General features: G+C 64.2%; 40 protein-coding genes (2 of these 40 cut by a window edge). 6 read left to right on the top strand and 34 right to left on the bottom strand.

All coding sequences use genetic code 11. The features are described 5' to 3' along the window. A protein-coding gene (ettA, locus tag ABB27_RS06175; RefSeq protein ID WP_057627405.1) for an energy-dependent translational throttle protein EttA crosses the window boundary here: on the top strand, positions 1-1,565 show its 3' portion. The gene continues 100 nt to the left of window position 1, outside the view; the window shows 1,565 of its 1,665 coding nt (coding positions 101-1,665); its start codon lies beyond the left edge, outside the window; its stop codon occupies positions 1,563-1,565. A 266-nt stretch (positions 1,566-1,831) separates the two neighbouring features. Then, positions 1,832-3,148 (top strand): NCS2 family permease, encoded by a 1,317-nt coding sequence (locus ABB27_RS06170; RefSeq protein WP_057627403.1) that lies wholly within the window; start codon positions 1,832-1,834, stop codon positions 3,146-3,148. 33 nt (positions 3,149-3,181) lie between these two features. Here the strand turns inward: ABB27_RS06170 and ABB27_RS06165 are convergent, their stop codons facing one another. Both ABB27_RS06165 and ABB27_RS06160 read right to left on the bottom strand, forming a co-directional pair. Next, on the bottom strand, positions 3,182-3,967 hold the full coding sequence (locus ABB27_RS06165; protein ID WP_083491171.1) for a DUF3667 domain-containing protein: 786 nt from the start codon (positions 3,965-3,967) through the stop codon (positions 3,182-3,184). 134 nt (positions 3,968-4,101) lie between these two features. Next, entirely contained in the window at positions 4,102-5,133 is a 1,032-nt protein-coding gene (locus tag ABB27_RS06160; RefSeq protein ID WP_057627399.1) for a fimbrial protein, read from the bottom strand. On the opposite strand from ABB27_RS06160, the gene ABB27_RS20035 reads away from it, so the two are divergent. After that, positions 5,043-5,270, top strand: a complete 228-nt coding sequence (locus tag ABB27_RS20035; RefSeq protein ID WP_162531829.1) for a hypothetical protein — start codon at positions 5,043-5,045, stop codon at positions 5,268-5,270. The two genes, ABB27_RS06160 and ABB27_RS20035, sit on opposite strands and share 91 nt — an antisense overlap. 508 nt (positions 5,271-5,778) lie before the next feature. Here ABB27_RS20035 and ABB27_RS19265 read toward each other — a convergent pair. From ABB27_RS19265 to ABB27_RS06140, 4 genes are all read right to left on the bottom strand, one after another. Beyond that, positions 5,779-6,885, bottom strand: a complete 1,107-nt coding sequence (locus ABB27_RS19265; protein ID WP_161809617.1) for a fimbrial protein — start codon at positions 6,883-6,885, stop codon at positions 5,779-5,781. A gap of 23 nt (positions 6,886-6,908) precedes the next feature. After that, on the bottom strand, positions 6,909-9,377 hold the full coding sequence (locus ABB27_RS06150; protein ID WP_244479155.1) for a fimbria/pilus outer membrane usher protein: 2,469 nt from the start codon (positions 9,375-9,377) through the stop codon (positions 6,909-6,911). Between the two features lie 247 nt (positions 9,378-9,624). After that, complete coding sequence (locus tag ABB27_RS06145; protein WP_057627392.1) at positions 9,625-10,347, bottom strand: fimbrial biogenesis chaperone; 723 nt, start codon at positions 10,345-10,347, stop codon at positions 9,625-9,627. A gap of 71 nt (positions 10,348-10,418) precedes the next feature. After that, complete coding sequence (locus ABB27_RS06140) at positions 10,419-10,958, bottom strand: fimbrial protein (RefSeq protein ID WP_057627390.1); 540 nt, start codon at positions 10,956-10,958, stop codon at positions 10,419-10,421. Positions 10,959-11,388: 430 nt separating this feature from the next. Between ABB27_RS06140 and ABB27_RS06135 the strand changes: the two genes are divergently transcribed. Then, positions 11,389-11,754: a hypothetical protein gene (locus ABB27_RS06135; protein ID WP_057627388.1), complete on the top strand. Its 366-nt coding sequence runs from the start codon at positions 11,389-11,391 to the stop codon at positions 11,752-11,754. A gap of 164 nt (positions 11,755-11,918) precedes the next feature. Here ABB27_RS06135 and ABB27_RS06130 read toward each other — a convergent pair whose 3' ends face one another. The 26 genes from ABB27_RS06130 to ABB27_RS06005 form a co-directional block, all read right to left on the bottom strand. Beyond that, the gene (locus ABB27_RS06130) at positions 11,919-13,361 is read right to left on the bottom strand and encodes a lipid II flippase MurJ (RefSeq protein WP_057627387.1); all 1,443 of its coding nucleotides are present in this window, start codon (positions 13,359-13,361) and stop codon (positions 11,919-11,921) included. 2 nt (positions 13,362-13,363) lie between these two features. After that, entirely contained in the window at positions 13,364-14,161 is a 798-nt protein-coding gene (locus tag ABB27_RS06125) for an acyltransferase (protein WP_244479154.1), read from the bottom strand. Between the two features lie 20 nt (positions 14,162-14,181). Then, positions 14,182-15,579: an O-antigen ligase family protein gene (locus ABB27_RS06120; RefSeq protein WP_057627382.1), complete on the bottom strand. Its 1,398-nt coding sequence runs from the start codon at positions 15,577-15,579 to the stop codon at positions 14,182-14,184. Further along, positions 15,576-16,679, bottom strand: coding sequence for a glycosyltransferase family 4 protein (locus tag ABB27_RS06115; protein WP_057627380.1), 1,104 nt, complete (start codon positions 16,677-16,679; stop codon positions 15,576-15,578). Before ABB27_RS06115 ends, ABB27_RS06120 begins: the two co-directional genes overlap by 4 nt. Further along, positions 16,670-17,872: a glycosyltransferase family 4 protein gene (locus ABB27_RS06110; RefSeq protein ID WP_211263677.1), complete on the bottom strand. Its 1,203-nt coding sequence runs from the start codon at positions 17,870-17,872 to the stop codon at positions 16,670-16,672. Before ABB27_RS06110 ends, ABB27_RS06115 begins: the two co-directional genes overlap by 10 nt. Continuing rightward, positions 17,872-19,221: a beta-galactosidase gene (locus tag ABB27_RS06105; protein WP_057627378.1), complete on the bottom strand. Its 1,350-nt coding sequence runs from the start codon at positions 19,219-19,221 to the stop codon at positions 17,872-17,874. Before ABB27_RS06105 ends, ABB27_RS06110 begins: the two co-directional genes overlap by 1 nt. Further along, positions 19,218-20,384 (bottom strand): glycosyltransferase, encoded by a 1,167-nt coding sequence (locus ABB27_RS06100; RefSeq protein ID WP_057627375.1) that lies wholly within the window; start codon positions 20,382-20,384, stop codon positions 19,218-19,220. Before ABB27_RS06100 ends, ABB27_RS06105 begins: the two co-directional genes overlap by 4 nt. After that, a complete protein-coding gene (locus tag ABB27_RS06095; RefSeq protein ID WP_057627373.1) occupies positions 20,385-22,367 on the bottom strand; it encodes a GumC family protein in 1,983 nt (660 codons plus the stop codon). It lies immediately after the preceding gene. Next, entirely contained in the window at positions 22,364-23,149 is a 786-nt protein-coding gene (locus ABB27_RS06090; protein ID WP_083491168.1) for a polysaccharide biosynthesis/export family protein, read from the bottom strand. Before ABB27_RS06090 ends, ABB27_RS06095 begins: the two co-directional genes overlap by 4 nt. Further along, positions 23,146-24,072, bottom strand: coding sequence for a glycosyltransferase family 2 protein (locus tag ABB27_RS06085; RefSeq protein WP_057627369.1), 927 nt, complete (start codon positions 24,070-24,072; stop codon positions 23,146-23,148). Before ABB27_RS06085 ends, ABB27_RS06090 begins: the two co-directional genes overlap by 4 nt. Beyond that, positions 24,072-25,460: an undecaprenyl-phosphate glucose phosphotransferase gene (locus tag ABB27_RS06080; protein ID WP_211263676.1), complete on the bottom strand. Its 1,389-nt coding sequence runs from the start codon at positions 25,458-25,460 to the stop codon at positions 24,072-24,074. The genes ABB27_RS06085 and ABB27_RS06080 overlap by 1 nt, the downstream gene beginning before the upstream one ends. 337 nt (positions 25,461-25,797) lie before the next feature. After that, a complete protein-coding gene (gene pncB, locus ABB27_RS06075; protein ID WP_057627364.1) occupies positions 25,798-26,967 on the bottom strand; it encodes a nicotinate phosphoribosyltransferase in 1,170 nt (389 codons plus the stop codon). A gap of 136 nt (positions 26,968-27,103) precedes the next feature. Continuing rightward, positions 27,104-27,937: a glycosyltransferase family 2 protein gene (locus ABB27_RS06070; RefSeq protein WP_057627362.1), complete on the bottom strand. Its 834-nt coding sequence runs from the start codon at positions 27,935-27,937 to the stop codon at positions 27,104-27,106. Beyond that, positions 27,934-28,797: a glycosyltransferase family 2 protein gene (locus tag ABB27_RS06065; protein ID WP_057627359.1), complete on the bottom strand. Its 864-nt coding sequence runs from the start codon at positions 28,795-28,797 to the stop codon at positions 27,934-27,936. Before ABB27_RS06065 ends, ABB27_RS06070 begins: the two co-directional genes overlap by 4 nt. A gap of 2 nt (positions 28,798-28,799) precedes the next feature. After that, the gene (gspD, locus tag ABB27_RS06060; RefSeq protein WP_057627357.1) at positions 28,800-31,040 is read right to left on the bottom strand and encodes a type II secretion system secretin GspD; all 2,241 of its coding nucleotides are present in this window, start codon (positions 31,038-31,040) and stop codon (positions 28,800-28,802) included. 9 nt (positions 31,041-31,049) lie between these two features. After that, positions 31,050-31,721, bottom strand: a complete 672-nt coding sequence (locus tag ABB27_RS06055) for a hypothetical protein (protein ID WP_057627354.1) — start codon at positions 31,719-31,721, stop codon at positions 31,050-31,052. Further along, on the bottom strand, positions 31,711-32,319 hold the full coding sequence (gspM, locus tag ABB27_RS06050) for a type II secretion system protein GspM (RefSeq protein ID WP_057627352.1): 609 nt from the start codon (positions 32,317-32,319) through the stop codon (positions 31,711-31,713). Before gspM ends, ABB27_RS06055 begins: the two co-directional genes overlap by 11 nt. Continuing rightward, entirely contained in the window at positions 32,294-33,421 is a 1,128-nt protein-coding gene (locus ABB27_RS06045) for a PilN domain-containing protein (RefSeq protein WP_057627350.1), read from the bottom strand. The genes gspM and ABB27_RS06045 overlap by 26 nt, the downstream gene beginning before the upstream one ends. Then, on the bottom strand, positions 33,418-34,272 hold the full coding sequence (locus tag ABB27_RS06040) for a type II secretion system minor pseudopilin (protein WP_057627347.1): 855 nt from the start codon (positions 34,270-34,272) through the stop codon (positions 33,418-33,420). Before ABB27_RS06040 ends, ABB27_RS06045 begins: the two co-directional genes overlap by 4 nt. After that, positions 34,269-34,910 carry a prepilin-type N-terminal cleavage/methylation domain-containing protein gene (locus ABB27_RS06035; protein WP_057627345.1) on the bottom strand — a complete coding sequence of 214 codons (642 nt, stop codon included), beginning with the start codon at positions 34,908-34,910 and terminating at the stop codon, positions 34,269-34,271. Before ABB27_RS06035 ends, ABB27_RS06040 begins: the two co-directional genes overlap by 4 nt. After that, positions 34,907-35,299, bottom strand: a complete 393-nt coding sequence (gene xpsI, locus ABB27_RS06030) for a type II secretion system protein XpsI (protein WP_057627342.1) — start codon at positions 35,297-35,299, stop codon at positions 34,907-34,909. The genes ABB27_RS06035 and xpsI overlap by 4 nt, the downstream gene beginning before the upstream one ends. Next, complete coding sequence (gene xpsH / locus ABB27_RS06025) at positions 35,296-35,808, bottom strand: type II secretion system protein XpsH (protein WP_057627340.1); 513 nt, start codon at positions 35,806-35,808, stop codon at positions 35,296-35,298. Before xpsH ends, xpsI begins: the two co-directional genes overlap by 4 nt. Positions 35,809-35,813: 5 nt before the next feature. Next, positions 35,814-36,242, bottom strand: a complete 429-nt coding sequence (gene gspG / locus ABB27_RS06020; RefSeq protein WP_062169399.1) for a type II secretion system major pseudopilin GspG — start codon at positions 36,240-36,242, stop codon at positions 35,814-35,816. A gap of 33 nt (positions 36,243-36,275) precedes the next feature. Further along, a complete protein-coding gene (gene xpsF, locus ABB27_RS06015; RefSeq protein WP_057627335.1) occupies positions 36,276-37,493 on the bottom strand; it encodes a type II secretion system protein XpsF in 1,218 nt (405 codons plus the stop codon). A gap of 31 nt (positions 37,494-37,524) precedes the next feature. Continuing rightward, the gene (gene gspE / locus ABB27_RS06010) at positions 37,525-39,252 is read right to left on the bottom strand and encodes a type II secretion system ATPase GspE (protein WP_057627333.1); all 1,728 of its coding nucleotides are present in this window, start codon (positions 39,250-39,252) and stop codon (positions 37,525-37,527) included. A 123-nt stretch (positions 39,253-39,375) separates the two neighbouring features. After that, positions 39,376-41,148 (bottom strand): S8 family serine peptidase, encoded by a 1,773-nt coding sequence (locus ABB27_RS06005; RefSeq protein WP_244479153.1) that lies wholly within the window; start codon positions 41,146-41,148, stop codon positions 39,376-39,378. Here ABB27_RS06005 and ABB27_RS20425 point away from each other — a divergent pair. Continuing rightward, a complete protein-coding gene (locus tag ABB27_RS20425) occupies positions 41,147-41,278 on the top strand; it encodes a hypothetical protein (RefSeq protein WP_275452862.1) in 132 nt (43 codons plus the stop codon). The genes ABB27_RS06005 and ABB27_RS20425 overlap by 2 nt on opposite strands. Before the next feature lie 137 nt (positions 41,279-41,415). Here ABB27_RS20425 and ABB27_RS06000 read toward each other — a convergent pair whose 3' ends face one another. Continuing rightward, complete coding sequence (locus ABB27_RS06000) at positions 41,416-50,820, bottom strand: ESPR-type extended signal peptide-containing protein (protein WP_057627330.1); 9,405 nt, start codon at positions 50,818-50,820, stop codon at positions 41,416-41,418. Between the two features lie 910 nt (positions 50,821-51,730). Continuing rightward, positions 51,731-55,612, bottom strand: a complete 3,882-nt coding sequence (purL, locus tag ABB27_RS05995) for a phosphoribosylformylglycinamidine synthase (protein WP_057627329.1) — start codon at positions 55,610-55,612, stop codon at positions 51,731-51,733. Between the two features lie 406 nt (positions 55,613-56,018). Here purL and ABB27_RS20450 point away from each other — a divergent pair, with 406 nt between their 5' ends. Continuing rightward, on the top strand, positions 56,019-57,671 hold the 5' portion of the coding sequence (locus tag ABB27_RS20450) for a glycosyl hydrolase family 18 protein (protein WP_057627537.1). The gene runs 444 nt beyond the window's last position; 1,653 of the gene's 2,097 nt are visible here — the first part of the coding sequence; its start codon is at positions 56,019-56,021; its stop codon lies beyond the right edge, outside the window.

Below are 57,671 nucleotides of genomic sequence, written 5' to 3'. Positions count from 1 at the left end.
CCAAGATCGGCCTGCTGGGCCTGAACGGCGCCGGCAAGTCCACCGTGCTGAAGATCATGGCCGGCGTGGACACCGATTTCGAGGGCGAGGCCCGCCCGCAGGCCGGCATCAAGGTCGGCTATCTGGAGCAGGAACCGCGCCTGGACCCGGCCCAGACCGTGCGCCAAGCAGTCGAGGAAGGCGTGGGCGAAGTGCTGCAGGCCCAGGCTGCGCTGGACAAGATCTACGACGCCTACGCCGAGGAAGGCGCCGACTTCGATGCACTGGCAAAGGAACAGGAACGGCTGGAAGCCATCCTGGCCGCTGGCGATGCCCACACGCTGGAGAACCAGCTGGATGTGGCCGCCGACGCCCTGCGCCTGCCGCCGTGGGACGCGGTGATCGGCAACCTGTCCGGCGGTGAAAAGCGCCGCGTGGCCCTGTGCCGCCTGCTGCTGCAGAAGCCGGACATGCTGCTGCTCGACGAACCGACCAACCACCTGGACGCCGAGTCCGTGGAGTGGCTGGAGCAGTTCCTGGCGCGCTACACCGGCACCGTGGTGGCCGTTACCCATGATCGCTACTTCCTGGACAACGCCGCCGAGTGGATCCTGGAACTGGACCGCGGTCGCGGCATTCCGTGGAAGGGCAACTACACCCAGTGGTTGGAGCAGAAGGACGAGCGCCTGAAGCAGGAGGACAACCAGGAAAAGGCCCGCCAGAAGGCGATCCAGAAGGAACTGGAGTGGTCACGCCAGAACGCCAAGGGTGGCCGCACCAAGGGCAAGGCCCGTCTGGCCCGCCTGGACGAGCTGCAGAGCGTCGACTACCAGAAGCGCAACGAAACCAATGAAATCTTCATCCCGCCGGGCGAGCGCCTGGGCAACTCGGTGATGGAGTTCAAGAACGTCTCCAAGAAGTTCGGCGAGCGCCTGCTGATCGACAACCTGTCGATGATCATCCCGCCGGGTGCCATCGTCGGCATCATCGGCCCGAACGGTGCCGGTAAATCGACCCTGTTCAAGATGATCACCGGCCAGGAAAAACCCGATTCGGGCGAGATCCTGGTCGGCCCGACCGTCAAGCTGTCCTACGTCGACCAGAGCCGCGACGCGCTGACGGGCAACCACAACGTGTTCCAGGAAATCGCGGGCGGCCTGGACATCCTCAACATCAACGGTGTCGAGATCCAGTCGCGTGCCTACATCGGCCGCTTCAACTTCAAGGGCCAGGACCAGCAGAAGATGGTCGGCTCGCTGTCCGGTGGTGAGCGTGGCCGCCTGCACATGGCCAAGACCCTGCTGCAGGGTGGCAACGTGCTGCTGCTCGACGAACCGTCCAACGATCTGGACATCGAAACCCTGCGTGCGCTGGAAGATGCGTTGCTGGAGTTCCCGGGCAACACCTTCGTCATTTCGCATGACCGCTGGTTCCTGGACCGCATCGCCACGCACATCATCGCCTTCGAAGGCGACTCGCACGTGGAGTTCTTCCAGGGCAACTACCGCGAGTACGAAGAGGACAAGAAGCGTCGCCTCGGCGACGATGCCGGTCCCAAGCGCCTGCGTTTCAAGGCACTGAAGTAATACCCGACAGACGGCCGCCCAGTGCGGCCGTCTGCTTTTGGCGACGGTGCAGGACAGCGCGCCCTTCGCTTTGAAGCCCCTCTCCCGCCTGCGGGAGAGGGGTTGGGGTGAGGGCAAGCTCTGCGCTAAAGACCTGCACCGCCCACTTTGTCAAAAAAAGAAAACTGAAGAGCGGATGGAGCGGCCCTCATCCGCCCCTTCGGGGCACCTTCTCCCGCGCGCGGGAGAAGGAACAGCCAGCCCCTCCAGCCCGTCGGAATTCCCCCATGTCCCTGCTCGACCGCATCTTCAAGCTGCAACAACACGGCACCAGCGTCCGCACCGAAGTGCTGGCCGGCATCACCACCTTCCTGACGATGTCCTACATCGTCTTCGTCAACCCGGAAATCCTCGGCACCACCGGCATGGACCCGGGCGCGGTGTTCGTGGCGACCTGCCTGGCAGCGGCGATTGGTTCGGCGGTGATGGCGCTCGCTGCCAACTACCCGGTCGGCATGGCACCTGGCATGGGCTTGAATGCGTTCTTCGCCTTTACCGTGGTTGGCGCTGCCGGCCTGCCCTGGCAGCAGGCATTGGCTGCGGTATTCATTTCCGGCGTGGTGTTCTGGGTGCTGTCGCTCACCGGCATCCGCGCCTGGCTGGTGGCCGGCATTCCCGCCTCGCTGCGTTCGGCCATCGTGGCCGGCATTGGCCTGTTCCTGGCCATCATCGCGCTGCAGAAGTCGAACGTGATCGTCGCCAACGAAGACACCATGTTGACCCTGGGGCCGCTCAATACCGCCCCGCCGCTGCTGGCCCTGGCCGGCTTCCTGCTGATCGCCATCCTGGAAGCGCGCAAGGTACGCGGCGCCATCCTGATCGGCATCCTCGCCGTCACCGCCATTGGCTGGGCGATTGGCTCAGTGCAGTACCAGGGCATCGTCTCGTTGCCGCCCAGCCTGGCCCCGACCTTCCTGCAACTGGACCTGCCCGGCCTGCTGCACCACGACGGTGGCGCACCGCTGGCGGTGCTGCTGCAGGTGGTGCTGGTATTCGTGCTGGTGGAAGTGTTCGATGCCACCGGCACCTTGTACGGCGTACTTGGCCGCGCCGGCCTGTTGAAACTGGAAGACGGCAAGAAGCGCTTCAGCCGCGCCCTGCTGGCAGACAGCAGCGCGATCGTTGCCGGCTCGCTGCTGGGCACCAGCTCCACCACCGCCTTTGCTGAAAGCGCCTCCGGCGTGCAGGTTGGCGGCCGCACCGGACTGACCGCACTGGTGGTCGCCGCGTTGTTCCTGGCCGCCCTGCTGTTCTCGCCACTGGCGGCAATGGTGCCGTCCTATGCCACCGCACCGGCGTTGTTGTTCGTCGCCGGGCTGATGCTGCGCGAGCTGGTGGAAGTGAAGTGGGATGACCTGACCGAGTCGGTACCCGCCGCGCTGTGCGCGCTGGCAATGCCGTTCACCTATTCCATCGCCAATGGTCTGGCCTTCGGCTTCATTGCCTATGCGGCATTGAAGGCCGGCACCGGCCGCTGGCGTGAAGTTCATCCGGCCGTGTGGCTGGTGGCAGGCTTGTTCGTGCTGCGTTACACACTGGAATGATCATGGGCCCCGCTCAATGCGGACATGTGCGGGTCACGCTACCCGCATCACGACCAGCGCAGCTGCCATGACCGCCGCCGAACTGATCAACGAGAACACTGCTAGCGCTACAGCGGTCCGCCATAGCGTCGACCACACCGGTCGGTCCTGGAAGAAATGCACCAGCGAAAATGCGTTGTAGATCATGCCCAGCAAAGCTGCCACTAACTGTGCTTGCGACAACCAGCGGTACAGCAACACCAAAACCGACCAGATCACGAATACCTGCACAGTCAACAGTGTGGTCATCACCAGCCATTCGGGATAGTTCAACTGGCTGTAGCGACGAAACACCTGCCAGAACACCAGTGCTTCAATCGGCAACAGCATCAGCGTGAACGCCGCAAAGTGGGAATCGATCCAGGCCGAAACGGAGCGCGAAGCCGCCAAGAACCGCAACAGCTCTGCCGGCATGGTCTGCCCGGCAACCAACGCCTCAGAAACGCCACTATCCATCATGCTGCCGCCGGTGATCAGCCGATTCAACAGCACCACGGCCGCCGCCATCATCGTGATCAGCAACAGCGGCTTGACCTGGTTGCCGCGCCGGCCCTCGATGTAGTCACGCAACAACTGCCCGGGCCGCAGCATCACGTTTTTGAGCGAGTACAGGATGCCGCGGTCCATGTGCAGCACGCTGTGCTCCAGCTCATGACCCAGGAAGTGCCAATCGATGCGATGCGCCGGCGTCGGCTGACCGCAACCCGGACAGTACTTCTGATCTGCAACGCTGACCGCTCGATCACAGTTGATGCAGCTGGTGTTGACGTGCATCCCCATGCACTGCCCCCTTGATGGCAAGGTGGCATTCTAGAACGAGGCGAACTGTCTTCGCCATGCCCCCTATCCGCTTGGCCAGCCCTCCACAGCAGGCGCCCAGCCCCCAAACACTCCGGGCGCCTGCACTACTCCAACTAGTTGTATTGGATGGTGAACGTAGCCGCGCCGTTGGCCTTGCCTGGCGTCACCCTACCCGCGCGGGTCTGTATGTAACGAGCACGCAACAACAACTGCAATGTGCTGGCACCGGCCACGCTCGTGCCAAGTTCGATATTCTGGGAGAACTGCACCGGCTTTTCACTGCTACCAACCCGCTGCACCAGTTCGATCCCAACGCCCGCAGCAGCATCCGTCGCTGCGGCTACCGGAAGAACACCCGGTAGATTGGAGCTGTCCTGGGCGGCATCCAGGCGAATACCTATTCGATTCTGGTACTGGGCCAGATTACTGCCTTGGCAATCCAGGGTGATATCGAAGTCGCGGCTGGGCGCACGCGAGCCAACACCATTGAAGCTGCTGGCAGGCACGGCGCCAAACTCGACCACGATATTGCGGCTACCAGCCTGCACCGAACAACTGGGATTGACCACCGTGGTGCCAGAGCCCTTGAACGTGGATACCAGCACCGGCTTGAGTGGCCCATCTCCATTGAAGTAGTACGTGGTGAATCTGCCATTGGGTGCGATCAGGCCAGAGCCGGTGACTGCTGCAGTCTTGACCAGTTCCACCCGGAAGCTGCCGCCAATCAAGGTTACCGCACCGCTTGTGTTCAGCGGCAGATCATGGGGATAGAACGTCTGGATGCTTCCCGAGTCGCGATAAACCCGGATACCCACACCCGCCACATCGGTCGCATACACATTGGAAAACCCCGCAACGGGTATCTGCTGTGCCGCGTTGACATACCGCCCAATCGCACTACCGGTGCCAGTGCACTGCGCCACACGATCACGCTGGTTGATCGCCACCACCAGCTCTTTGATGACGCCCCCCACCGGCACATTGGGCATGATCGTCACTTGTGCCATATCCATCTGCACGTCCTGCGGCACGAACGTCCCTGCATTTAGCAGGCATGCCGCATGCGCACCTGACGCCAATCCTGCGACCACACAACCACTCAGCAGCACCCGCAACCTACGCGCATGACATTGCTTCGACGACATATGCCTTCTTCCTGAAAAGCGCCAGCCTCACGGCAGTCACCGTCGCTGGCAATCGAAAAAAGATGCCGCGTTCGGCAAAACCCGACACCACCGTTCAAAAGGCGATCGGTTTTGCATTACATGCAGACCGGCGCTAAATCGCTGCCCGAGCAGTGCGGAAAAATATTCTCAAGTGGTGCTTCGGGCATACGCAGGCGATGTATGACGCAGCGCTGACCGACGCGGAGCGTTAGCTGGGCCTGGTGATACTGGGAAACGCGCCAGCCCGAAAAAAGGAGCTACACGCTCTCTGCAACGCCACCCGGCAACACCACAGGTGACGACGCAGACACATGATACTGCTCAGACAGCTAACGTCTTGGCCGGCAAATCAAAGGGCATAAGCAAGCACCTCCTTTGCGGATCACGTCGCATGCAACAGCGCATTGCCACTAGCGCGGGGATGCCGGATCAAGAACACGGCACCATCTTTGGACATCCTCATCGGGTACATCACAACGACCAGCAGGAATATTTAAAAAAGGCAACAAAGATCATCTCAATCCGCCAACACCATGACAGCAGCACTTGCGCATCAGCAACCAAAGCCATGCTTTGGTTGCTGATAGCTTCGGTGTCTCCAAGCGCTACGCATTGCATGGCGCATCACTTGTATTCAATGGTGAACGTCGCGACACCATTGGCCCTGCCTGGCTCAACCTGTCCAGCCGCCGTCTGGATATAACGTGCGCGCAACGGAATACTCAGGCTGGTGGAAGTTGTTCCGACCTTCCCCATCTCGACGAATTGCGCCAGTGGCATCGGCTCCTCGACGCCTGCGTTGGTTCGCACCAACTCAATTGCAACACCACGTGCAGCGTCATTGCCCGGTCTCACTGCCAGAACACCTGGCAGATTCGAAGGATCAGGAAAAGCATCCACCCGCAAGCCAACCGTATTGTAGACACTGCTAATACTGCTGCACTCGATATCAATGGAGAAGTCGCGGGACTGCGCCCTGCTCCCCACACCGGAGAATTCGCTACGTGAAACCGCACCGAAATCAACCACGATGTTCTTGCTGGCTGTTGCCACCGCACAGGTAGTCGGCATGATCGTGGTTCCCAGAGCACCCATTACAATGTTTGCTACCGGATTGTTCGGCCCGTCCTCGTCAAACCAATAGCTGGCCACTAATCCAGCGGGAAGAATTCGACCCGGCGCCACCTCGGATTCAGTCCTATACAAAAGAACCATGACGGCATCAGCAGGTGAATTCTCCGAATTCATGACGTGTGGGCGATCGGTATACACGCGCACCCAGCTGTTACCATTCATTTCCATAAGCTGAATACCAACACCCTTTACATCGGTGTAAAAAGCCGTGTGCGGTCCATCGGAAGCTGTCAACGGCATCCTATAGCGTGTAAATACACCGCCATAGCAGCCGCCCGGTATGCTCGCTGGAATAAGCCGGATATCAATCGCCGTATTTGCCAAACCTGGACGAACATAGATCGGACCGGCGCTTATATCCACGGTTATGGGCGGCCTGTTCGGATCGGGCTTGAAGCATTTCGCACGCAGCGGCGGCGCATATGCGATGGCCACAAGTACGCCCATCGCACACAACCACGCACAGGATGAATTTCTCCACAGCGACATACAACCAATACTCCTACGAAAAAAAGAAATCAGCCCTTCAACAAAAAGCGCGTTGAACCCGACATCGCAGGCAACTGACCGCTGCCCGGTTGCTGTCAGTTGAAGCACGACTGTTGCGCAACACTTGGGGCTCAGCGGCATATCGAGTCCAACTTTATGAATCCCTGCTGCTCCCCGGTGGCAGCTGGCACCTGGTAATCCAGCACGCACCGTTGCGACTCCTGTTCACCCCATTCGATCTGCAGACGGCCGCTATCATTCTCACTGCGCACATACAGCCGTCCGCCCTGCCCCACCAATCCGACCAGCTGTCCCTGGGCATCCTTTACCGATGCGCCAAGAGGTAGCGCCTGACCGGACGCCGCGCGCACGCTGATCAACAATGCCCTGCCGCTGCGCGTCTTGAAGCGCATCAGACTGATAGCGCCAGCGTAAGGCGCCACCGATTGGCTGCTTGACTCCAGATCGACATCGCGCGCCATGCCCGCCGGATCAAGCGTAATTGCATTGAGCCGGTAGGGAGACACATAAGGAACCACCGCATAGCCGCGCTTGTCCACGCGCAGGCCAGGCGCATTGAGCACATGCGCGCCCCGAGCGCCGGGAGCATGCACCAGCACCATGGTGTCACCGCGATACGGGGCCAAGGTGACCCCTCCCGCATGTACCACCACGTTGCCGGACGCCCCCAACGACAACTGACGGAATTCATTGGAATAGCCATAAGAGCCGTCCAACGTTGCGTACTGTCCACGATAGTTGACCGATGCCACCGCGCTGCCGGGGCCGGTACGGCTATCTGTCAGGGTCAATCCATAATTGATGTTGTAGTCGCTGCCTGCCGAACCGGCGATCCCGATTCGGCTACTGTCATACCCCCTCGTATGCGCCGTTCCTGCACTGTTGTCGCGCATACTGAGGTCGGCACTGAGTGATACCGGCCGCCGGCTACGCTGCCCCAACGGCATGCTCATGCTCAACAGGTACTGGGTATCACGTGCACCCGAGAATCCCTCTTCGGTGCGAACAGCCGATACACCAAAGTTGAGAGCGCGCCAGGCATTGTTGTAACCCATCTGATATTGCGTACTGGTGCCCGTGCGGCTGTAGAAGTCGCTGACCGAGCCAGTGACATACAGCGACCCAGCCCGCTTTCCAAGCGGCTGATTCAAGGTCAGCTGGAACTGGCTGCGCTGGCGCTCGAATGGGCGCGCATCAAAGCCTCGACTGATGGCATCCCGTGTACTCAACGCGTCCCGCAAACTGTAGTAACCGCGCGTTGAATAGCGGTAGGCCGCCAACGTCACATTGGTGCCGAACGGGGCAAACAGGCTGCTATAGCTCAAACGCGAGCTGCTGCCGCGCTGGCTTTCTCCTCGCTGGAACTGCGAACGCGCATAGGTGACGTCGAGCGAGAACGCACCCAGCGGCGTTGCAAGCCCTGCACCCGACAGCACTGCCCCATAGTTCTCACTCAGTACACCACCGGAATACAGCGTCAGACGGTTGCCGATGCCGCGCTGATACGTCGCCTGCGCCAACCACGGCTCATCCAGCAGGCTGTCATTGCGCACCTGGCCAAGGGTGACTGCATATCGCGACATTCCCGGACGCAACATCTGCGCGACCGTTCCAAACGGCACCTTGAAGCTGCGTGTGCGCCCGTCCGCCTCGATCACCCGAACGTCCAGATCGCCGCCATAGCCGGTGGGATACAGATCATCGATGACGAACGCACCCGGCGATACCGTAGTGGAATGGATCAGCTGCTGATTCTGGTGAATTTCCACCCGCGCATTGGTTTCTGCGATGCCCCGAACCACCGGCGCATAGCCGCGCAGCGAGTCAGGCAACATGCGGTCATCGCTGGTCAGGTTGATACCGCGATAGCTGACGGAGTCGAACAACTCACCGCTGGTATAGGACTCGCCGACGGTCAACATTCCGCGCAAGCCACCAATGCCCCGCTGCGCATAGGTGGATATCCGCTGCCAACGGCTGCCACGGCCCTCGCTCCAGGTCAGGTTGGAGTCCTGGCGCAGCTGCCAGCCGCCCAGATTGAGGCCCATGTTCATACCGAGATAAGCGCTACGGTTGCGGCTATCAAAGGCGCCGCGGGTTTCACCATCAACCACGTTGAAGGTGTAACCGATATAGCCCGCAGTGACGCCTCGGTCCCAAAGCGACGGGTTCACATAGCCGCGCGCCTCCCGCCGCAGATAGGCCTGGGGGATACTCACGTCGTAGCGCAGGTTCCCACTGTCATAGATGCCAAAGGCGTTCGGTATGCGCTCACCCAGCTGCGGGCAAGCTGCATCAGCCGCCATTGCACTGCCACCTTCAGCCGGCATTTGCAGCTGCTCGGTATCTACGCCCAACGCTTCCAGCGTCTGCAGGTCGAGGCAGGCGTCCACGTCACCTTTGCCATTGCCGCGGAAAGGCAAGTCACGCCGCCCCTTCCAGGTGCCATTGACATAGACATCCAGCCGATAGGTGCCCGCGACAATGGGATTGCCGTTACTGAAGGCGGACAGGTCCACCTTCTGCCCGGAGCCGGACAGGAAATTGGAATCGAACTGTGCCTGTTCGGGCGGGCTCAACTTCGGCCCTCCCATGCTCAGCAGGGCCTGTTCACCCAGGTTTGCGGAAGGCTCCGGCGCTGGCGCGGCTATTGCCTGCGTGGCCAGCAAGACACCGCCCGCTGCCATGAGCGCTGAAAGCAGCCCACCGCGCCCGTTTCTCGCATCGCTCAAACACTTTCCAATGGGCAATGACAAACTGCTCTCAATCACACCGAGTTCCTTCAGAACGATTGCAGCGCCCAGCGGCCGCAGCATCCAATGCGGCTCAGTTACCGGTTCCCAGATCGACGGTCGCTTCGACCCGTCCGCCATAATCATTGATGGTTATGAAACGCACCTGCTCAACGCTTTGACCAACATCCAAGGACAACTGCTGTTCGGGACCGACCATCTTTCCCTTGTCATCAACCAGCTTGCTTGCGCCATTTGAAAGCGCATGGATCTCGGCAAAGGTGACGTAGTACGGCGTGGGATTGTCCACATGCAACTGAGTGCCCGAACGACTCCAACGCAATTTCGTTGGCGCTTCGTTGGCGGTCCCCGGCAGGCCTTCGGGTCTGTAGAACAACTTCACGCGTGAGCGGAAAGCGACCTGCAGGTAGTTCTGCGTCTCGTCACCATTTTTTGGCGAAGGCGCCATGTCGAGCACGTTCAACCAATACAAGGACTCACGGTCCGTCGGCAATCCTGAACCCGCAAACATCACCCGCAGCGCCTGGTTCCTGCCCGGTTCAACCCGTGCAATGGGCGGCGTCAGCATGAAAGGGGCGTCGGCGTTCTCGGCAGTCTGCTCAGGGTCGCCACTATCGATCCACGCCTGAACCAGCGAAGGTGCTTCACCGATATTGCTGAGCTGCACCGTGATCTCGCGCGATTGCGCCGGATAGATGACGCGCGTACCTCCAATCACCACACTGGCAATTGCGTGCGATCCGCACGAGAGCATCAACGCTGTCGCCAACAGCGTCTTGATAAGAATGGGTTTCATCACAGTCACTACATGCGTGCGTGCAACATCCCCCGGTCAGCAGCACCGACCGAGGGCAAGGACAGCGTTGATCAGTTATAGATGATCGTGTACTTCACGCTGCTGGAGACTTCGCCCGGGGTTGCTGCGCCGGTGGCGTAGTACTCGACGAAGTAGTTGAGGTTGGCCGAGCCAGCACCATCCACCGTAACCGTCTGCGAATTTGCCTGGGAGGCACCGGCACCCGCAGCCACTACCGGAATGAACAGACTGTTGTCGCCCAGCAACTGAAGCTTCACCGCGCTGGCGGCATTGGCGGTGGCAACATTGTTGAGCCGGCCGCTGCTGATATCGATGGTCGCGCCAGGCTCGAAATACGTAGCTACATCACCGGCACTGCACTGGCTCAGGCTCATCGAGAACGGGGTGCGGCCGGCAACCTGGCCTGCAGCTGAAAGCGCACTCGTCGACACAGTAGGCAGGGTTACGGTGAAATCCTTGCCCTGCGGACTGGCGATGGTGCAGGTCTTGTCGGTGATCTCACCATTGAAGGTGATAGTGCCATCCGCCGCGTGTGAAGCGAACGGAACAGCCGCGATTAGGAGTGCTGCATAGAGATTGACGGTGCGCATTGCTTTTACCTTGCCCTATTGATTGGAGAGAGTGCGGAGGGAAGCAAGACAGCGCAGAGCGACACTCCACCCGTTCTACAACCAGGCGAGAACTCGGCGGCCACTTGTCAGATCCCGGGGCCGAAAGTTATCAACTAATAACGTGATGTAATCCACAAAACTTGCGAATTGACACCGCAGTTGTGCTTAGACGCAGATGTCAGCAACTTCCGCATATCGATTGATGGGAAAGACCTGGCCAATTCCACTGATTGGGCCCGGGAAACTCACGGACAGCCGATAAAAAAGTGGGCCCTCATGGCACGGGAAAATCGCGCCTTGATGAAGTTCACTTTCTTCGCGTGATCGCAGCGGGCAGAACGGCGATCTGCCTCTTCTGCATCACCAGGCGCAGGCGCCTACTGAAGGCCCCACATCGCGGAGCGCAGCCATGAAGCTTTCTGTCCTGCTTGGCGTGGCACTTGTTTCGACCAGCGCACTGGCTCATGCCGGTGAAGGTACGGTGCAGTTCAGCGGCCGGATCACCAGCCCCGGCTGCGCGACCGCACTTGAAGTTGAAGCGCAGCGGCTTCGCCTGGATGACTGCCCGCGTGCAACCCAGGGTGCCGCCATCAGTGTGAAAACCCTGGATACCGGCAGTACTGTACCGGTCGGCCCGGCCACCGATCTGCAAGCCGCAACCACGTTGATGGCACCGTTGCCGCAGGCCCAGCAGCGACTGTTCTCAACCCAGTACCGGCTGGCGGCACAGTCAATGAGCAACAGCGGCTATCTGGTGCAGATTACCTACCTGTAACCGGAAAACTTCAGAACAGCTACGGCGAGTGCGCCGTGGCTGTTTACGGTTACGGTCACCCGTTCAAGCTGCGAAGCAGGATCCGCCACAGCCGGATGGGTATACAGAACTCGCGGTTCTAACCCGTTGCATGAACGTCAACGCTCGCTGTTCAAACAGCCAACTCAATTCATCTCCGCAGCGACAGCCGTCGGCGCGCGCGCGACGCGTAGACACCAGCTGCCCAGCAACAGCAGCCACGCGAGCGCATACAGCGAAGCGGCGGAAATCTGCAGCCACTGCCCCGGTAGAATCAGGAACAGCGGCACCGCCCCTGCCAGCGCCAGCATCGCCATTGCCGGCAATCGCCGCATCAATGGATCGCCCAGCAGCGCGTAGCGTCGCAGGAACAGTACGGCAGTCACCAAACATCCGGCCAACGCAGCCCAGGCAATGCCGGCGATACCGGTCACCGCCGGCACCACCGCCAGTGCCAAGGCATTGACCGCGCTGCCTGCCAACTCATAGCGCATCGGCAAGACAGTGTTGCCGATGGCATAGGCATAGCGCGCGAGCAGGGCATTCCATGCACCGAAGACAATCACGCATGCAAACCATGCCAGCAGCATCGGCAACGGCCCGTGCTGCATACCCGAAGGCAGCAGCACCTCGACCAGTGACGGCGCACTGCCGATCATGCCGGCGGCAGCAGGAATGGTCATTGCCGCCGTCAGCAGCAGACCCAGCCGCAATGCAGCACGCCGCGCGGCGAGGTCTTCACCCAACTGCGCCATGCGCGCCAGCACAACCTGGTTGAGACTCATCAGTGCAACCAAGGGCAGGTTGACCAGCTTGCGCGCCAGGTTGACCAGGGTGATGGCACCTTCGCCAAGGAAAGAGGCGCAGATGCGCTCGACAAGCACGAGCCCCTGGCTGGCACCGGCGCTGGCAAGCAGTGGCCCCAGCCTGGCGTACAGATCGGCAGCATCGCGCCGCTGCCAGTACCAGCGCCACGGCCGCCAGCCACCGCGCCACAGCAGCGGCAACACCGACAACAGCATCAGTGCGGCACCGGCAACGAACGCCCATGAAAGACTGCGCTCATCGCTTGCCCCCCGCTGCTGCAGCAACAGCAGCACCGGCGGCAGGTTATAGAGGAACGAGCCGAGACCGGCCACCAGAAAACGTTGTTGGGCCTGGCCCACCGCCGCTGCCAAGGCATGCAACAACAGCATCGGTACCACGCAGGACAGCACCAACAAACTGGATGCGGCCGTGTGCTGCGCTGCAGGCGCCAGCCCCGGGCCTATCAACTTGACCCACAGGCCTGCAGCCACCGCCAATACCACGCTGAACAGAACACCGGTCAGCAACACACTCGCTACCTGGGTGGAAACCCACCCGCTGCGGCGCTCCACATCCAGCTGCTGATACAGCGGCAGCGCGGCCGAGGACAACAGGCCCGCGGCCAAGGTCATGCGGATGGCTTCGGGCAGGAACAGCGCCACCAGAAAACCATCGGTACGTGCACCTGCGCCCCAGGCATCGACCAGCAGCCATTCGCGGCCGAAGCCGAGCGCAAGCCCGGCTACCGTCACCACCGTCAACCAGAGCGTGGTGCGGAACATGCTCAGTGCAGCAGCGTCAGAATGTTCTTGCCACCCACCCGGTAGGACAGGTTGTGCGGCCGCTCACCCATTGGTTTTGCACCGGTGCCGCCAATGATCTTGTAGGGCGGCACTTCCTTGGCCACCACGGTATTGGCGGTGATCACGCAGCCACGGCCAAGGTGCGCGCCATGCGCGATCAGCGCGCGGCTGGCAATCCACACGTAGTCTTCGATGACGATGGGCGCGGAAACCGACCAGAACTCCGGTGCGGTCAGGTCGTGTGAGCCAGCAATGATCAACACGTGCGAAGCGATTGCAACATGGTCACCGATGCGCAGCCCGGCACGGGCATCGATCTGGCAATGCCAGGCAATCACACTGTCCTTGCCGATCACCAGACTATTGACGCCCAGCACTTCGGTGTTACGCCATATCGTGGAGCCCTCACCGATCTTCGCCCCGCCGATGCGCAGCCAGGTCAGCCGCACCCAATGGAACGGCACCTTGTTGATGGCGATGTTGTAGACCTGCTCCCATAGACGCAGGCAGCGGTCCTTGAAAGTCGGCCAGTTGATGCCATAGCGCGGCACCAGCTGCGCAGGAACCTCGGTTTTCAGCACGTGGTAGAGCTGCTTGCCCAGTGGATGCTGCAGCTTCCATTCGATATCCACCGAGCAGATCGATACCCGTACCTGATCACCGCTGGCTTCCTCGAATGCGCCCTCGTTGGCCAACAACCAGTCGTAGGCCTCGGCCAACGCGGCCGGCGTCACCTGCATGCGGGCCGCGTAGTCGCCCAGCCGTGCGCGCAGATCCATGGAATGAAAAACCCGGTGTCTCATTGCTGCTCCCTCAAACTCGACAAAGGCTGGCCAGGGGTACCGGAGGGCACCGCGGCTGCACTCTGCAGGCCCAGCCCCATCAGCAGCCAGAACAAGGCCACCAGCACCATGGTGAAACTGTAATAGTGATCGATCAGGCCGGTCAGCAAGGCCGCTACCAGGCCGGTGGTGCAGCCCATCCACAGCCCGTTGCGTCCATCCACCGTGAGCACCCTGCCGCGCGGCCGTACCTGTCGCCACCAACGCCAGGTCACCACGCAATACAGCAGCATGCCCAGCGCTCCCAACTTGTACATGTAGTACAGCCACAGATTGGAGATGCCGAGCAGACCACTGCCCGGCACCGGCGGTTCGGTGCGGAAGCCGATGCCCAAGGGATACCGCGCCACCGCCTCGGGGAAACGCTTGTACTCATCCACACGCACCTCGGTACTGGCATTGTCCGATGAGAACATCGTCGCCAGACGGTCCTGCAGCGGCGCATAGGTCAGCGCCAGCACTCCACCGAGGATGATGCCGGCCATGACCATCGCGCGCGCATAGGGAACCCGCAGCCAGGACAGCCACAGCAGCATCAGGCCGATGGCCAGGATGGCGCCACGCGAACTACTCAACAGCAGAGCCGCACAACCGAGCACGGCCACTGTCGCGCCCAGCGCGCGCCGCCAGCCGTGCTGGTAGAGGCCATAGAAGGCTGCCAGTGGCACGAACATCGCCATCGCACCGCCGGTCAGGTTGGGGTGAACCCAGGGCGAGCCCAGGCGCGCGTTCTCGGCACTGAAAATATCCAGCAACGCCTCTGGGTGCGCGTAGTGCATCTTCTCGAGTATCGGAATCATGTCCAGCGCGCTGCGTGATTTTACGAACATCCCCAACGACAGCAGCAACATGGCCAGGTTACCCAACAGCAGCATCACCACCAGTTGTTCGCGCTGTTTCTCCTGCGACAACATCAGCGGTGCCAGCAGCAGCGGCGACAGGTTGGCCAACCAGCGCACCCAGTTGACCGGTCCATTGCCATCGGCCACCACCATCACCTGGCCAACCAGAAATGGCAGCACACTGAACACCATCAACAACAGCAAGCCGCGCTCGACGCCGCCCCACTGCGGCCGCTCCAGCCGCTGGAAGAACAACTGCAGCGCAACCCCCGCCCAGGTCAGCCCAAGCATCGCCTCGGCCAGGGTGAAGCGGAAGCCCACCTGCAACGTGCTGAACGGCATGAAGGTGGCCACCAGCGCGAACAGCGACAGCCCCACCATCGGCCAACGCAACACCACCAAGGCCGCCGGCAGCCCCGCCAATACCACGAAAAACTTCGACGGCGGCAGGAACAGCAGCAGGCTGCCGAACAGCAGGCCGCACAGCACGGCGACAGTCGTGCCCAGCCTCATCGCCACGCCTCCTGCAGCAGTTGTGCCACCCGTTGTTGATAGGGGCCGGCGCTGTAGCGCTGTGCGGCCAACATCAGGGCGCCAGCGGTTTCCTGCTCAGCGCGCCCCGCTGCCGCAGCCAGCAACGCGCGGCGCAGTACAGCCGCGTCCCGCGGATCAAACCGCAGCGCCTGTGCCGGCGTGATTTCATCCAGCGCGCTGCCGGTGGCAACCGCAACCGGTGTGCCGCAACTCAATGCCTCGATCACCGGCAAACCGAATCCTTCCGCGGTCGCCGGGTGCAGCAGGCGTTCGGCATCGTGATACAGCCGCGACAGCTGTGCATCACTCAGCCCGCTGCGCCAATGCAAGCCTGCCAGTGCCGCCAGTTGTGCAGGGACATCGGCAGGTTCACCAATCAGTACGAGATCCGGCAATGCCTGGCCTTCCTCGCGCAGCGCGCTCCACTGCTGCAGCAGGAACGCGATGTTCTTGCGCGGCTCGCGCGTGCCCACTACCAGCCAGTAGCGCGCGGGCAACGCCGGATCGGGTACCGGACTGGGTGCCGCCAACGGCAGTACCGCATTGGGCAGCACCGAGGTACGTTGCGCCGCCTGCGGATACAACCGTGCAAGCGCGGCAGCGCTGAACTGCGACGGCGTCCAGATCGCATCGGCGCCGCGCACTGCGTGCCCGATCAGAAAGCGGTCCATGGCGCCATAGACACGTCCGTGCAACCAGCTGGCATGACGGCCGGGCAAGGTCAGCTGGAACACGTCGTGCAGCAACAGCACCTGCCTGCGCAATGTCGGCGGACGGCGCAGCGGCAAACCACTATTGGCGGTGGCGATATACAGATCGACGCCGTGCTGCCGCAATGCGCCCGGCAGGAAGCCCAGCTCGAAGGCCAGGCGCCAACGTGGTCGATGCAGGCCGGCGCTGGCCGGCGTCGCAGGCGGGCAGATGGCCAGCTGCCGGTGCGGATGCCCTTCCGGCGCCATGCTGAAACGCAGCAGCTCGCAGCCTTCGGCCAGCAACGCCTGCTCAAGCGCCAGCACCTGCCGGGCGATACCCGAATGCGGTGCGGCGGTGACCGGCCTGTAATCGATGCCTATGCGCATGTCAGCCCGGCGTACACCGCCTCCAGCTGATCTGCGGAATGCTGCCAATCGTGTTGCGCGCGTACATGGTCACGGCCCGCCTCACCGGTGCTGTGCGCCAGCGGTGCATTGGCCAATAACTGCAAGGCCGCAGCAACCAGCGCCTCCGTGTCCACCCCGCCCTGGTAATGCGTGCCACGCTGCACATCCAGCCCAGACACTGCCTGCGGCGTAGCGACCACCGGCAAGCCCGCCGCCATCGCCTCCAGCACCTTGAGCTTGGAACCGCCACCGTCACGCAGCGCAGCCAGGAACAGGCTGCTGCTGGCCTGCACCGGCTGCAGGCTGGGCACGAACCCGAGCCACTCGATACGCTGATCCGGCCAACGCTCGGCCCATTGCGCCGGCAATGCGTAGCCACAGAGGCATAAACGTACCTGCGGTTCCACCGCCCATATCGCCGGCATGATCTGGTTCAGCAGCCACTCCACCGCATCGATGTTGGGCGCGTACTCGAAGTTGCCGACGAACAAAATCCGCCGCGCGGCATGATCAGCCACCACCTCGGAGAACGCCCCGGTATCAGTACCGTTGACCACCACCGCGACCGGTTGGCTGCTGTATGCCGCCAGTACCCGGGCATCGTCCTCGGTCATCGCCACCACTTTGCGCGCGGCGCCAACAACCTGGCGTTCCCAACGCTGGTAACGCCAACGGTCCAGCCGCGCCAATGGCCTGAATACCGCTGGCAGACGACTGTAGGTCACCTCTGCCAGCGTGGATTCGACATTGTGTTCGCTGAGCAGGAAACCGCCTTGATGCTTGCGCAGTGGGCCGCGACACGGCTCGAACATATAGGAGTGTTCCAACTGCACGACATCCCAGGGTTGCTGCAGCAACTGCTCCAGCGTACGGCTGAAGGCCGGCGCGTAGCCGTTGACCGAGGCCAGCAGCGGGGCCGGCGACAGCAGCCCGGCGAGCATGGTCTTCATTGAGCGCAGCGGCCGCCGCTCAAGCACGACCAGCCGTTCCAGCAGCGGTTCCAGCTGCGCCTGGGTCGCGGCATCCAGCGGCACTTTGCTTTGCACCAGCAAGGTAATGCGATGACCACGCGCGGCCAGGCAGCGCAGCAGATGGTACTGGCGCAGTTTGCCGCCGCTGGTAGTCGGCCACGGCAGATACGGCAGGATCCACAGGATGTGCAGCGCCCGCATCACCACTCCAATACCGACAGCGAGGTCGACACCGGGACCTGCACCGCATCGCCACTGCCCAGTTGCTTGCGCGCCCCCGTCAGCACGTCGTGCAGCACCGCCTGGCTGAGGCCATCGACCTGGACCTGCCCGGGTTGCGCCGCCCAGAACAACCACAGCCGGCGGCCGTCCGAGCGCTGCCAGCCAATGCTGATCAACCCCGGCGCAGCGCCCTTGAATGTTGGCGCCTTGCCCGGCACCAGGCGCGGCCCGGTGATCTGCAGCAGCCGCTGCACTGCGTTGTATACCGGCTTGGCATCGCCAGCCTCGTCGAGCAGACCATAGCGGCGGTCGCGCGCGCCTGCGCGCTTGTCCAGGTCACTCAGGGCAAACAGAAAAATCTTGTCGTAATCCAGCGCACTCATCAGCGCCAGACGCCGGGTAACGAAGTCGGCCTGCCCCTGCGCACCGATGATGGGCTGCTCTTCCTTGGGCCCGGCATAACTCGACCAACCCCATTCGTCGGCCCAGATCTCGCCCGCACCGGCGGCGCGCAATGACGCATTGCCTTGGCGGGCGCGCTGCACGAAGTCCATCGCGTGCGCATCATCGCCCTCCGGATACAGCGAGTACGGGTGGTAGGCGGTGATCACGTCCAGCGAAAACAGCCCACCCTTGGCAAGCGCTTCCACCATCAATGCACCGTTTCGGGTAGGCATCTGGCTGAAATAGCCCATGCCACCCAGTACGATCTTCCGACCCGGGGCTTCGCGGCGCATTGCCTGCACGGTGGTCAGCAGCAACTGTCCGTAAGCGGCAGGGTCCTCGCGGGGTTGCCAGAATGCGGGCAGGTTGGGTTCGTTCCACACCTGCCAGGCCACCACTTTGGGATAACGCTGGGCCAGCTGCACCATGGCGCGCGCATACAGCGCAGGATCCTTCGGCGGGTACTGGTCGGGATTGGGACTGCCCGCCGGTGCCGAGGTGGCATGCGGCGCCGAGCCGACCAGATATACCTCGGCCTGCAGACCACGCCGCTCCATTTCCGCCATCAGCGGGTCAAGCACATCCCAGCGGAACTGGCCCTGCCGCGGTTCGATGGTGTCCCAATGCAGATCCACCCGCACCCACTGCAGGCCCAGGGCCTGCAACTGATCCATCTGCTTGCGGTAGCGCGCCGGCTCGAACCACAGGAAGTGCGCATTGACGCCCAGATAGTCCGCCCACACCACCGGCCGCGGCGGCAGCAGTTCCAGTCCGGCGCGCTCGCCTTTGGCGCAGGCGCTGACGCCCCACAGCAGCGCGCCAGCCAGCAGCACCGAGCCCACTACCCGCATCAGCCCCATCTTGAACACGCCCGGTTCTTTCATCGCTTACGCTCCACTACCGATGCGAACAGCGCCGCAAACTCGCCTGCAATTGTCGGCCACTGGCGTTGCTTACCCAGCGCCGATGCCGCCGCCGCCCACTGGCGTGCCAGCGAGGGCGCATCCAGCAATGCCGCAATCCGCTGCGCCAGGGCCTGGCTCTGGCCCTGGGCAAAGACCACCCCGTTGTCGTACGAAACTTCTTCGGCAAAGGCGCGCGCGTCGGACGTTATCACTCCACGCCCGCACGCATTGGCCCACGACAGCGCACCACTGGTGCCGCGCATCTTGCCAAGCAGCGCCAGCTTGCGCGAATCACGATACGGCAACACCATCGCGTGGTGCGCCTGCACGCAAGCGGGTATTCCCTCGGCGGGCAGATCGAGCTGCCACGCGATCCGCTCCGCGATACCAAGCCCGCCGGCGAGTGCGCGCAGCTGTGCCAGATAGTTGCCACGGCTGCCAAAGGCCAGCTCGGGTGACGAGCCACCGGCCATGGTCAACACCAGCCGCGCCTGCGGCCGAATACGGAAAACCTCGGCTACGGCTTCGAACAGATCTTCGATGCCCTTGCCTGGGTAGATGAAGCCGAAATACAGCAACCGCAAAACGTCGTCCGAGGGCAGCGCCGCCGGGGCGAACAGCGGATTGCCATGTGCGATGAAGTGGACCTTGTCCGGCGCACTCCGCATCCGCTCGCGCAGGCAGCTGGCGCCGGTGCGGGTCAGCGCCACCATTGCATCAAGACCGGCTGCCAGCTTGCGCTCGCGCGCCAACGTGCTGCGGTCCTGCGCCAGCGCCAGCAGCTGCGGCAGCGGCCGCGGCCAGGTCGCCACGCGACGCAGAACGCCGCGCGCAGGGTCCGGTGAGCGCCACACCAAACGTTCCGGATCATGCACCGTGGCGCTGACAGCCAACTGCGGCCAACGCGCACGCAGCTGCTCGAGCGCAAGAAACTCCGGCCCACGGCCGCCGCCCAGCTGTGCATGGACAATGTCCACGCCCTGCCAGAAACCCGCGTCGTGGGTATCCCAGCCCGCGCCATCGCGGTGCGGTGGCACCTGCACGTCCACGCCTACACCACGCAGCGCCTGCATCCACGCCTGCGCATAGTCGGCAATACCGTTCTGCAACGGCGGCAGTGGCGCGAGCAGGGCGACTTTCACTCAGTACGCCCCAAGCCAGCGACTGATGGGCTTCCAGAACTTGGCCGGGATCTCGAACACGCGCCGGTTGAGCACGATGCCATCGGCCCGCCCCAGCGCGTCGCGCAGCAGTGCCAAGGCACTTTCCACTGCCGGAACGGTGGTGCTGCGTGCCTGCACGACCAGGATGATGCGGTCGCAGCCACGCAACGCTATCAGCGCATGCTCGTCGCTCAATGGCGGCGCCTGCACGATCACCATCTCGCCGGGCTGGGCCGGCAGTGCGCCCTCGCGCACCGTATAGCCCTGCTGTCTGAGCACGATGGCCAGGCGCGAGGCGATGAAGCTGACACCCTCGCCGGAACGGCTTGAGGTCAAGCCCAGCGACAGCCCGCGCTCGGCAATCTGCTCCAACGGCAGCCGGCAGTAAATGCGATACAGCGCCGCGCGCAGTGATTGCGAGCCGTCCTGGTCACGTTCTATTTCCGGCACCGTGGCCAACAGCGGCACGTTGAAGGTTTTCTCGATGCGACCGCCGTCGTGGATGCGCTGGTCCAGCAGATACAGCACAAACACCACCACCAAGGCTACAGCCAGTGCCACTGGCAGGGTCAGCAGCAACATCAACATGCTTTTCGGGAAAACCCGCGACGGGGTGAAGCTGGACTCGCCGACCAGCGCCACATTGCTGAGCCGGTTGCGGTTCAGGTCGCGGATCACGCGCGCACGCAGCAGATAGTCCGAATACTGCGCGAAGGTCTTCTCGGCCGAGCCCAGCTCCAGGCTGAGCCGCGACAATGACGGCTCGGCCGACATCACTTCCTCGCGTGCGGCCTGCAGCTGCTTGAGCTGTTCGTCGATCTCGGCGATGTTGGCGTCGATCTTGGCAACATTGATGCGTGCATCCTGCATGTCCTGGCGCAGGCGGGTGCCCAAGGTGTTCGGGGCCATGTTGCGCGAACGCACCACGCTGTCATTGACCGCGGCGATCTCCGCTTCCAGGCCGGCAATACTTTCATCCAGCGCCCGCACCGGCGGCGCGCCTTCCTTGAAATTGCGCAGCAGATCCAGGCGCTGCTGCTTCAAGCCATTCAACTTCAGCTTCAGGTCTTCGCGGGCCGGATTGAGGCTGATCTCGCGCTCGGTCATCACTTCACCGGCCACAGCGGGCAACTGCCGCCCGGCCGCACCGAGTATCCCCCGCAGCGCTTCGCGCTCGGCCTGCAGCTCGCGGCGCTGGCGATAAAGCTTCTGCAGCTGATCGGTCACATCTTCGATGCGCTGTTCGACACTGGTGGCATCGATGACCCGCAGCCGATCACGCAGCTGTTGTTTCAGCTTGATGATGGTGTCGTTGAGCTCGGTGTTCTGCTGCTGGTAGAAGTCAAACAAGGCATCGCCGCCGGCGGCATTGGCGCGCTCGTCGAAGTACGCATCCACCCAAGCCTGCGAGATGCCCTGTGCCACCTGCGGATCGCCCCAGGTCACGCGCATCTCCATCACGTTCGAGCCCGGGTCATGGCTTACCGCCAGCCGCTTTGCCAAACGCGCCGCCAGACGGTCCTCCGGCGGCGCCTTGTCCATCAGGCCCACCCCCACGAACACGTCGCGGACCAATTCCTTGCACCAGGCGGCCGCCTTTCCAAGCTGGAACTTGAAACGCGCCCAGCCACCCGGCGGCGGCACCGACGACATGGCCAGATAGGCCTTGGCAACCTTCAGCATGACCGGCGCACTGGTCGCCATTTTTTCCTCATCCAGCAGCGGATCACGCTGCGGGCTCTGCTGCACGAAGCCCGACTCCGGGCCCGGCTGCACCGGCAGCTGCACGCTGGCACTCTGGGTGGGCTTGACCAGCAGGCGTGCATCGGAAACGTAGCGGTTGGGCAGCAGGAAGGCACCGGCAACCACCACCGCGATGGTGACCAGCAAGGTCAGCCGGAACTCGCGCGCGAAGATGAAAAGAAGACGCAGCGCGTCGCGAAGACTACGGACCTCGATCACGGCACGCTCCCATTTGGGTTGTTGATCCGATAGGACGGCTCGTTTATCTGATAGTTCGCCGATGCGCCGAAGCCGCGGAACATCAGCAGCTGGCCCACATACATGTCCACCCGTTGGATCGCATTGCCGATCCGCGAGCTGGGCACGAACACCAGGTCACCGCGCTGCAGCTGCACGCTTGCCTTGCCGTTGGTGGCCGGGCTCAGCAGCTGCGCATAGTCGAAGAAGTACACCTGCTGCACGCCGTCGTCGTCCTGGCGGACCAGCGCCACGTGGTGACTGTCGGCGGTTGGCAGCACGCCACCGGTGGCGGTGATGGCCTGTGGCACGGTCACCGCCGACATCAGGTCGAACGCCCCCGGGTTGCGCACCGCGCCACCCACATATACCCGGCTGCCGGGAGCCTCTGCGATATTGATGGTCACCTGCGGCTCACGGTAGATCGCATCCAGCCGCTGGCTGACTTCCTCGCCGATCACCTCGGGGCTGCGCCCACCGGCCTTGACGATGCCGATGAAGGGATAGGCGAAAGTGCCGTCGGGCCGGACCCGGTACAGCGTCGCCTCGTCCTTTTCGGCAGGTGTCTGTGCATCACGCACGATCCGCAGCACGTCACCGACATGCACCTTGAGCACCGGCTTGGGCAGCTGCTCCGGGCTGAAATTGCTGATCTGGCGCTCACCGATGACCTTGCCGGCGGGCAGTTGCACAACGTTGGACATCGCACACGCCGTCGCCAACAGGGTGAGCAGCGCCGGCAGCACCAATCGCAGGGATTTCATGATTTGCTCCAATAGCCGGTAAACATTCCGATGCGTCGTTTCAAGCCCAGCGGCAGATGCCGCTCCATATGCCCAAGACGATAGCCGATGAATTTTGCAGCCGTGCGCAGCAGCGCGCCGGGCATGGCGGACAGTGCACCGGCATGGCGCAGCGCCTGCAGTTCGGAACGAACAAAGCGCCCGCCCTCGCCGCCTGCCCCGCCAAAATTCTGCCGTATCCAGCGTTCGCGTGAATAGAACACGCCGATGTCGAAGTAGCGTTTGAGCTCTTCCACGATGGTGTAATCGTGCGAGTGCCAGGCCTCGGCCGCAGCCACGTAATTGACCGCGTGGCCGGCCAGCAGCATCCGCGCCGCGACATGCGTGTCCTCGGTGCCGATCGCATCCTGCGGGAAGCCACCAATAGCGGCCAACAGATCGGCGCGGTAGGCGCAGAACGCATCGGAGCTGAAACAGGTCTTGATACCCAGTTCGGCAGCGTCACTGCTGCGCTTGATGCGGCCCTGCGACGGATAGTTGAAGGCACGTGCATGCCGCGCCAGAACACCGGCCTCCGGGTGCGGCAGCTGGCGCCCATAGGCCACGCCCACATCCTCCGCGGCATACAGGCCATCCACCAGCGCCTGCAGCGCGTGCGGCGGCACCGGTATCGCATCCTGGGTCATGTAGATCAGCACGTCGGCATCGACCATGCCGGCTGCAAGGCGGCGTGTACCGCCGTGATTGAAGTCGCGGGGATCAATCTCCACCACCCGCGCCCCGTATTCGCGCCAGCGCGCGACGCTGCCGTCAGTGGAGGCGCTGTCGATGATCAGCAACTCGTCCGGCTGCAGCGACTGCGCCCGCAGCGCCGGCAGCATCCGCGCCATATGCGGCTCACCGTTGCGCACGGGAATGATCAGGGCAACACGCGGCCGGGCCATCAATAGGCCGCCTTCATCGACAGCACCGCCGGCAAGGTGCGCAGCAGGATGAAGGCATCCAGGCCAAGCGACCAGTTCTCGATGTAGGCAAGATCGTATTCGACACGTTTCTGCAGCTTTTCGACGGTATCGGTCTCACCACGGTAACCATGCACCTGCGCAAGGCCGGTGATGCCGGGCTTCACCTTGTGCCGGGCCACATAGTTGGCGACGGCCTCCTCGAACAGCACGTCTGCGGCCTTGGTCGCCGTGGCATGCGGGCGCGGGCCGACCATCGACATGCTGCCGGCCAGTACATTGAACAGCTGCGGCAACTCGTCGATGCTGCTCTTGCGGATGAAGCGGCCGACCCGGGTAACGCGCGGATCGCCGGCGCGGGTCTGGGTCTGCGCATCCATGTCACGCTGATCGTGAAACATGGAGCGGAACTTGTAGACCTCGATCAACTGATGGTTGTAGCCATAGCGCCGCTGCCGGAACAGAACCGGGCCGCGCGAATCGAACTTGATCGCAACCGCCACCAGCAGCATCAGCGGTGACAGCAGCAACAGCGCCAGGCCGGCAAGAATGATGTCCTCGGCCCGTTTATAGGCAGGCGCCCAGCCCTTCAACGGCGGCTCGGACACCACCAGCATCGGCACATCGGAGATGTCGGCCACGCGCGGCAAGGCAAAATTGAAGGCCTGCATCTCCGGCACCAGGAACACCTGCACCGGCATCTTGCTGAGCAGCTCGACATAATGATGGTTGCGCCCTTCGGCCACCGCCGGCAGCGCCATCAACACCTGGTCCACCTCGTTGTTGCGGATCAACTGCTCGAGCAAGGTGAAGTTGCCAATCAGCTGTGGGCGCAGGTGCGAGCTGATCCGCTCGGGACTGCGGTCATCGATGAAGCCCAGCAGGCCACTGGCGATATCCACGTTCTGCTGCATGTGCTGCGCGAGCCGGCCGCCGTTCTCCGTTGCGCCCAGAATCACCGAGCGCCCCACGAAATGCCCATCGCGGATGCGTCGCTGGAAGAACGCCAGCATCAACAACCGCCCCAGCACCAGCAGCAACAGGGTGGTCAGGTACCAGAGCAGCGCCATCTTCACCGGCAGATAGGCAATCACCCGGAACAGCGTATGCAGCATCAGCACCAGGCCGAAGCTTGCCGACCAGGCCACGATGGTCGAGCGGATCAACACCCGGTTGCTGAACATCTCCCGCCCGTACATGCCAAAGGCAGTGAATACCAGCACGGTCAGCAGGCCCGCCAGCAGGGCCAGCACGCCATAGGTGCGTATCAAGGCGCCGTCATGCACGCCCATCAGCAACAACACCAGCGCCGCAGGCGAGGCCGCCGCGCAGAAGTGGAAAATACGCGCCATCAGACGCGACCAGCGCATCACTATCGGACGTGTGTTTGCAAACAACGCATCTGAGAACGGTAAGCGCATTACGACTTCAGACACCTGTGCTGATCAAAACCAAACAGGTGCACACCTTCCAAACCAGGCGAAATCGCATCCGAAGCGATGCCGCCGGCTTGACCCTGTGAGTCACCTGCCCCCTGCAGACAACCGTCCGGCGTATCAAACGACGCGCACGGTGTACCTGGCCATCTGTTCCATGGCCGCTACAATAACGTGACAGCACTCACGTTTACAGGGGTACAGGCGCGACACTCAGCTTCGTGAAGGAAAAAATCGCAGCTGTCAAGACGAAGTAGCAGGGATTTGACGCTTACTGAAGCTCGAAGACCTGCCGCAGATAGGACAGATACGCCGGGTCATCGCACATGCTCTTGCCTGGCGAGTCGCTGAGTTTGGCGACCGGCTGGCCGTTGCAGCGGACCATCTTGATAACGATATTCAGCGGCGTCGGGCCCAGGTCATTGGTCAGGTGCGTGCCAACGCCGAAGGCGACCTGGCAGCGGCCACGGAAATAGTCGTACAGCTGCATCACCTTTTCGATGTTCAGGCCATCGCTGAAGACCAGCACCTTGTTCGCCGGGTCGACGCGGTTGGCCTTGAAGTGGGCCAGCATGCGATCACCCCAGGCGACCGGGTCGCCGGAATCATGGCGGACGCCATCGAACAGCTTGCAGAAATACATGTCGAAGTCACGCAGGAAGGCTTCCATGCCGACCACGTCGGACAGGGCGATGCCGAGGTCGCCGCGATACTCGCGTGCCCATGACTCCAGCGCCGCCACCTGCGAGTCACGCAGGCGCGGGCCCAATGCCTGGAACGCCTGCAGATACTCATGCGCCATCGTGCCGTGCGGGGTCATGCCATACATGCGCGCGAAGTGCACGTTGCTGGTACCGACAAACTGCGAGCCCAATGCATCACGCAGCATCGGCAGCATGGTGCCGTGCCACTTGCGCGAATAGCGGCGGCGCGAGCCGTAATCGGCGATGCGGCAGTTCTCGAAGCCTGGCGTATCACGCAACAACGCGGTCTTGACCTGCAGGCGGCGCTCGCCTTCGGCGAAGTCGGCGGTGGTGGTATTGCGGAACCAGACCTCATTGATGATCGCCAGCAGCGGCACTTCAAACATGATGGTGTGCAGCCACGGGCCGGTGATATCCAGCTCGATCTCGCCCGGCACGGTCTTCGATGCCTGCAGGCTGATGTACTTGCGGTCCAGGTGGAACAGGCCGAGGAAGTCGGCGAAGTCCGGCTTCACGAAACGCAGCCGGCGCATGTACTCCAGCTCATCGGCGGTGAAGCGCAGGCTGCACAGATGATCGATTTCGGCGTTGATCTCGTCCATATAGGCGGCCAGATCAATCCCCGGCGTGCGGCATTTGAACCGGTACTGGACGATGGCGCCCGGGTACTGGTGCAGGACCGCCTGCATCATCGTGAATTTGTAGAGATCGGTGTCGAGCAGGGATTGGATGATCATGCCCCGCATTATGCGCTGGCAGGCGGTTGCGTTTCTGCCAGCGGCGGACGCTTGTTCATGGCCTGTCGCAGGCGCAGCGGTTAGGGCTGCCGGGGGTTCCGGGATGGTGCAGGACGCCCCCTCCCCAAGCTGCGGTTTACTTGAGCAGCAAGCGCGGCACCTGCAGCAGCGCATGCGCCCAGATCGCGCACCACACCCCTGCCTGCACCAATACGCCGCGCTGCTCCGCTTCAAATTTACGGAAATAGCGCCACAGCCCGCGATGCTTGTGCCATTCCACAAAGAACGGCCGCGAGCGGCTGGAGACCCCGCGCACATGCAGCACCTTCAAACCATTGGCGATGGCCACCACCGCGCCGGCCTGGCGCGCGCGCCGGCACAGGTCCAGGTCTTCGGCGTGCAGGCGATAGCCCTCGTCCCAGCCGTGCAGACGATCAAACAGCCCACGTGGCATCAGCAGCAGGGCACCGGACAGGGCCGGCACCTGCTGCAGCGGCGTGCTCAGGTCTGCCGCCACGGCCAGGCGCGAGCCGGCGCCGGGCTTGCGCAGCATCGCCGCGAAATCCGGATCGCGGCGGCGTACCGCCGGATCGGCGACGCCGTCCTCGTCCACCTGCTCCACCCCCAACAGGCATTCGCCGAGCGGCCGGCCCAGATCGCGCAACTGCGCCAGGGTCTGCGGCTCGACCATCAAATCCGGATTGACGAAGGCCAGCCACGGCGTATGGCACTCGCGCGCGCCCTGGTTGCAGGCGGTCGCGAAGCCGGGGTTGTCCGGATTGGCGATGAAGCGCACGCGGCTGTCGGCCAACGCATGGCGCTGCGCGATTGCCAGCGAGCCATCACGCGATTCGTTGTCGACCACGCGGATCTCGGCGACATCCTGGGCCGCGCGCAGGCGCTGCAGGCACTCATCCAAGGTGCTCGCACTCTGATAACTGACCACCACCACCGCAATCGAATCGCTCACACCGGCTCCGCGCCTGGAAGGGAACCACAGGCGTCGAACAGGTCGGGCTGGGCTTGCGGCATTATCGCCTGCTCGCACAACTGCTGCAGCTGCAAGCGGTGCGCGTGCAGCGGGTCATTCATCAGGAAAGCGGCCAAGCGCGCGGTCCATACCGGCCAGCGGTTGGCTAGCACTTCCATATCACCTTCGGCCGGGCGGCCTTCGCTCTGGCGGCCGACGAAGGCGTTGTCACACAGCACATTGCGCCAGCCCAGGCCGCTCATGCGCAGGCTCAGGTCCACCAGCGCCGCATACCATGAGCCATAGCTGTGGATGTCCAGGCCGCCGGCACGACGGCGCGCACTGCCGCGTATCAATACCGCGTGGGTCACCGCCGAAGGCAGCTCAGGTTGCAGCAGCGGCATCGCCGCCAACGCCTGCGCCAATAGCGCCGGATCAGCAGGCAGGGGATTGAGCTCGCCCGCGCGCGGCCACGACACCACCTCGCCGGCATTGCTCCAGGGCGTGGCGGTGGCGATGGAGGCATCGCGTGCCAGGCACTCGCTGAGTTGCTGCAGCCAGCCTGCCATCGGCAGTGCATCCGGTGCCAATACCGCCACATCGGCGTCGCCGCAGGCCTGCAGCATCTGATCCAGATGCGCGGCCTCGCCAATCGCACGCGGCCGGCGGGTGTATTCGGCCTGCAGCTTCGTGCTGGCCAGCCAATGCTCAATCACCGCCTGGCCGCGCGGCCCGCTCTGGCCATCATCGGCCAACCACACCGGCGTGCCGGCCGGCGTGTGCCGTTCCAATGCGGCAAGGCAGGCATCAAGCGCCGCATCATCCACGCCCACCGGCAACAGAATGACCGGCAGGGCCATGCTTAACGGCCTGCCTTGGGCTTGTCGATCGGGTCCAGCGCGCGGAAGCGGCTGCCGTACTCGTCGGTGAGGTTGCGCGCTTCCTGCGGGTTGCGGACGATGGTAGGCGTGATCAGCACGATCACTTCATTGCGGCGGTGGTTCTGGGTCTTCTGCCCGAACAGGCCGCCGACCACCGGCAACCGGCTCAGGAACGGCAGGCCCGACGAACCATCGGTGCTGCTGTCATCGATCAACCCGGCCAGCATCACCGTGTCACCGGCGCTCACCGCTGCCTCGGTCTGCATGCGGCGGGTATTGATGCGGTAGTTGCCGTTCTTGTCCGGCTCACCTTCCGGCGCGCTGATCTCCTGCACGATGTCCAGGAACACCATGCCGTCGCGGGTCACGCGCGGGCGCACCTTGAGGATGTTGCCGGTTTCCAGGTACTGCACGGTGGAATAGGCGTTGTCGCCAATGGTCGAGATCGAGGTCGAATTGACCGGGATGCGGCTGCCCACATTGAGCGTTGCCACCGCGTTGTTGCGCACGAACAACGATGGCGTCTGCAGCAGCCGTACGTTGGTGACTGAATCCAGCGCGGTGATGATGGCGGCGGCGTTTTTGCCGAGGAAAGTCCAGGCCATGCCGCTGCCGGTGACCTTGCCGGCGATGTCACCCCAGATGCCGCGACCCAATGCGCTGGGCAGGCCAGCGCCGGACATGCCGATATTGCCGGGACTGTCGCCAGGTGCGCCATTCACCGCCTGCTCGAAGAACCAGTTCACGCCATAGCTGAGCTTGCCGTCCAAGGCGACTTCGGCCACCTGCGCTTCGATATGCACCTGCAACGGCATCACGTCGAGTTTTTCAACCACTTCCTGGATCGAACGCCAGGCCTGCGGGGTGGAGCGCACCAGCAAGGTATTGGTTTCCTCCACCGCCGAAACACCAACGCGGTCGCCTTCCACTTCCAGGGTGACGCTTCCGTTGCCCGAAGTCTGCTGCGGCAGCTGCAAGCTCTCGCCCATGCCACCACCGCTGCTGCCGGAAAGGCCCGAACCGGCACCGCCGGCCGAGCCGATGTCGCTGCCTTTGAGCCCATCGTTCTGGCCATAGCCGCCGTCCTGCCCGCGCCCGCCCAGCGTCACCGGGCTGGCGCCCGGCGCCAGCGAGGTGCCACTGTCACCCTGGCTGCGCGAGCCGCTGCTGCCAAACACCTCGGCCAGGCGGTCGGCCAGATCCTTGGCCTTGATGTACTTCAGCTCATAGGAGAACAAGCGGGCGCTGCCGCCGGCGCTGTCGATGCGGTCCAGCCATTGCTGGATCTGGTCCAGGTAGCGTGCCTGCGGGGTGATCACCAGCACCGCATTGGCGTTGTCCAATGGCATGAAACGGAACATGCCGGCACTGGGGGTCTTGCTGTTTTCGCCGAATACTTTTTCAAGATCGTTGGCCACCTGCGAGGCACGCCCGGACTGGATGGGGAACACTCCCACCGACATCCCCGACAGCCAATCCACGTCGAAGATCTCGACCGTGCGCAGGTAGTTTTCCAGCTCGGTGCGGGTACCGCCGAGGGTGATGACGTTGCGCGAACCATCAACGCCGACAATGGCATTGGGCCGTGCATAGGGCTCAAGTACCTTCTTCATCTCGCTGGCCGAGATGTATTGCAGCGGCACCACCCGCACCTCGTAACCGCGCGCGGCGGCAGCCGGGGCGGTGCTGGGCGCGACCGTACCGGCCAGCGACTGATCGGCCGGCACCACGTTGTAGCGGCCACCGCTGTAGATCAGGCGGGCATTGTTCCAGCCCAGCACCATCTCCAGCAGGTTCAAGGCCTGCGCTGGCGACACCGGCTTGGGCGTGGCCAGGGTTACCGTGCCCTGCACGGTCGGTGCGATGACGTAGTTCTGGCCGAGCATGTCGCCAAGGATGGCCTTGGTGACTGCCTGCACCGACTCGCCTTCGAAGTTGAACACCGCCGTGCCGTTGCCGGCCGCACTCAAGGCTGGCGCCGGTGCCGACGCCGCCGCGCGGTTGATCACCGTGCCGTTGCCGCGGCGGATCACCGCCCGGCCCTGGTTGTCATCGGCGCGGGGGGCTTCTTCAGCGCTCAATGCGCTGGTGCGGGCGGGCTCGCCGGCGGCCGGCATCCGGTTATCCGCTGCCGGATTGCGGCGGACCTCCGGTGGCGGCGTGGTAGCGCAGCCGCTCAGGGCGCCGATCAGCAGGGTGACTGCAACTATGCGTGACGTCATACCTTCACTCTACGGGTTCTGGCTGCCGGAGCGGCCGTTCTGATTCTGTTGTGCCTGCCGACGGCGGGCCTGGATGCGATCACGGATCGCCTTGATCTGATCAGCCGATGGCGAAGCAGGGTCCGCTGCCGCTGGCGGCGGCGCGGCAATGGGCAGCGCAGGCGGCGGCACATTGGCCGCTGCCGCGCCCGCTTCCAGCGGCGGCTTGGGGCCACCGCTGAACACCTGCAGCTCCAGATTGAGCGTGCCGGCCGGACCACTGACCACGGCGCTGCGCGGCTGCAGCGACAGCAGCTGCCAACCGTCCTGGGCCTCGCCGCCGAGCCGCAGGCGCAGGGATTTGCCCTGCTCCGTGGTCAAGGTGGCCATGTCCAGGCCGGGCGCCATCAATACCCCGGTCAAACGCACACTGGCCGCGGCGGGTTCGCCGGCTTCGCCAATGAAAAATGGATGCGGGCGTCGGTCACTGGCGAACAAGGGCCGGTTCAAGGCCTCGGTGTTGTCGGCAACGGCCAGCTGCGCCAGCGCCGGCACTGCCGGCAAGGCCGGCACGTCCAACGCGGCGTTGCCGCCGCCGATGCGGCTGCCAAGGCCAAACAGGCACGCGGCCCACACCAGCAAGGCCCAGCCGGCAAAGGTGGCCAGCAGCCAGGTCCTCAGGCCTGCCACGTCATTGCGCATTGGCCACCTCCGCCGCTGGCGGGACAACACCCGGCCGCAGGTAACCGCTGAGTTCAAAACTCACGTCCAGGCCACCGCCGCCCTCACCCATGCCTGCGGCAAGAATGTCCAGGCGGTCCACGCGCAGCTGTGGCGCGCTGGTTTCCAGGGTCTGCAGAACACGCATCCACTCGCTCATGCCGCAGCGCAGCCGCGCCTGCACCGCGACCCGCACAAACCGGCCGCTGCTATCGGCCGGCAACGGCGAGCGGTCACTGATGGCACAGCTGCGTTGATCCGGGCTGGCCAGGCGTGCCGCTTCCTCCAGCCGCTGGACCAGTTTGGAGGTGGCCAGTTCAACCGAGGCTTCGGCCATGAAACCCGGCTGATCGGCCAGCGCCTGCTGTGCCTGCTGCAGGCGCTGCGCTACCTGCGGGGCTTGCCGCAACTGCATGTCGATGCGCTGCTCACGTTCCTGCAACGCGGCGATTTCCGCATCCACCGCCTGCATCGGCGCGGTCCACAGCGGCTGCACCAGCAGCAGATAGACAATGCCGAGCGCGGCCAACAACAGGCCCAAGGCCAACCAGCGATCACGGCGTGCGGGTTGCAGTGCCATCGGCAGCCTCCGGGGTGGGTGCACGCAGTTCCGCGGTCAGGGTGAAACGTTCGCGGCTGCCGCCGTTGCCCGTCTGCAGGACACCGGTCAGCGACGGCGTCTTCCACAGTGTGGAGCCTTCCAGGGTGGAAACCAGCGAAGACGCGCTGCTGCTCATGCCGATCAACTGCATCCGCCCCGCTTCGATCGAAAGTTTCTCCAGCGAGGTTGCATCATCCAGGCGCTGGCTGAGTTCGTTGATGACCTGCGTCGCCGAGGGCTGCGCGGCACGTTGTGCGGCAAAGAACTGCTGGCCATCCACCAGGTCCTGCAGTTGCTGCCGCTGCGCCGCCACGACGCGCGCGCGCGCGGCAGCGGCATCCACCTGTGCTGACAGCTGTGCGGCAGCCGCACGGCGGTTGTCCAATAGTTGCCAGGCGGCCAACACCAGCATCACCAGCCCCGCCACCAGCAGGACGCGGTTGAGCCGGCGCATCGGATCGTGCCGTTGCCGGCGCAGTGTTGCCGGCAGCAGGTTCACCCCCAGGGGCTGTTCGTCGGCAGCGAGCACATCGATGCCATCGAGCTGTTGCTGCCATGCCTCGGCCGGACTGAGCAAGGCATCAATCCGCTGCCGTGGTACCACCACCAGCTCGGTATCCAGTTGTCCATCCGCGCGGCGTTGCAGCAGGCGCACGTCGTAATACACCTGCGCGGCATTGAACGGGGTCTGCCGATCTATCTCGAAACCCAGTACCTCGCGCAGGCGCGGCTCGGCAGCAGCGGGCATGCGCAGCGGCTTGCGCAATACCGCATTGGCCGGCAGCAGGCCGAAGCGCGGCAAGCTCGCCACACGCGGCGGCAAGGCTGCATCCAGCGCCGCCGGCGTGCTGCCCAGCGGCAAGGACTGCAGCGGCTGACGCTGGCCATCGTGCAGCAGCGATACGCTCAGCTGGTCATCCGCCACCTGCAGCAGCAGGCGTGCATCGGACACGCCAAGCAAGGCCTGCCAGCGCGCAGGCAGCCACGACAGCAGTGCCTGGCTCCACCAGGCCCAGAAGCTGCCAGCGCCCGGCATGATGCGTGCACCTGCCTGCCCCAGTCGTTCACGCAACCCCGTCATCTCGTCATCGCTCCCTGTTCCCACTGCAGCACCGTATACGGTGCACCGGCCACACCACCGGGATTCAGACGCACCACCGCGCGGGTTACGGCTTGTCGCTCGGCCACCAACTGCACGCTGCTGGTCACACTATAAGTGCCGCTGTCGCCCCCGCCAGCCGAAGTTTCACCCATCCCGGCGTTGCCGTCTTCCCGCTCACGCTGGGCCATGATCAGGGCCGCATCCATGCCCATCGCGGTCAGTACCGCGGCCGGGGCAAAACGCGGGTTGGGCCGGCCGCTACCGTATACCGTCAGCAGCGGCGCCAGCTGTGCATAAAGTGCCGGATCCATGCCGAGTACGCGCTGCAGCTCACTGACGCTGTCAAACGGCGCGTTCTTGGCACCATAGGGCAAGCCGGCGGACTGATAGTCGGCGGTCTCCGCGCCACCGGCAATCTGCAGCAGTTCGTCCGGGTCGCGCCAATCGACAATGGCGCCAGCCAGCCTTGCGGCCTTGTCCGGGGCCAGCTCGAAGCCGCGCAGCAAGGCCTGCAGCAGGTTCAGATCGGCCTTGTTCAAATCGACCTTGCCGGTCTCATCAACAATGCGCAGCTCCACCACCCGGTCATCGAACCGCCAACGATACGGCCGCCCGTCGGCACGCCAACTGGGCTGGGTCGGGGTGGCGCGCATCCGCGACAATGCGTAATCGATACCGGCATGGGCAATCTGTTCGCCACCGGCCAGGTCGCCGGTCACCCGGCCCTGCAGGTGTTCCACCCGCGCGGTCATCGCGAACGCGGCAATGGTGGTGGCCAGCAACGCCACCACCCACAAGACCAGCACCAGGGCTGCGCCGCGCGCCTTCATCGCCAACTCCCTGCAGCGGCGGATTGCGGCAAGGCGACCACCAGCGGCGGCCATGCCGGGCCATGCGCAGGGGTGATCTCGATGGCGACCAGCGCCGGCATGCGTCCGGGTGCGTCCCAGTTGTCCTGCCAACGCCCCATCGCGCCGCTGTTCGGGTCGATACCGCGATAGCGCAGCTTTACCTGCTTGAGATCATCGGCCAGCAGCTCGCTGCCGCGCGGCGGGTTTTCTTCCAGCAGCTGCCCGCCCTGCAGCAGGGTCAAACCCAGCCGCAGCTGTTGGCCGTCACCACTGCCGCTGACCTCCAGCGTATGCAGATAGGGTCCACCGCGCCCGAGGTAGTCAGGCACATTGGCGACAAAGCGCATCTGCTGCTGGCTGCCGGTGAACACCGCGGCAATGCCGGCGGGCGCATCGCGTTGCAGCGGCAAGGGCATGGCCGAGACCAGCCTGCGGCGCAGAAAACCTTCGACAGCGCGCATGCGTTCATTGCCACTGGCGATGGCTTCGCCGCGGCTGCTGATGGCCAGCGTCGAGCGCACCGCGGCAAACGCCAGCGCCATGCCGGCGGCCAGCAATACGGTGGCCAGCAATACCTCGATCAGGGTGAAACCGCGCGGCCGCGCTGGACGCCTCATGGTGTGGCCTCCAGCGGCGCGTTGGCGCGCAAGCGCAGCGTGCGCCAGCGCAGTTGCTCCTGCGCGCTTTCACCCCAGCGCACCTGCAGGTCCAGCAACCACAGCCGTGCCTGTTGCTGGCGCGGCTCCATGTAAGGCGAAACCTGCAGGCTCCATTGATAGCGGCCCTGCTCCCATTCGCCTTGTTGACGGCCTGCACGCAGCGGCGCTTCCACCCCGGCAACGGCCAACAACGACTGTGCATGCAACGCGGCACGGCCGTAGCCGTCGGCCAAACTGACCTGACGCGCAGCACCGGACAGGCTGCCAAGCAACAAGGTCATCGCCAATGCCAGCAAGGCAAAAGCGACGATCACTTCGATCAGGGAATAACCGCGCTGGCGCCTCATCCGGCGTTCTCACGCGGGGTGCCGGCTTTTACTTCGCCGGTTATCCAGGCCACATCGATCCGCCACACCGCCTTGCCGGAACGCAGCTCGATGCGCCCACCGCTGGACGCACCATCCTCGAAAAAGCGTATGACGCCTTCGTCGCGGCGGCGCTGCAGTTGCCCGGCACCGGTGAACTGCACCTTGATCTTTTCCGGCAGCTCACCATGGTGCCCGTCTGCGCCCTGCCAGCGGCCGTTGCCAGGATTGATATGAAACTGCTGGGCAACGCCGGTGCTGATCGCCCGGGTGCGCGCATAGCGCAGCTCGGCCGCCAGCGTCTTGCCGGCCGAACGCAGGCGCACGCCATCCATGCCGCCGTTCATTGCCATTGCCGCCATCATCGCCAGTGCGGCGACCAGGGCCAGCACCAGCACCATTTCCAGCAGCGACATGCCGCGCATGGCCTTACGTCGTGCAGGTACAACACGCGTGGCATCGAACGGAAGCGGGAGGCGCGGCAGCAGCATCAGGCCTATTCGTAGCGGATGTCGGCGTTGTAGCTTTCGCCACCGGGCTGGCCGTCGGCACCTAGACTGAGCAGGTCGAACGGACGCCCTTCACCCGGCACGCGGTACTGCACCGGGTTGCCCCAGGGATCGTTGAACTCGGCCGGTTTGGCGTACGGCCCGAGCCAGCCGGCCACGCCGCTTGGCTGGCTGGAAAGATCTTCCAGCTTGGCCGGCAGGCGGCCGGTATCGAGTTTGTAGTTCTCCACCTTGCTGGCCAGGGTCTGGATCTGGGTCTTGCCCAGGTTGGCCTTGCCACGGTCGGCGCCACCCAGCACACGGCTGCCCACCAGGGTGAGCACCGCGCCGATCAGCACGATGACGATGATGATTTCCAGCAAGCTCATGCCGGCCTGGCGGGCACGTGATACCGGTTGTTTCAGGGTTCGCCTCATTAGCTTTGTTTCCTTGTCTGCGACAGTTACGGGTTAACCAATGGCGTTGGTCAGGTCATACAGGGGCACCAGCACCGCAACGATGACCATGCCCACCACCGACGCCAGCAACAACGTGATCACCGGCACCAGCGCCGCCAACATCCGGTCGATGGCACGGGCGCTTTCCTGCTCGAAGGTATCGGCGGTTTTCAGCAGCATGGTTTCCAGCGTGCCGGATTCCTCGCCCACCTGGATCATCTGCAGGGCCAGCCGTGGGAAGCGACCACCGCGCCCCAGCGACGAGGCCAGCCCGGCACCATTCTTCACCGCCTCGGCGGCTTCGCCGACATCACCAATCAAGGCGCGGTTGCCCAGCACGTTGCGGGCGATGCCCAGGCCAGACAGCAGCGGTACGCCGTTGCGCAGCAAGGTGCCCAGGGTGCGGGCCAGGCGCGCGGTTTCGAGCTTGGCCACCAGCCCACCGGCCATCGGCCGCTTCAACAACCAGGTATCAAAGCCGAGCCGGAACACCGGATCACGGCGCTTGCGCTCGCCCCACAGCAGCAGCAAGGCCGGCACCACGATGAATACCAGCCAGCCCTTGCGCACCAGCAGGCCCGCTTCCAGCACCAGCCGGGTAAACCACGGCAAGGTGACGTCCAGGCTTTGGTACATCAAGGCGAACTGCGGCACCACGTAGCCAAGCAGGAACAGCAAGGCCAAGCCCACCACCACCAGCAGGATGGCCGGGTAGATCAAGGCGTTGATCACCCTGCCCTTCAACTCCTGGCTGCGCTCCAGGTAATCGGCCAGGCGTTGCAGGGTTTCATGCAGGCTGCCGCCGGCCTCACCGGCACGCACCATGTTCACGTACAGACGCGAGAACAGACCATGCTGGCGCTCAAGCGCCTGCGACAGCGGTGCACCGCCGCGCACGCTGTCACGGATATCGGCGATCACCCGTTGCGAACGGGCGTCTTCGGGCGTTTCCATCAGGATCGACAGCGCCCGGTCCAAAGGCTGGCCGGCACCAAGCAGGGTCGCCAGCTGTTGGGTGAACTGGACCAGCGTGGCACCGGCGAATGGACGCTGCCGCCATTGCTTCCAGCTGCCGCCTTCAAAGGCCGAACCGGTTGCCGGGCGAGCCTCGACCGGCAAGTGCCCCTGCTCCTGCAGGCGGGTGATCACCTCGGCCTCGCTGGCCGCGTCCATCTGCCCTTGCAACAACTCGCCACGGGCATCCAGTGCCTTGTAACGGTAGCGCGCCATCAACGGCGTCCGTCCAATTGCAGGTGATGGCTCATGCGTCCTCCGTTACCCGCAACACCTCTTCCAGTGTTGTCTGGCCGCGCAAGGCCTTGGCAATGCCGTCCTCGTACATGGTGCGCATGCCGGCCTTGCGGGCCAGCTGTTCAATCTCGCCCATGCCGGCCTTGCGCATCACTGCGTTGCGCAGGCTGTCATCCATCACCAGGAATTCAACGATGGTGGTGCGGCCGAGGTAGCCGGTAGGTGCCTGCGCCGATGGCTGCGCGCGGTAAAGATGGATATCGCCCTGCGGCTGGAAACGGCGCAGGCCGAAGCGTTCGATCTCCTCATCCGATGCGCGGTAGCGCACTGCATGCGTAGGCTCCAGCCGGCGCACCAGGCGCTGGGCAAGGATGCCGTTGATGGTGGAGGTGAGCAGGTAGTCTTCCACGCCCATGTCGAGCAGGCGGGTGATGCCGCCGGCAGCGTTGTTGGTATGCAGGGTGGACAGCACCAGGTGACCGGTCAGCGCGGACTGGATGGCGATGCGCGCGGTTTCCAGGTCGCGCATTTCGCCGATCATGATGATGTCCGGATCCTGGCGGACGATGCTGCGCAGGGCGTTGGCGAAATCCAGCCCGATCTGCGGCTTGGCCTGGATCTGGTTGATGCCTTCGAGCTGGTATTCGACCGGGTCTTCAACGGTGATGATCTTGACCTTGTCGGTGTTGAGTTGGCTCAACGCGGTGTACAGCGTGGTGGTCTTGCCCGAACCTGTTGGGCCGGTCACCAGCAGGATGCCGTGCGGTTGTTCCAGCACTTTGCGGAACTGCGGCAGGAACGCCTCGTCGAAGCCCAGCCGCTGGAAATCAAACACCACCGCTTCGCGGTCGAGCAGACGCATCACCACACTTTCGCCGTGCGCGGTGGGCATGCTGCTCACGCGCAGGTCCAGCTCCTTGCCCTGCACCCGCAGCATGATGCGGCCATCCTGCGGCAAGCGACGCTCGGCGATATTGAGCTTGGCCATGATCTTGATGCGGCTGATCACCGCGGCGGTGAGATTTACCGGCGGGCTTTCGCCATCGACCAGCACGCCATCGATGCGGTAACGCACCTTCAGCCGGCTCTCGAACGGCTCGACATGGATGTCCGATGCACGCAGCTCTACCGCACGCTGGATCAACAGGTTGACCAGGCGGATGACCGGCGCTTCAGACGCCTGGTCACGCAAGTGTTCGATGTCATCGACGGGCGCCAGCTCACCATCAGCGGTTTCCAGGATGGTGCCCATCGCGCTGCGGCCCTGCCCGTACCAGCGCTCGATCAGCTCGTCCACTTCACTGCGCACTCCCACCACCGGGGTGACGTCGCAGCCGGTGGCCAGACTAATCGCATCGCAAGCATAGCCATCCTGCGGATCAGCCATCCATAGCAGGATACGGCCGCGCTGCTCGCCCAGCGGCAGCACCAGGAATTGTTTGAGGAAACGCAACGGCACCGGCTCGGCACCTTCCACCAGCTCGGGCGGGTGCTCCGGCAATTCACGTGCTGCGATCAGACGCAGCCCCAATACTTTTGCACAGGCCTCGGCGTGATCGCGTTCGGACACCAACCCCAGACGCGCCAGCAACACCAGCAGGTCGCCGCCGGACTCGCGCTGCAACTGGCGGGCGCGTTGCAGATCGGCCTCTTTCAGCCGGCCCTGAGCCAGCAGCTCGTTGATGACAAGCTCGGCAGGGGATGGCGCAAGTTGGGTGTCGTGGGCTACCGCGTTCACGCAATCCTCCTGTGTTGGCCGAACTTTAACAGTTCATGCTGTCAGGACGTGCACATGAACACGCATTCCATGCAAAAAGAACCCCGGCAATGCCGGGGTTCCAAGTGGATGCAACGGTCAGAATTACTGGCGTGCAACCAGACTCACGCCGCTGTAGGAGCTGGCTCCCACCAGGGTGACGTAGTAAGTACCGGCCTGGGCTTTGTTGAAGCGCACCGTCTCGCTGTTGCCAGCACGGGTGGACTTGGCATCGGACTGGCTGGCGCTCGGCACGGCGTTGAAGCTGACGTACATCGAGACGTCACCGCTGCCGCCGTAGGTCATGAAGGTCAGTACCTTGCCGGCTTCGGCTTCGAAGCTGTACACCACTTCGCTGCCGCCGCTGCCAGCAAGGCCGGTCACTGCAACCTTGTTGACCAGCGGTGTTGCATCCGGGCCACATTGCTCGACATTCGGATCGCAGGGCGGCTCGGTCGCCTTCACCAAGGCGGCATTGATGTTGAGGATGCCGGCGCCGATCGGGGTTGAGGCCGGGATCGCCACCGGGAACGGCGTGGCGGTGCTCTTGAGCAGGTCGCGCATCTGGTTCAGGGTCAACGGCGTGTCGACAACGCTCTGCACCATGGCTACCGCAGCCGCAACATGTGGCGATGCCATCGATGTGCCACCCATGCCGCCCAGGATCCAGTTGCCGGCTTCCGGGCTCTGGTCGGCACCATTAATCACCTGCCAGATATAGCCATTCGGGTTGCCATCACCGGCGCCACCACCGCCCGGCGCAGACAGGTCCACGCGCGCACCATAGTTGGAGTAGTAGGCACGGCCACCGGCGACACCGGTGGCCCCCACGCTGATCACGTTGTTGCACGAGGACATCGTGTAAGTGGCTGCGTTGGCATTGTCATTGCCGGCAGCCACCACCACGATGGCGCCCTTGCTGTTGGCCAGGTCAATCGCCTCCTGGTATTCGGTCGGACAGCTCGAGGGGGAACCACTGCCCAGGCTCATGTTGATCACTTCGGCAGGATTGGTGTTGAGCGGCAACCCCGGCACCTCGCCACCTGCGGCCCAGACGATACCGTCGGAGATGTCGCTACCAAAGCCGCCGCAGGAACCGAGCACGCGGATTGGCATCACCTTGGCCTTGTAGGCCAGGCCCGCCAGACCCTTGCCGTTGTTGGTCTCCTGGGCGACCGTGCCGGACACGTGGCTGCCGTGCCAGGAACTGACGTCGGCCGGATGTGGGTCACTGGTTGCCCAGCCGGTGCAGTAATTGGTTTCGATCCAGTCGCCCAGATCCCAGCCACCGGCAACCCGATCATCGGTGGCGCGGCGCGAAACGCGCTTGTCGCTGATCATGTCGTAACCGGGAATGACGTTGTTCTGCAGATCCGGGTTGTCCTGCACGATGCCGGTATCAATCACCGCCACCACCACGCCCTCACCCTGCGAGATATCCCATGCCTGCGGTGCACGCACGCCGGAGGTGGCATTGAAGAAGTTCCACTGGTACTGCGCATAGTTTGGATCGGTCGGGGTCATTGAAGGCGCTACATCAACCATGCGCTGGTACATGCGATCGATGCTGGCGCTCTCCACTGCGGGATTGGCCTTCAGCTCGCGGACGAAATCCGCCGCTTCCTGTGCATTGAGCGCGCGCGAAGTCTTGACCACGGTCCAACCCGGCGTGCCCATGCGGCGCAGCAGTGCCGCCTGTACCGCCGGCTGCGCTGCGGCGCGCGCGGTCTTGGCGACGGTGCGATCCAGGCCGGCGCGCGATGCCGCTGCACCCAGGCCCCGATTGGCGGCTGCGGTATCGCGCAGCTCGCTGGCACCGGCACGGTACTTGACCACGAACCGATAACCGCCGCTGTTGTCCACAGCGGACGAACTCATGCCAACTACTTTTGCAGGTCCAATTTCTGCAGCAGATGCGGCGGGCACGCCGATCGAAGTCAACAGTACGGCACCGGCAATCGCCAAACCAAGCTGGTTCTTCTTCTTCATGTCGGATCTCTCGTCTTGATGGAACAGGGATGGAACCTCAACGCTGCACTGCTTCGCCGTCCTGGCTCGCAGCGGGTGCGCTGCGGGGGCAGCACAGCCACTGACCATGAACCTGGCCGCCCCCGCCGCAGCAGGCGGGGGCGTCTGACTATCGTCTTACCAGCCGAAACCGGCGCCCACACCCACCGAGCTGTCATCGCTGGTGAATGCACCGCCCAGAGTGACGGTGGCACGGTCACTGATCGCCCGCTGGTAGCCCAACGACAGTGCCGATTCGCCGCCCTGGTAACCCACACCCACGCCCACCCGGTTCTGGGTGCGCACACCGGCGGCACTGGTGGCCATGTTCAACATGGCCGCACTCATCGCGCCCTGACGGTCAAGGCGGCGATCGACGTGGCGCAGACGCTTGTCGATATCACCGCGGAACACGTCGAAGCTGTCGGCCATGCTGCGGAACTTGGTATCGGTGTAGCTGTTGGCCGAGGTGATGCCGCTATCCAGCTGGCCCTTGTTGACCGCATCCGTGGCCTGGGTGCCGGCAGCGACATTGGTGATCTGGCGCTCGGCCCCCACGTTGCCTACCGATACGGTATTGGCGCGGTCAGCCACCGAGCCCTGGCCCAGGGCAACCGCGCCGTTTGCGGTAACGCTGGAGCCCTGGCCAATTGCCGTACCCGAGGCAACACTGACCGTTGCCCCTTCGCCCATTGCAACCGCATTGGTAGCTGCCGCGGTGATATGCGTATTGGCACCCACCGCGGTGCTGCCGTCAGCATCGACACGGGAATTGCTGCCGATGGCGGTGTCATTGGGGCCATGTGCGTAGCTGCCGTTGCCAATCGCGCTACCGGCAACATTATTGGCCTTGGCCTGATCACCCAGTGCTACGCCATTGGTACTGGCAACAGCGGGAGTACTGCCTCCGCGCGGACCATTGCCATTGCCGTTGCCGTTGCCATTGCCATTGCCATTGCCGTTGCCGTTGCCGTTGCCGTTGCCGTTGCCATTGCCGTTGCCATTTCCATTGCTGGCAATGCGGTTGTTGATGGAAGTGACCTGTCCATCCAGTGCCGACAACGCGGCGCCCACGTTGTTGTAGCTGGCACCCTGGATGACATAGGTCGGGGCGACAAACATCCCCTGCATGCCGATACCCGCACCACCACCAAGGAAGCTGGCCATATTGCCCAGCGACTGGAACAACTGGCCGCCATTGATCGCCTGCATGCTGCCTGCGGCGATGGCACCTGCTGCCACATTGCCTACTGTCGTTCCCTGTGCACCGCTAAGGGTCAAGCTGTCGCGGTTGGCATCGTCATAGGTCACCGCATTGGCGGTGACGCCTTCGATGCTGCCGATACGGCCATCGATATCGGTGACGCGGGTTTCAACCGCGCCGACGCGCTGGTTGGTGACATGCAGCTGGCCACCAGTCACCGCATCGCTGCTGCCTTCGGCAATGCGCCCGGCCCCCACATTGACGATGCGGCGGGTGGCAGGTCCGTTGGTGCCATTACCGCCACCCACCGACACCACGTTCGCTTCCACCGCACGCGAGCCTGCACCCAAGGCCACCGAGTTGGCGCCGGATACACCTGCACCGGCACCGATGGCCACGCTGTTGACCCCATTGCTGGCGAAGGCGCCGTAGCCGATGGCCACACCGTTGGTCGCGGTGATCGAGGTCTGCCGACCGAGCGCGGTGCTGTTGGCCGCACGTGCCGATGCATCGGCGCCCACGGCGGTCGCACCGGTCGCACTTGCGGTGCTGGCCGTACCCAGGGCAGTACTGCGCTCGGCACTGGCAACAGCCGCCGAACCCGAGGCCACTGCATTGCTGCCGCTGGCAGTGGCTACATCGTCACCGCTTGCCTGGAAGTACTTGTTGGTTTCGCCGGCGACATCGGCCACGGCATCCAGCTGTGACTTGTTGACCGCATCGGTGTCCTCGGTACCCGCGGCGACGTTGGTGATCTGCCGCTCAGCCCCGACATCACCTACCGATACGCTGTTGGCGCGACTGGCTACCGAACCGGCACCCAAGGCCACCGAATTGGCCGAGCCTGCTTCAGCACCACTACCCACCGCAGTGGACTGCTGTCCGAACGCCCAGGCGTTGGCACCTACCGCGGTTGCATCGTCACCGAAGGCCCAGCTGCCGCTACCGATCGCCACCGCATTGGCGGCACCGATACCGAAGAAGCCAAAGCCGGTCTCGGCACCATCACCGATCGCCAGGCTGCCTTCGCCCAACGCAGATGCATTGCGACCGACGGCGACATTGCCGTCTTCATAGGCGGCGGCGTTGAAACCGACCGCCGTGGTCCCAGCACCTTCTGCGTAGCTCTGCGAGCCGGTCGCGGTGCTGTAGTTGCCCAGTGCATTGGCCACTGCACCATTTGCAGTGGACTGATCGCCCTTGGCATAAGCCCCCACACCGCTGGCGGTAGACGCAAAGCCCTCGGCATTGGCGCTGGCACCCAGCGCGGTACCGCCGACACCCGCGCTGGTGGCACCGGTCTGCACCGGCTCGCCGCCGACGTTGATCAGCGGATCGCCATTTTCATCAACCGCATTGCCACCCACCGCCACCGCGCCCGGGCCCAGGGCCTGTGCGTTCTGGCCGAAGGCTGCTGCGTTCTGGCCACTGGCAAGGGCGTTCATGCCCACTGCGGTCGCGCCATCAGCGATGGCGTTGGCACCGCTGCCGTAGGCAGAGGCACCGTTGCCGATGGCGTTGCTTGCCTCACCGGAAGCGGTGGCGTTGTCACCTTCCGCATAGGCACCGGCATCACTGTCGGCACTGCCGGTAGCCTTGAAGTACTTGCTGGTGGTCTGCCCTTCTGCCGCCACGGCTGCCACTTCATCCAACTGGTCCTTGTTGACCGCATCAGTGCCTTCGGTACCCGCAGCGACATTGGTGATCTGCCGTTCGGCACCGACATCGCCCACCGACACACTGTTGTCGCGGCCGGCTACCGATCCCGCACCCAGAGCCACCGAATTGGCTGCGCCTGCTTCAGCACCGCTACCAATGGCCGTGGACTGCGGCGCGAACGCCCAGGCATTGGCACCTAGCGCAGTTGAATCGTCACCGAAGGCCCAGCTGCCGCTGCCGATCGCCACCGCATTGGCGGCACCGATGCCGAAGAAACCAAAGCCGGTCTCGGCACCATCACCAATCGCCAGGCTACCTTCGCCCAGCGCAGATGCATTGCGACCGACGGCGACATTGCCGTCTTCATAGGCGGCGGCGTTGAAACCGACCGCCGTGGTCCCAGCACCTTCTGCGTAGCTCTGCGAGCCGGTCGCGGTGCTGTAGTTGCCCAGTGCATTGGCCACTGCACCATTTGCAGTGGACTGATCGCCCTTGGCATAAGCCCCCACACCGCTGGCGGTAGACGCAAAGCCCTCGGCATTGGCGCTGGCACCCAGCGCGGTACCGCCGACACCCGCACTGGTGGCACCGGTCTGCACCGGCTCGCCGCCGACGTTGATCAGCGGATCGCCATTTTCATCAACCGCATTGCCGCCCACCGCCACCGCGCCCGGGCCCAGGGCCTGTGCGTTCTGGCCGAAGGCTGCTGCGTTCTGGCCACTGGCCAGGGCGTTCATGCCGACTGCGGTCGCACCATCAGCAATTGCGTTGGCGCCGCTGCCGTAAGCAGAGGAACCGTTGCCGATGGCATTGCTGGCCTCACCGGAGGCGGTGGCGTTGTCACCTTCCGCGTAGGCACCGGCATCACTGTCGTCACTGCCAGTGGCCTTGAAGTACTTGCTGGTGGTCTCGGCCACGGCAGCCACTTCATCCAGCTGGTTCTTGTTGACTGCATCGGTCCCTTCGGTGCCTGCGGCAACATTGGTGATCTGACGCTCGGCACCGACATCACCCACCGACACCGTGTTGTCGCGATCAGCCCAGGAGTTGGCACCCAAGGCCACGCTGTTGGCAGCAGCGGCAACCGCACTTTGGCCCAGCGCAGTGGAATCATCTGCGTCTGCCCAGCTGTTGAAGCCGATCGCCGTTGCGTATTCGCCCAGCGCCCAGGCCCCGTTACCAAATGCGGAGGCACCGGTACCGGAAGCTTCAGTGCTGATCAAACCACCAAACGTGGTGCCACCGACGGCGGTTGCCTCATCACCCGATGCAATCGCCGACTCACCGACCGCCGTGGTGCTGGCGCCGGATGCCGATGCTGCCAGGCCCATCGCAACACCGTAGTCACCGGTTGCTTCGGCGCCATAACCCACCGCAGAAGCCAGGTCACCGGATGCAATGCTGTAGCTGCCCAGGGCAGTAGTACCGCGCCCACTGGCCTCGGCACGGAAGCCGCTTGCAAGCGCCTGCTGGCCGGATGCCACTGCCTGTGCACCCTGCGCGGTGGCATATGCACCCGATGCCTCGGCACCGGCACCGACAGCGGTACTGCTGTCGCCACTGGCGGTACTGCCCGACCCCACGGCTACCGCATCATCGGCAGCGGCCAAGGCCGCATCGCCGATTACCACGCTGCCGTCACCGCTGGCCACGCTGTTGCTGCCCAAGGCAATGGCGTTGGCGCCATCCACCAGGTTGGCCATGCCGAATGCACTGCTGTTTTCGCCATCGACCTGATTGAAGTTGCCGAACGCCGAACTGTTGCTGCCATTGGCGGTGTTCACGTAACCCACCGCACTGGAGTAGTCACCGGCGGCCACGTTGTAGCTGCCCACCGCCGTGCTCTGCGCGCCACTGGCCTGCGAACCAACACCGGCTGCAGTGGCACCCTCACCGCTGGCAACCGCATCATCGCTGCCATCAGCGGCACCATTGGCCTTGAAGTAACGTCCGGCCAGCAATGCGCCTTCAGCAGCGGCGTTGAGCTGATCCACGTTCACCGCGTCGGTGCCTTCGGTACCTGCAGCAACATTGGTGAGCTGGCGGTCAATGGCCGCGTGGGTCACACCGGCCGCGTCCGTCCACTCCTGGGCCGCACCGACAGATACCGTGTTGGCCCGGTCGGCGAAGGAACCTGCACCCAGTGCCACACTGTTCTCGGCATCCTTGCTGGTCCAGGCATTGGAGCCCAGCACCGTGCCATTCACTGCCTGTGCGTAGCTGTTATAGCCCACGACCGTAGCGCCATCCTCGGTTGCCCAAGCTTCGGCACCCACCGCAGTGGTGTTGCTGCCTGCGGTGACGCTGTAGAAGTCCTGGCCTGCCAGTGAGTTGGTACCGACGGCCACGCCCATCTGGCCGGTGGCGGCGTTGTTACCCACCGCCACGCCGCCCTCACCCGCCCGCGTCTGCACACCGAAGGCGGCGCCGGCAATGCCAGCAATGGCGTTCTGACCCACGGCGGTAGCCACTTCCGCGGCCTGCGCCGAGGTACCCACAGCGGTGCCAAAGAAGGTTGCGTATGCACCGCTGCCCACGGCGACGGCTTGCCATGCATCGGCGGTAGCCGCAAAACCAACTGCGGTGGACTCACGCCCGGTGGCCCAGGCCGAGTTGCCGATGGCGGTTGCCGCCAGCCCCGCCGCCTGCGCGTCAGCACCGATGGCTGCTGCAAACAGGCCTTGAGCACTGGCACCAGCACCAATGGCCAACAAGCCCCCTTGCGACGTGGTCGCATCGGTACCGATGGCGATGTTGTTCGGGTTGGCGGCGCTGGCATTCAAGCCCAGCGCGATACTGCCCTCACCCGTGGCCAGTGCATTGGTGCCCAGAGCAGTGGCGTTGTCCGCCAGTGCGTTGGCACCGCTGCCATACGCGGACGCGCCGTTACCGATCGCATTGGTGGCTTCACCCGATGCTGTGGCGTTGTCACCTTCGGCATAGGCACCGGCGTCGCTGTCGGCACTGCCAGTGGCAGCGAAGTACTTGGTCGAGCCGGTCACTTCATCCAACTGACCCTTGTTGACGGCATCGGTGGCTTCGGTACCTGCAGCAACATTGGTGATCTGCCGTTCGGCACCCACATCGCCGACCGACACGCTGTTGTCGCGATCGGCCACCGACCCGGCACCCAAGGCCACCGAGTTGCTGGCACCAGCCTGCGCACCCGCGCCTAACGCGGTGCTCTGCTGCCCGAAGCCCCAGGCATTGGCGCCTACTGCAGTCGCATCGTCACCGAAGGCCCAGCTGCCACTGCCGATCGCCACCGCGTTGGTGGCGCCGATGCCGAAGAAACCGAAGCCGGTCTCGGCACCATCGCCGATCGCGAGGCTGCCTTGACCCAGTGCGGATGCATTGCGCCCCACCGCGACGTTGCCATCTTCATAGGCGGCGGCATTGAAGCCAACTGCCGTGGTACCCGCCCCTTCGGCATAGCTCTGCGAGCCGGTCGCGGTGCTGTAGTTACCCAGTGCATTGGCCACCGCACCACTGGCGGTGGACTGATCGCCCTTGGCATACGCGCCCACACCACTGGCGGTAGATGCAAAGCCTTCTGCATTGGCACTGGCACCGAGCGCGGTACCGCCGACGCCGGCGCTGGTGGCACCGGTCTGCACCGGCTCACCACCCACGTTGATCAGCGGATCGCCATTTTCATCCACCGCATTGCCACCCACCGCCACCGCGCCCGGGCCGATGGCCTGCGCGTTCTGGCCGAAAGCAGCTGCGTTCTGGCCACTGGCCACTGCGTTCCTGCCGATGGCGGCGGCACCACTGGCCAGTGCGCTGGCACCGTTACCGATCACGATGCTGCTTTCGCCGCTGGCAACGCTGTTGCTGCCCAAGGCAATGGCATTTTCACCATCGACAAGATTGGCAAAGCCAAATGCGCTGCTGTTCGCGCCGTCGACCTGGTTGAAGTTGCCGAACGCCGAGCTGTTGCTGCCATTGGCAGTGTTGACGTAACCGACCGCGCTGGAATAATCCCCCGCAGCCAGGTTGTAGCTGCCCACTGCCGTGCTCTGCGCGCCACTGGCCTGCGAACCAACACCGGCTGCAGTGGCACCCTCACCGCTGGCGACCGCATCATCGCTGCCATCAGCTGCACCATTGGCCTTGAAGTAACGCCCGGCCAGCAACGCACCTTCAGCAGCGGCATTGAGCTGATCCACGTTCACCGCGTCGGTGCCTTCGCTACCTGCAGCGACATTGGTGATCTGCCGCTCAGCGCCGACATCACCCACCGATACGCTGTTGGCACGATCCGCCAGCGAGCCTGCGCCCAGGGCGACGCTGTTGGTCGCCGCTGCCGTTGCGTTTGCACCCAGTGCGGTGCTGTCGGCGCCGCGACTGGTGCTGTAAAAGCCCACCGCCGTGCTGTTGGCGCCGCTGGCCCAGCTTTCAGCGCCCAGCGCGCTGGCATTGTTGCCCGGCGCATAGGCGAAGTAGCCCACCGCCGTGGCTTCACTGCCCGAGGCCTCACTCAAGGCACCGGAGGCCAGTGAGTAGTCACCCGATGCAATCGCGCCGGCACCAACCGCGGTCGAAACCTCGCCGCTGGCCTGCGTATCGACAAAGAAGCCGAGGCCCGGAATCAAATCGGCAGGGCCACCAATGGCCACACTGCTGGTACCCGATGCCGCACTCTGCGTGCCGACCGAGGTGCTGTAGTCGCCCGTGGCATTGGCAACCGCGCCAAACGCCGAGGATTGCGCGCCCTGGGCGAAGGCACCCACGCCCGCGGCGGTTGCCGCAAAACCCTCGGCACTGGCGCTGGCGCCGACGGCGGTGCCGCCGACAGCAGCACTGGTGGCGCCGGTGGTAACCGGCTGGCCGCCGAAGGTGATCAACGCATTGCCGTTCTCGTCCACCGCGTTGCCGCCAAGGGCCACAGCGGCCGGGCCGGTGGCTTCGGCGTTCTGGCCGAACGCTGCACTGTTCTGGCCGGTGGCCAGCGCATTCTGGCCTACCGCGGTGGCGCCGTTGGCCAGTGCGTTGGCGCCGTTGCCGTACGCGGACGCACCATCGCCAATCGCATTGCTGGCCTCGCCTGCGGCAGTTGCCGCATCGCCCTCGGCATAGGCGCCTGCATCGCTGTCAGCGCTACCCGTGGCCTGGAAATACTTGCTGGTGTTCTCGGCAACCGTGGCCACTGCATCCAGCTGCGCCTTGTTCACCGCATCGGTGTCTTCGGTGCCGGCAGCGACATTGGTGATCTGCCGTTCGCTGCCGACGTCACCGACCGACACGGTGTTTTCGCGATCGTTGAAGGAGTTGGCGCCGATGGCAACACTATTGGCTGCTGCGGCAGTGGCGCTTTGCCCCAGCGCAGTGGAATTGTCGGCATCGGCCCAGCTGTTGAAGCCAATCGCGGTGGCGTACTCGCCCAGCGCCCAGGCCCCGTTGCCGAACGCCGACGCGCCGGTACCCGAGGCCTCGGTGCTGATGAAGCCGCCGAAGGTGGTGCCGCCAACGGCGGTGGATTCCTCACCCGAGGCGATGGCAGATTCACCCACCGCCGTGGTGCTGACGCCCGAGGCCGAAGCGCCCAGACCCATCGCAACACCGTAGTCGCCACTGGCGTCAGCGCCATAACCGAAGGCCGAGGCCAGATCACCGGAGGCGGCGCTATAGCTGCCCACTGCGGTGGTACCACGGCCACTGGCATCGGCACGGAAGCCGCTGGCCGTTGCCTGCTGGCCGGCGGCAACTGCCTGACTGCCCTGCGCGGTGGCATAGGCACCCGAGGCTTCGGCAGCGCTACCCACTGCCGTGCTGCCCAGTTCGCTGGCGACGCTGCCCGAGCCCACCGCAGTGGCATCGTCGGCCGCCGCGTATGCGCCATCGCCGATCACGATGCTGCCCTCACCACTGGCAATGCTGTTGCTGCCCAGCGCGATGGCATTGGCACCATCGACCAGGTTGCCCGAGCCGAAGGCGCTGCTGTTGCTGCCATCGACCTGGTTGAAATTGCCGAACGCCGAGCTGTTCTCGCCGTTGGCGGTGTTCACGTAACCGACAGCGCTGGAGTAATCACCGGCGGCAACGTTGTTGTTGCCAACTGCGGTGCTCTCCACGCCGCTTGCCTGCGAACCAACACCTGCCGCCATCGCGCCGGCGCCACTGGCCACCGCGTCATCGCTGCCATCGGCAGCGCCATTGGCCTTGAAATAGCGGCCGGTCAGCGCGGCGCCCTCGGCAACCGCGTTGAGCTGGTCCAGGTTGACTGCGTCGGTGCCCGCAGTACCGGCAGCGACGTTGCTGATCTGCCGTTCGTTGCCGGCCGAACCCACCGACACGGTGTTGGCGCGATCAGCCACCGAGCCTGCACCCAATGCCACGCTGCCATCGGCGGATGCAAGCGTACCGGCGCCGATGGCGACGGCGTTGTTGCCCGATGCATCGGCACTGTTGGCGATGGCGCAATCCACCAGCGTCGCGCTGCCAACCACCAGGCACTGCGCGTTGCCACCCACTTCCACCGACTGTGCCTGGGCTGCGCTTACCCAGGCACTTGCTCCTAGACCCAACGCAACGGCAACCGACAAGGCCTGCAGGCGTAACCCGGCGCTATGCCGTTCATCCATGACCACACCGGCCGAGCTGGACGATGCCAACTCCGACGCCACCACCAACTGCCCCAATGCCTTGTTCCATACCTTGCGGTAGATCCGGTTCATCGCTGCTGCTCCTCAAGTGGACGGGTTTTTTCCTTGCATAAACGCGCCATCGATGAGCGGTACGCGCCCAACGATCCCCCTGTGGTGTTGTGGTCCCGGTCCCGGTACAGCTGGGCACGTGAGGCTCACGCCTGTCGCGGTCTACCCCCCTGGTTCCATACCTGTCGGGCGACTACGGGATGGATGGAGTCTTAATCGACGATTCATGATTCGTCAAACTTTTGGCTAAAAAGTGACGTTATGAGAGGAACTTCACAAATCTCTCAAATCGATGAGATTTTGCAAAAAATTTCTTCTGAAACAGTTGCCTAGGCCTCTCGGCACTACCGGGCACCCCGGCAGGCCAGGCACCGCCGAAGCAAACAAAAAAAGCCCACGAACCTTGCGGCATGGGCTTCCCAAGGCTTTTCAGAAAATTTCCAGGGCGGTTCGATCATTCCCCGGGCGACAGCCGCAACAGTTGCGTTGCAGCAAAGCCGAGTGCGCTGGCTGGCGTCCCCGCTCACGCCAGCCAGGTCAAGCACTTCAGCAATGCGTCAAATTGATGGCACATCACACCAAAACGACGGGCCCTAGATTCCAACGTCCTCCTCGGCTCACACCCGTCGTCGGCAGCTCACTGCGACATGCAGCGGTGCCTGTAGAGCGGCGCGAGTTTCAGAGCGCTGTGTTTTGAACGTCAAGTTTTCTACTGACCCCTGAAATCAGCGGTTACAGCGAAAAAAAGCGCTGTTCTGGGAAACCCATCTTGGTTTTTTCATGACGAACAACTCTGTCCACACACATCCGGATACAGGTATCGGACCATTCGAAAAACCACAATCCAGAACGGAAAAAGCCCGCAGGCGTTGGCCTGCGGGCTTCTTGGTTTTCGTATGTACTGAAACTATCTTTCGACGTTTATGCCTGTTCAGCCGCACCATACTCTTGCGTTGCGGAACATCCGCAGCCACGGCGAGTCTTCGCCCCAACTGCTCGGTGCCCAGCTCAGGTTGACGCTGCGCGGGGTGCGTTCCGGGTGCGGCATCAGGATGGTGACGCGGCCATCGCTGCTGGTCAGGCCGGTGATGCCGTCAGGCGAGCCGTTCGGATTGAGCGGGTACTGGCTGGCCACGCGGCCGTCGCCATCGACGTAACGCAGCGCGACGCTGGCCGCTGCCTGGTCCACCGCGTTGTCGAACTCGGCACGGCCTTCGCCGTGTGCCACCGCCACCGGCAGGCGCGAACCGGCCATGCCACGCAACAGGATTGACGGCGACTCGACGATTTCCAGCAGCGCAGTGCGCGCTTCGAACTGCTCGCTGGCATTGCGCAGGAACTTGGGCCAGTGCTCGGCACCGGGGATGATGTCCTTGAGCTGGCTCATCATCTGGCAACCGTTGCACACGCCCAGCGCGAAGGTATCCGGGCGTGCGAAGAAGGCCGCAAAGGCCTCACGCAATGCCGGGCGTTCCAGGATGGAGGTTGCCCAGCCGCGGCCTGCACCGAGCACGTCGCCGTAGCTGAAGCCGCCACAGGCGGCGATGCCGCGGAAGTCGGACAACTGCACGCGGCCTTCGATCAGGTCGCTCATGTGCACGTCGTAGGCATCAAAGCCGACACGCTCGAAGATGTTGGCCATTTCAATCTGGCCGTTGACGCCCTGCTCGCGCAGGATCGCCACCTTCGGCCGCGCACCGGTCGCAATGAACGGTGCCGCCACGTCCTCGGCCGCGTCGAACGACAGCTTCGGCTTCAGCCCCGGGGCGTTGAAATTGCGGGCAATGGCGCGTTCCTGGTCGGCCGCATCCGGGTTGTCACGCAGCTTCTGCATGGCGTGGGTCACCGACCACCAGGCATCGAACAATTCTTCCCAGCGCCATTCCACCAGCGTGTCGCTGCCCAGCTGCACGCGCACGGTCGGTGCGGTGGTGGGGCGGGCGATGCGCTGTGCGCACTCGGTCAGGGCGTGGCGTTCGACCAGGTCGGCAAACGCGGCGCGGTCTTCCTTGGCGATCTGCACCACGGCGCCGAGTTCTTCGTTGAACAGGCTGCGGAACGGATCATCGCCCCAGGCATCGAGCACGATGTCCAGGCCCAGCCGCGAGGCGAAGGCCATTTCACACAGGGCGGCGAAGGCACCACCGTCGCTGCGGTCGTGGTAAGCCAGCAACAGGCCGGACTCGCGCGCATCGCAGATCAACTCGAAGAACGCACGCAGGCGCTGCGGGTCGTCCAGGTCGGGCACTTCACCGGCAAACGCCGGCAGCGCGCTGTGATCGGCCTGGGTCTGCGCCAGGATCGAGCCGCCCAGACGCTGCTTGCCAGCGCCCAGACCAATCAGCCACAACTCGCTTTCGGTTTCGCGGTCGAGCAGCGGGGTCAGCTGCTGGCGGGCATCGCTGACCGGCGCGAAAGCGGTGATCACCAGCGACACCGGCGAAACCGACTTTTCGGCCTGGCCATCGGCCTGCCACTGCGCCTGCATCGACAGCGAGTCCTTGCCCACCGGGATGCTGATATCCAGCTGCGGGCACAGTTCCATGCCCACGGCCTTGACCGCGTCGTACAGCCGCGCGTCTTCGCCGTTGTGGCCGCAGGCGGCCATCCAGTTGGCGGACAGCTTGACCGTATCCAGCGCGGTCACCGGTGCGGCACACAGGTTGGTGATGGCTTCACCCACCGCCATGCGTGCCGACGCGGCAGCGTTCAACAGTGCAAGCGGCGTGCGCTCGCCCAGCGACATCGCTTCGCCGGCATAGGTATCAAAGCCGGCCAGGGTGATGGCCACATCGGCCATCGGCAACTGCCAGGGGCCGATCATCTGCTCGCGCGCGGTCAGGCCGCCAACGCTGCGGTCACCGATGGTGACCAGGAAGCTCTTGGAGGCAACGGTCGGGTGCGCAAGCACACGCAGGCCCGCGTCGTGCAGATCGATACCGGCGGTCTTCAGCGACGGCCAGCGCGGTGCCGGCGGATGCACGGCATCGCGGTGCATCTTTGGCGCCTTGCCGAACAGCACGTCCATCGGCAGATCAATCGGGGCATCGGCCGGGGTATTGCCCGGGGTCGCGCCATAGGCGACGACCAGGTGTTCTTCGCTGGTGGCGACGCCAACGGCGGCAAACGGGCAGCGCTCGCGTGCGCAGATGGCGGCGAACTCGGCCAGCCGCTCCGGCGCCACGCCAAGCACATACCGTTCCTGCGACTCGTTGCACCACAGTTCCAGCGGCGACAGCGAGGGATCGTCGGTGGGCACCTTGCCCAGGTCGATCACACCGCCAACCTTGGAGTCGTGCAGCAGCTCGGGAATGGCGTTGGACAGGCCACCGGCGCCGACATCGTGGAAGAACTTGATCGGGTTGTTCGTGCCCATGGCCACGCAACGGTCGATCACTTCCTGGCAACGGCGTTCCATTTCCGGGTTGTCGCGCTGCACGCTGGCGAAGTCGAGGTCTTCGGCACTTTCACCCGAAGCCACCGACGAGGCCGCGCCACCGCCCAGGCCAATCAACATGGCCGGGCCGCCGAGCACGATCACCGCGTCGCCAGCCTGCAGCTGCAGCTTGTCGACCTGCACGCGATCAATCGCGCCCAGGCCGCCCGCCAACATGATCGGCTTGTCGTAGGCGCGGGTGATGCCGTCTTCCGGCAGTTCGAAGCTGCGGAAATAACCCAGCAGGTTGGGTCGGCCGAATTCGTTGTTGAATGCAGCGCCGCCGAGCGGGCCGTCCAGCATGATGTCCAGCGCCGGTGCCATGCGCGGGTTCAGCGCGCGCGGCGCTTCCCACGGCTGCGGCAGGGTCGGGATGCGCAGGTGCGAGACCGAGAAACCGGTCAGGCCAGCCTTGGGCTTGCCGCCACGGCCGGTAGCGCCTTCGTCGCGGATCTCACCACCAGCACCGGTCGCGGCGCCGGGGAACGGCGCGATCGCGGTCGGGTGGTTATGCGTTTCCACCTTGATCTGGAACGCGCTGGGCACCACCGCTTCGCTGCGGTACTTGCCGGTGGCCGGATCCGGGCGATAACGCGCGGCCGGTTCACCTTCAATCACCGCCGCATTGTCGCTGTACGCGCTGAGCGTGTGCTGCGGGGTCTGCTGGTGGGTGTTCTTGATCATCTTGAACAGCGAGCGGTCCTGCTCGTTGCCGTCGATGGTCCAGCTGGCATTGAATATCTTGTGCCGGCAATGTTCGGAATTGGCCTGCGCGAACATCATCAGTTCGACATCGGACGGGTCACGGCCGAGTTCGCTGTAGCGCTGGCGCAGGTAATCGATTTCGTCGTCGGCCAGGGCCAGGCCGAGGCGCTTGTTGGCGCCTTCCAGGTCATCCAGCGCAATCCGCTCCAGGGTGCCGCGGCCGACGTTGTTGAACAACGCCTGGGCCTGGCCAATGTCTTCCAGCAGCGACTGGGTCATCGGATCGTGCAGCAACTTGGCCAGCGCGGCCTGCTGGGCCGGATCGGACGGCCAGCCGCTCAGATCGATGCGGGTACCGCGTTCCACCCGCTGGATCGGCTGACCGGCACCGCGTACCAGCTCGGTGGCCTTGCTCGACCAGGGCGACAGCGTGCCCAGGCGTGGCACCACGAAGCGGGAAACCGCTCCCTCGGCGCGTTCGGCAGCCTGCGGCTGAGCCTGCAGGATGCGGCCCAGCGTGGTCTGGTCGACCGCACCGGCATCGGCAGCTTGGGTGAAATAGACGTGCCAGGCACCGGTAATGCGCAGATCGGCGGCAATGGACTGCAGGCGGGATTCAAGACGTTCGCGGCGGAACGGCGAAAGGGCAGCTGCGCCCTCGAGGACGATCATGTCCGGGAGACCATGGTGGGAATCGGCCCGCGATTGTACCGGACTCGGCCGCCCCAAGCCTCAGCACCCCGGCTACCGGAAGTCCTCAGCAATGACGCGGACCACACCGACAGCAGGCAGGGCGGGGCAAAAGCCGCAGCCGATTTTGACAACGTTATCCTCGTTCGGCCAGCAGCTGCCTGCCGGCACACGGGCTCCCATCCGGGCGTTTTCATCCTCCACAGCACCGTCTTCAGGCCTGACACCCGTTTGTCCGGCATGCCGAAGGCGTGCCCGGGGGCGCACCACATCCACCAGAAGGAGACCAACCATGACGGAACATTCCCTGCGCCATCGCCTGCCCCCATTCATCCGCCCTGCCCATCCCGGCGCGCATCTGCGCACGAGTCTGGTGCTGGCCTTGGCCATGGCCGCCGTACCCGCCGCCCAGGCCGCCGACTGCAGCGGGGTCAAACCCTGGCTGGGCACCACCATTTACCAGCCGGGCAGTACCTTGCAAAAGGACGGCGTGCTCTACCAGGTACGCCAGACCATCTGGAACGCCCCGCCCGACCACCCCGCCGGCCGGCGCTACTACGACAACCTGGGCCGCTGCGACGCCGGCCCGGCACCGGCCAACAAGCCACCGCAGGTTCGCCTGGCCTCACCCACCGCCGGCAGCAACTTCACCGCCGGCACCCCGATCACCGTCACCGCCGAGGCCAGCGACAGTGATGGCAGCGTGCGCAAGGTGGAGTTCTTCCGCAATGCGCTGTCCCTAGGCAGCGTCAGCCGCGCCCCCTACAGCCTTAGCTGGCGCGGGCCGACAGCGGGCAACTACATCCTGACGGCAGTCGCCACCGACGACCGCAATGCCAGTACCACCTCGGCGACGGTCAATGTCGTGGTCACCGCCGCCGACAAGGACACCACCGCGCCCTCCGTCCCCAACGGGCTGGCCGTCACTTCGCGCACCCCCAACAGCATCTCCCTGCAGTGGAATGCCGCCAGCGACAACCCCGGCGGCAGTGGCATAGCCGCATATACGCTGTACCGCGACGGCCGGCAGATCGCCTCGCTCGGCACAACTGGCTATATCGATGCGGGCTTGAGCGCGGCCACCGCCTACCGCTATGCAGTAAGCGCGCGCGACAAGGCGGGCAATGCCTCGGCGATCAGCACCGCCATCAGCGCCACCACCCTGGCCGAGGACACTGGCGGCGTTGACCCCGGCAATCCAAATCCCGATCCAAATCCTGGCAATCCGGGCGGCCCTGGCAATCCCGGTGATCCCGGCACGCCGGCCGCACCCGGCAAGCGGGTCATCGGCTATTTCACCCAATGGGGCATCTATGGCCGCAATTACCGGGTCAAGAACATCGACAGCAGCGGCTCGGCTGCCCAGCTGACCCACATCAACTACGCCTTCGGCAACGTCCGCAACAACCGCTGCGAGGTCGGTATCACCCAGGCCGCCGACCCGGCCAGTGGCGCCGGTGGCGATGCCTATGCCGATTACACCCGTAGCTTTGGCGGCAGCGAGAGCGTCAGCGGTGTTGCCGACCGATGGAACCAGCCCCTGCGCGGCAACTGGAACCAGCTCAAGCAGCTCAAGGCCAAGCACCCACAGCTGAAGACGCTGATCTCGCTGGGCGGCTGGACCTGGTCGCGCGGCTTTGCCAGCGCCGCGCGCCCCGAGAACCGCCAGGCCTTTGTCGCCTCCTGCATTGATGCGTATATCACGGGCAACCTGCCGTTCACCGACAACGCCGGTGGCAAGGGCGTCGCCGCAGGCGTGTTCGATGGCATCGACATTGACTGGGAATACCCGGCCGCCTGTGGCCTGAGCTGTGGCACCCCGGCCGACCGCGACAACTTCACCGCGCTGCTGGCCGAGTTCCGCCGCCAGTTGGATGCGGTGCGTCCCGGGCTGCTGCTGACCGTGGCGGTCGGTGCCGGCATCGACAAGATCCGCCCGACCGACCCGGCGGCCTACCACCGCTACCTGGATTTCATCAATGTGATGACCTATGACTTCCATGGCGCCTGGGCCGGCACCACCAACCACCACACCGCCCTG

The organism is Stenotrophomonas terrae (assembly GCF_001431465.1).
Lineage (GTDB): Bacteria > Pseudomonadota > Gammaproteobacteria > Xanthomonadales > Xanthomonadaceae > Stenotrophomonas > Stenotrophomonas terrae.
Note: the sequence above shows the minus strand (reverse complement) of the source record. Positions and strands in the feature narration are given on the sequence as shown.

Bases quoted from the DNA above. Each gene is read 5' to 3' on its own strand.
- ABB27_RS06140 (WP_057627390.1), bottom strand. From the start codon at position 10,958: ATGCGCACCGTCAATCTCTATGCAGCACTCCTAATCGCGGCTGTTCCG.
- purL (WP_057627329.1), bottom strand. From the start codon at position 55,612: ATGATCGTCCTCGAGGGCGCAGCTGCCCTTTCGCCGTTCCGCCGCGAA.
- ABB27_RS06045 (WP_057627350.1), bottom strand. From the start codon at position 33,421: ATGACGGGGTTGCGTGAACGACTGGGGCAGGCAGGTGCACGCATCATG.
- ABB27_RS06000 (WP_057627330.1), bottom strand. From the start codon at position 50,820: ATGAACCGGATCTACCGCAAGGTATGGAACAAGGCATTGGGGCAGTTG.
- ABB27_RS06055 (WP_057627354.1), bottom strand. From the start codon at position 31,721: ATGCGCAATGACGTGGCAGGCCTGAGGACCTGGCTGCTGGCCACCTTT.
- ABB27_RS06115 (WP_057627380.1), bottom strand. From the start codon at position 16,679: ATGCGCATAGGCATCGATTACAGGCCGGTCACCGCCGCACCGCATTCG.
- ABB27_RS06110 (WP_211263677.1), bottom strand. From the start codon at position 17,872: ATGCGGGCGCTGCACATCCTGTGGATCCTGCCGTATCTGCCGTGGCCG.
- xpsH (WP_057627340.1), bottom strand. From the start codon at position 35,808: ATGCTGCTGCCGCGCCTCCCGCTTCCGTTCGATGCCACGCGTGTTGTA.
- ABB27_RS06165 (WP_083491171.1), bottom strand. From the start codon at position 3,967: ATGGGGATGCACGTCAACACCAGCTGCATCAACTGTGATCGAGCGGTC.
- ABB27_RS06065 (WP_057627359.1), bottom strand. From the start codon at position 28,797: ATGGCCCTGCCGGTCATTCTGTTGCCGGTGGGCGTGGATGATGCGGCG.
- gspG (WP_062169399.1), bottom strand. From the start codon at position 36,242: ATGAGGCGAACCCTGAAACAACCGGTATCACGTGCCCGCCAGGCCGGC.
- ABB27_RS06135 (WP_057627388.1), top strand. From the start codon at position 11,389: ATGAAGCTTTCTGTCCTGCTTGGCGTGGCACTTGTTTCGACCAGCGCA.
- gspD (WP_057627357.1), bottom strand. From the start codon at position 31,040: ATGACGTCACGCATAGTTGCAGTCACCCTGCTGATCGGCGCCCTGAGC.
- ABB27_RS20425 (WP_275452862.1), top strand. From the start codon at position 41,147: ATGCCAACTACTTTTGCAGGTCCAATTTCTGCAGCAGATGCGGCGGGC.
- ABB27_RS06005 (WP_244479153.1), bottom strand. From the start codon at position 41,148: ATGAGTTCGTCCGCTGTGGACAACAGCGGCGGTTATCGGTTCGTGGTC.
- pncB (WP_057627364.1), bottom strand. From the start codon at position 26,967: ATGATCATCCAATCCCTGCTCGACACCGATCTCTACAAATTCACGATG.
- ABB27_RS06145 (WP_057627392.1), bottom strand. From the start codon at position 10,347: ATGAAACCCATTCTTATCAAGACGCTGTTGGCGACAGCGTTGATGCTC.
- ABB27_RS06170 (WP_057627403.1), top strand. From the start codon at position 1,832: ATGTCCCTGCTCGACCGCATCTTCAAGCTGCAACAACACGGCACCAGC.
- ABB27_RS06130 (WP_057627387.1), bottom strand. From the start codon at position 13,361: ATGTTCCGCACCACGCTCTGGTTGACGGTGGTGACGGTAGCCGGGCTT.
- ABB27_RS06125 (WP_244479154.1), bottom strand. From the start codon at position 14,161: ATGGATCTGCGCGCACGGCTGGGCGACTACGCGGCCCGCATGCAGGTG.
- xpsF (WP_057627335.1), bottom strand. From the start codon at position 37,493: ATGGCGCGCTACCGTTACAAGGCACTGGATGCCCGTGGCGAGTTGTTG.
- ABB27_RS20035 (WP_162531829.1), top strand. From the start codon at position 5,043: ATGCCGCATGCGCACCTGACGCCAATCCTGCGACCACACAACCACTCA.
- ABB27_RS06090 (WP_083491168.1), bottom strand. From the start codon at position 23,149: ATGAAATCCCTGCGATTGGTGCTGCCGGCGCTGCTCACCCTGTTGGCG.
- ABB27_RS06085 (WP_057627369.1), bottom strand. From the start codon at position 24,072: ATGGCCCGGCCGCGTGTTGCCCTGATCATTCCCGTGCGCAACGGTGAG.
- ABB27_RS06080 (WP_211263676.1), bottom strand. From the start codon at position 25,460: ATGCGCTGGTCGCGTCTGATGGCGCGTATTTTCCACTTCTGCGCGGCG.
- ABB27_RS06160 (WP_057627399.1), bottom strand. From the start codon at position 5,133: ATGTCGTCGAAGCAATGTCATGCGCGTAGGTTGCGGGTGCTGCTGAGT.
- ABB27_RS06035 (WP_057627345.1), bottom strand. From the start codon at position 34,910: ATGAGGCGTCCAGCGCGGCCGCGCGGTTTCACCCTGATCGAGGTATTG.
- ABB27_RS06040 (WP_057627347.1), bottom strand. From the start codon at position 34,272: ATGAAGGCGCGCGGCGCAGCCCTGGTGCTGGTCTTGTGGGTGGTGGCG.
- ABB27_RS06105 (WP_057627378.1), bottom strand. From the start codon at position 19,221: ATGAAAGAACCGGGCGTGTTCAAGATGGGGCTGATGCGGGTAGTGGGC.
- ABB27_RS06120 (WP_057627382.1), bottom strand. From the start codon at position 15,579: ATGAGGCTGGGCACGACTGTCGCCGTGCTGTGCGGCCTGCTGTTCGGC.
- gspM (WP_057627352.1), bottom strand. From the start codon at position 32,319: ATGGCACTGCAACCCGCACGCCGTGATCGCTGGTTGGCCTTGGGCCTG.
- xpsI (WP_057627342.1), bottom strand. From the start codon at position 35,299: ATGAGGCGCCAGCGCGGTTATTCCCTGATCGAAGTGATCGTCGCTTTT.